General features: G+C 62.5%; 53 protein-coding genes (2 of these 53 only partly in view). 24 read left to right on the forward strand and 29 right to left on the reverse strand.

Going from position 1 to position 56,151, the window contains the following annotated elements; genetic code table 11:
* The 6 genes in view from OCT39_RS10325 to OCT39_RS10350 are tightly spaced (at most 31 nt apart) and all read left to right on the forward strand, a layout consistent with a single transcriptional unit that may run on beyond the window.
* Window positions 1-2,043 carry the 3' portion of a monovalent cation/H+ antiporter subunit A gene (locus tag OCT39_RS10325; protein WP_263584386.1) on the forward strand. It extends 783 nt beyond the left edge of the window, so only the last 2,043 of its 2,826 coding nucleotides appear in the window; the start codon falls outside the window, past its left edge; it ends in the stop codon at window positions 2,041-2,043.
* A gap of 1 nt (window position 2,044) precedes the next feature.
* On the forward strand, window positions 2,045-2,377 hold the full coding sequence (locus OCT39_RS10330; RefSeq protein WP_263584387.1) for a Na+/H+ antiporter subunit C: 333 nt from the start codon (window positions 2,045-2,047) through the stop codon (window positions 2,375-2,377).
* Window positions 2,374-3,885: a monovalent cation/H+ antiporter subunit D gene (locus OCT39_RS10335; RefSeq protein ID WP_263584388.1), complete on the forward strand. Its 1,512-nt coding sequence runs from the start codon at window positions 2,374-2,376 to the stop codon at window positions 3,883-3,885. The genes OCT39_RS10330 and OCT39_RS10335 overlap by 4 nt, the downstream gene beginning before the upstream one ends.
* A complete protein-coding gene (locus OCT39_RS10340) occupies window positions 3,882-4,379 on the forward strand; it encodes a Na+/H+ antiporter subunit E (protein ID WP_263584389.1) in 498 nt (165 codons plus the stop codon). Before OCT39_RS10335 ends, OCT39_RS10340 begins: the two co-directional genes overlap by 4 nt.
* Entirely contained in the window at window positions 4,373-4,642 is a 270-nt protein-coding gene (locus OCT39_RS10345) for a K+/H+ antiporter subunit F (protein WP_263584390.1), read from the forward strand. The genes OCT39_RS10340 and OCT39_RS10345 overlap by 7 nt, the downstream gene beginning before the upstream one ends.
* Before the next feature lie 31 nt (window positions 4,643-4,673).
* On the forward strand, window positions 4,674-5,060 hold the full coding sequence (locus OCT39_RS10350) for a Na+/H+ antiporter subunit G (protein ID WP_263584391.1): 387 nt from the start codon (window positions 4,674-4,676) through the stop codon (window positions 5,058-5,060).
* 102 nt (window positions 5,061-5,162) lie between these two features.
* Here OCT39_RS10350 and serB read toward each other — a convergent pair whose 3' ends face one another.
* The 5 genes from serB to pgi all read right to left on the reverse strand — a co-directional run bounded on the left by serB (window position 5,163) and on the right by pgi (window position 14,273).
* Window positions 5,163-6,092 carry a phosphoserine phosphatase SerB gene (serB, locus tag OCT39_RS10355; protein WP_263584392.1) on the reverse strand — a complete coding sequence of 310 codons (930 nt, stop codon included), beginning with the start codon at window positions 6,090-6,092 and terminating at the stop codon, window positions 5,163-5,165.
* 4 nt (window positions 6,093-6,096) lie between these two features.
* Window positions 6,097-8,343, reverse strand: a complete 2,247-nt coding sequence (gene parC, locus OCT39_RS10360) for a DNA topoisomerase IV subunit A (protein WP_263584393.1) — start codon at window positions 8,341-8,343, stop codon at window positions 6,097-6,099.
* Window positions 8,344-8,425: 82 nt separating this feature from the next.
* The gene (locus tag OCT39_RS10365) at window positions 8,426-10,399 is read right to left on the reverse strand and encodes a methyl-accepting chemotaxis protein (protein ID WP_263584394.1); all 1,974 of its coding nucleotides are present in this window, start codon (window positions 10,397-10,399) and stop codon (window positions 8,426-8,428) included.
* A 139-nt stretch (window positions 10,400-10,538) separates the two neighbouring features.
* Window positions 10,539-12,434 (reverse strand): DNA topoisomerase IV subunit B, encoded by a 1,896-nt coding sequence (gene parE, locus OCT39_RS10370; protein ID WP_263584395.1) that lies wholly within the window; start codon window positions 12,432-12,434, stop codon window positions 10,539-10,541.
* 147 nt (window positions 12,435-12,581) lie between these two features.
* Window positions 12,582-14,273: a glucose-6-phosphate isomerase gene (gene pgi, locus OCT39_RS10375; protein WP_263584396.1), complete on the reverse strand. Its 1,692-nt coding sequence runs from the start codon at window positions 14,271-14,273 to the stop codon at window positions 12,582-12,584.
* 103 nt (window positions 14,274-14,376) lie between these two features.
* On the opposite strand from pgi, the gene cmoA reads away from it, so the two are divergent.
* Window positions 14,377-15,120, forward strand: coding sequence for a carboxy-S-adenosyl-L-methionine synthase CmoA (gene cmoA, locus OCT39_RS10380; protein WP_263584397.1), 744 nt, complete (start codon window positions 14,377-14,379; stop codon window positions 15,118-15,120).
* A 1-nt stretch (window position 15,121) separates the two neighbouring features.
* Entirely contained in the window at window positions 15,122-16,135 is a 1,014-nt protein-coding gene (gene cmoB, locus OCT39_RS10385; RefSeq protein ID WP_263584398.1) for a tRNA 5-methoxyuridine(34)/uridine 5-oxyacetic acid(34) synthase CmoB, read from the forward strand.
* Between the two features lie 3 nt (window positions 16,136-16,138).
* Here cmoB and OCT39_RS10390 read toward each other — a convergent pair whose 3' ends face one another.
* The 9 genes from OCT39_RS10390 to OCT39_RS10430 all read right to left on the reverse strand — a co-directional run bounded on the left by OCT39_RS10390 (window position 16,139) and on the right by OCT39_RS10430 (window position 23,993).
* On the reverse strand, window positions 16,139-16,813 hold the full coding sequence (locus OCT39_RS10390) for a zinc metallopeptidase (RefSeq protein ID WP_263584399.1): 675 nt from the start codon (window positions 16,811-16,813) through the stop codon (window positions 16,139-16,141).
* A gap of 86 nt (window positions 16,814-16,899) precedes the next feature.
* The gene (locus tag OCT39_RS10395) at window positions 16,900-18,033 is read right to left on the reverse strand and encodes an App1 family protein (RefSeq protein ID WP_263584400.1); all 1,134 of its coding nucleotides are present in this window, start codon (window positions 18,031-18,033) and stop codon (window positions 16,900-16,902) included.
* Complete coding sequence (locus OCT39_RS10400) at window positions 18,033-18,596, reverse strand: type 1 glutamine amidotransferase domain-containing protein (protein ID WP_263584401.1); 564 nt, start codon at window positions 18,594-18,596, stop codon at window positions 18,033-18,035. Before OCT39_RS10400 ends, OCT39_RS10395 begins: the two co-directional genes overlap by 1 nt.
* Window positions 18,597-18,805: 209 nt before the next feature.
* The gene (cysN, locus tag OCT39_RS10405; protein WP_263584402.1) at window positions 18,806-20,239 is read right to left on the reverse strand and encodes a sulfate adenylyltransferase subunit CysN; all 1,434 of its coding nucleotides are present in this window, start codon (window positions 20,237-20,239) and stop codon (window positions 18,806-18,808) included.
* 1 nt (window position 20,240) lies between these two features.
* Window positions 20,241-21,203: a sulfate adenylyltransferase subunit CysD gene (cysD, locus tag OCT39_RS10410; protein WP_263584403.1), complete on the reverse strand. Its 963-nt coding sequence runs from the start codon at window positions 21,201-21,203 to the stop codon at window positions 20,241-20,243.
* A gap of 205 nt (window positions 21,204-21,408) precedes the next feature.
* Window positions 21,409-22,146, reverse strand: coding sequence for a metallophosphoesterase (locus OCT39_RS10415; RefSeq protein ID WP_263584404.1), 738 nt, complete (start codon window positions 22,144-22,146; stop codon window positions 21,409-21,411).
* The gene (locus OCT39_RS10420; RefSeq protein ID WP_263584405.1) at window positions 22,146-22,592 is read right to left on the reverse strand and encodes a DUF1249 domain-containing protein; all 447 of its coding nucleotides are present in this window, start codon (window positions 22,590-22,592) and stop codon (window positions 22,146-22,148) included. Before OCT39_RS10420 ends, OCT39_RS10415 begins: the two co-directional genes overlap by 1 nt.
* On the reverse strand, window positions 22,585-23,271 hold the full coding sequence (locus OCT39_RS10425; protein WP_263584406.1) for an NUDIX domain-containing protein: 687 nt from the start codon (window positions 23,269-23,271) through the stop codon (window positions 22,585-22,587). The genes OCT39_RS10420 and OCT39_RS10425 overlap by 8 nt, the downstream gene beginning before the upstream one ends.
* Before the next feature lie 80 nt (window positions 23,272-23,351).
* Entirely contained in the window at window positions 23,352-23,993 is a 642-nt protein-coding gene (locus OCT39_RS10430; RefSeq protein WP_263584407.1) for a TRAP transporter TatT component family protein, read from the reverse strand.
* A 196-nt stretch (window positions 23,994-24,189) separates the two neighbouring features.
* On the opposite strand from OCT39_RS10430, the gene greB reads away from it, so the two are divergent.
* The 4 genes from greB (at window position 24,190) to OCT39_RS10450 (ending at window position 26,895) form a co-directional block, all read left to right on the forward strand.
* Window positions 24,190-24,723 carry a transcription elongation factor GreB gene (gene greB, locus OCT39_RS10435; RefSeq protein ID WP_263584408.1) on the forward strand — a complete coding sequence of 178 codons (534 nt, stop codon included), beginning with the start codon at window positions 24,190-24,192 and terminating at the stop codon, window positions 24,721-24,723.
* An 87-nt stretch (window positions 24,724-24,810) separates the two neighbouring features.
* Window positions 24,811-25,170: an ArsR/SmtB family transcription factor gene (locus OCT39_RS10440; RefSeq protein ID WP_263584409.1), complete on the forward strand. Its 360-nt coding sequence runs from the start codon at window positions 24,811-24,813 to the stop codon at window positions 25,168-25,170.
* On the forward strand, window positions 25,167-25,583 hold the full coding sequence (arsC, locus tag OCT39_RS10445) for an arsenate reductase (glutaredoxin) (protein ID WP_263584410.1): 417 nt from the start codon (window positions 25,167-25,169) through the stop codon (window positions 25,581-25,583). The genes OCT39_RS10440 and arsC overlap by 4 nt, the downstream gene beginning before the upstream one ends.
* Window positions 25,584-25,587: 4 nt before the next feature.
* Entirely contained in the window at window positions 25,588-26,895 is a 1,308-nt protein-coding gene (locus OCT39_RS10450) for an arsenic transporter (RefSeq protein ID WP_263584411.1), read from the forward strand.
* Between the two features lie 3 nt (window positions 26,896-26,898).
* Here the strand turns inward: OCT39_RS10450 and OCT39_RS10455 are convergent, their stop codons facing one another.
* The 4 genes from OCT39_RS10455 to OCT39_RS10470 all read right to left on the reverse strand — a co-directional run bounded on the left by OCT39_RS10455 (window position 26,899) and on the right by OCT39_RS10470 (window position 31,077).
* The gene (locus OCT39_RS10455) at window positions 26,899-27,624 is read right to left on the reverse strand and encodes an SIMPL domain-containing protein (protein ID WP_263584412.1); all 726 of its coding nucleotides are present in this window, start codon (window positions 27,622-27,624) and stop codon (window positions 26,899-26,901) included.
* Window positions 27,625-27,709: 85 nt separating this feature from the next.
* On the reverse strand, window positions 27,710-28,696 hold the full coding sequence (locus OCT39_RS10460; protein WP_263584413.1) for a methyltransferase: 987 nt from the start codon (window positions 28,694-28,696) through the stop codon (window positions 27,710-27,712).
* Window positions 28,693-29,514 (reverse strand): methyltransferase domain-containing protein, encoded by an 822-nt coding sequence (locus OCT39_RS10465; RefSeq protein ID WP_263584414.1) that lies wholly within the window; start codon window positions 29,512-29,514, stop codon window positions 28,693-28,695. The genes OCT39_RS10460 and OCT39_RS10465 overlap by 4 nt, the downstream gene beginning before the upstream one ends.
* Window positions 29,515-29,559: 45 nt before the next feature.
* Window positions 29,560-31,077 (reverse strand): amidase, encoded by a 1,518-nt coding sequence (locus OCT39_RS10470; RefSeq protein WP_263584415.1) that lies wholly within the window; start codon window positions 31,075-31,077, stop codon window positions 29,560-29,562.
* A 137-nt stretch (window positions 31,078-31,214) separates the two neighbouring features.
* On the opposite strand from OCT39_RS10470, the gene OCT39_RS10475 reads away from it, so the two are divergent.
* From OCT39_RS10475 to OCT39_RS10490, 4 genes are all read left to right on the forward strand, one after another.
* On the forward strand, window positions 31,215-32,222 hold the full coding sequence (locus OCT39_RS10475) for a substrate-binding domain-containing protein (protein ID WP_263584416.1): 1,008 nt from the start codon (window positions 31,215-31,217) through the stop codon (window positions 32,220-32,222).
* A gap of 17 nt (window positions 32,223-32,239) precedes the next feature.
* Window positions 32,240-33,211 (forward strand): sugar kinase, encoded by a 972-nt coding sequence (locus tag OCT39_RS10480; RefSeq protein WP_263584417.1) that lies wholly within the window; start codon window positions 32,240-32,242, stop codon window positions 33,209-33,211.
* Between the two features lie 107 nt (window positions 33,212-33,318).
* On the forward strand, window positions 33,319-34,293 hold the full coding sequence (locus OCT39_RS10485; RefSeq protein WP_263584418.1) for a 2-hydroxyacid dehydrogenase: 975 nt from the start codon (window positions 33,319-33,321) through the stop codon (window positions 34,291-34,293).
* Window positions 34,290-34,964, forward strand: a complete 675-nt coding sequence (locus OCT39_RS10490) for an HAD family hydrolase (RefSeq protein WP_263584419.1) — start codon at window positions 34,290-34,292, stop codon at window positions 34,962-34,964. The genes OCT39_RS10485 and OCT39_RS10490 overlap by 4 nt, the downstream gene beginning before the upstream one ends.
* An 85-nt stretch (window positions 34,965-35,049) precedes the next feature.
* Here OCT39_RS10490 and uxuA read toward each other — a convergent pair whose 3' ends face one another.
* From uxuA to uxaC, 3 genes are read right to left on the reverse strand one after another with little or no spacing between them, the layout of a single operon-like run.
* The gene (gene uxuA / locus OCT39_RS10495) at window positions 35,050-36,228 is read right to left on the reverse strand and encodes a mannonate dehydratase (protein ID WP_263584420.1); all 1,179 of its coding nucleotides are present in this window, start codon (window positions 36,226-36,228) and stop codon (window positions 35,050-35,052) included.
* Between the two features lie 11 nt (window positions 36,229-36,239).
* Entirely contained in the window at window positions 36,240-37,718 is a 1,479-nt protein-coding gene (locus tag OCT39_RS10500; protein WP_263584421.1) for a mannitol dehydrogenase family protein, read from the reverse strand.
* A gap of 24 nt (window positions 37,719-37,742) precedes the next feature.
* Window positions 37,743-39,152: a glucuronate isomerase gene (gene uxaC / locus OCT39_RS10505; RefSeq protein ID WP_263584422.1), complete on the reverse strand. Its 1,410-nt coding sequence runs from the start codon at window positions 39,150-39,152 to the stop codon at window positions 37,743-37,745.
* A gap of 239 nt (window positions 39,153-39,391) precedes the next feature.
* Between uxaC and OCT39_RS10510 the strand changes: the two genes are divergently transcribed.
* From OCT39_RS10510 to OCT39_RS10530, 5 genes are read left to right on the forward strand one after another with little or no spacing between them, the layout of a single operon-like run.
* Window positions 39,392-40,393, forward strand: a complete 1,002-nt coding sequence (locus OCT39_RS10510; RefSeq protein ID WP_263584423.1) for a TRAP transporter substrate-binding protein — start codon at window positions 39,392-39,394, stop codon at window positions 40,391-40,393.
* 4 nt (window positions 40,394-40,397) lie between these two features.
* On the forward strand, window positions 40,398-40,898 hold the full coding sequence (locus OCT39_RS10515) for a TRAP transporter small permease (protein ID WP_263584424.1): 501 nt from the start codon (window positions 40,398-40,400) through the stop codon (window positions 40,896-40,898).
* 22 nt (window positions 40,899-40,920) lie between these two features.
* The gene (locus tag OCT39_RS10520; RefSeq protein WP_263584425.1) at window positions 40,921-42,219 is read left to right on the forward strand and encodes a TRAP transporter large permease; all 1,299 of its coding nucleotides are present in this window, start codon (window positions 40,921-40,923) and stop codon (window positions 42,217-42,219) included.
* Between the two features lie 19 nt (window positions 42,220-42,238).
* On the forward strand, window positions 42,239-44,638 hold the full coding sequence (locus tag OCT39_RS10525; protein WP_263584426.1) for a glycoside hydrolase family 31 protein: 2,400 nt from the start codon (window positions 42,239-42,241) through the stop codon (window positions 44,636-44,638).
* Window positions 44,639-44,698: 60 nt separating this feature from the next.
* Entirely contained in the window at window positions 44,699-45,487 is a 789-nt protein-coding gene (locus OCT39_RS10530; RefSeq protein ID WP_263584427.1) for a GntR family transcriptional regulator, read from the forward strand.
* Between the two features lie 186 nt (window positions 45,488-45,673).
* Here OCT39_RS10530 and OCT39_RS10535 read toward each other — a convergent pair whose 3' ends face one another.
* The 6 genes from OCT39_RS10535 to OCT39_RS10560 form a co-directional block, all read right to left on the reverse strand.
* Window positions 45,674-46,957, reverse strand: coding sequence for a TRAP transporter large permease (locus OCT39_RS10535; protein WP_263584428.1), 1,284 nt, complete (start codon window positions 46,955-46,957; stop codon window positions 45,674-45,676).
* A gap of 2 nt (window positions 46,958-46,959) precedes the next feature.
* Window positions 46,960-47,538, reverse strand: coding sequence for a TRAP transporter small permease (locus OCT39_RS10540; protein ID WP_263584429.1), 579 nt, complete (start codon window positions 47,536-47,538; stop codon window positions 46,960-46,962).
* 175 nt (window positions 47,539-47,713) lie between these two features.
* Window positions 47,714-48,682: a TRAP transporter substrate-binding protein gene (locus OCT39_RS10545; protein WP_263584430.1), complete on the reverse strand. Its 969-nt coding sequence runs from the start codon at window positions 48,680-48,682 to the stop codon at window positions 47,714-47,716.
* Window positions 48,683-48,765: 83 nt separating this feature from the next.
* Window positions 48,766-49,788: a Zn-dependent oxidoreductase gene (locus OCT39_RS10550; RefSeq protein WP_263584431.1), complete on the reverse strand. Its 1,023-nt coding sequence runs from the start codon at window positions 49,786-49,788 to the stop codon at window positions 48,766-48,768.
* 14 nt (window positions 49,789-49,802) lie between these two features.
* The gene (gene manD / locus OCT39_RS10555; RefSeq protein WP_263584432.1) at window positions 49,803-51,014 is read right to left on the reverse strand and encodes a D-mannonate dehydratase ManD; all 1,212 of its coding nucleotides are present in this window, start codon (window positions 51,012-51,014) and stop codon (window positions 49,803-49,805) included.
* The gene (locus OCT39_RS10560) at window positions 51,011-51,757 is read right to left on the reverse strand and encodes a GntR family transcriptional regulator (protein ID WP_263584433.1); all 747 of its coding nucleotides are present in this window, start codon (window positions 51,755-51,757) and stop codon (window positions 51,011-51,013) included. The genes manD and OCT39_RS10560 overlap by 4 nt, the downstream gene beginning before the upstream one ends.
* 111 nt (window positions 51,758-51,868) lie before the next feature.
* On the opposite strand from OCT39_RS10560, the gene OCT39_RS10565 reads away from it, so the two are divergent.
* Together OCT39_RS10565 and OCT39_RS10570 are read left to right on the forward strand one after the other, a co-directional pair.
* Window positions 51,869-53,047: an alpha-hydroxy acid oxidase gene (locus OCT39_RS10565; RefSeq protein ID WP_263584434.1), complete on the forward strand. Its 1,179-nt coding sequence runs from the start codon at window positions 51,869-51,871 to the stop codon at window positions 53,045-53,047.
* Window positions 53,048-53,503: 456 nt separating this feature from the next.
* Window positions 53,504-54,058, forward strand: a complete 555-nt coding sequence (locus tag OCT39_RS10570; protein WP_263584435.1) for a CAP domain-containing protein — start codon at window positions 53,504-53,506, stop codon at window positions 54,056-54,058.
* Window positions 54,059-54,076: 18 nt separating this feature from the next.
* Here the strand turns inward: OCT39_RS10570 and OCT39_RS10575 are convergent, their stop codons facing one another.
* Window positions 54,077-54,562 carry a CreA family protein gene (locus OCT39_RS10575; RefSeq protein WP_263584436.1) on the reverse strand — a complete coding sequence of 162 codons (486 nt, stop codon included), beginning with the start codon at window positions 54,560-54,562 and terminating at the stop codon, window positions 54,077-54,079.
* Between the two features lie 133 nt (window positions 54,563-54,695).
* Here OCT39_RS10575 and OCT39_RS10580 point away from each other — a divergent pair, with 133 nt between their 5' ends.
* The gene (locus tag OCT39_RS10580; RefSeq protein WP_263584437.1) at window positions 54,696-55,205 is read left to right on the forward strand and encodes a hypothetical protein; all 510 of its coding nucleotides are present in this window, start codon (window positions 54,696-54,698) and stop codon (window positions 55,203-55,205) included.
* Between the two features lie 54 nt (window positions 55,206-55,259).
* On the opposite strand, the gene OCT39_RS10585 is transcribed toward OCT39_RS10580, so the two are convergent.
* Window positions 55,260-56,151, reverse strand: partial view of an HlyD family type I secretion periplasmic adaptor subunit gene (locus tag OCT39_RS10585; protein ID WP_263584438.1) — the 3' portion only. Its footprint extends 287 nt past the window's final position; 892 of the gene's 1,179 nt are visible here — the last part of the coding sequence; its start codon lies beyond the right edge, outside the window; the stop codon is at window positions 55,260-55,262.

Consider the following 56,151-nt stretch of genomic DNA (forward strand, 5'->3'; position numbering starts at 1 on the left):
CCGGCACTTTCCGATAGCGCGCTTTGGCAGCTCGTGGTGCCCATCGTTGGCATGATCACGCTGCTTTACGGCGCCTGGTTCGCGTTCTTGAAGACCGACCTCAAGGGCATTCTCGCGTTTTCGACCGTGAGTCACCTGGGGCTGATCACGGTGCTGTTGGGCATAGGCACCCCCATGGCGGTGCTGGCAGCGCTTTTCCATATTCTCAACCACGCCACCTTCAAGGCGGCGCTGTTCATGATTTCCGGCATCATCGATCACGAAGCGGGCACTCGCGAACTCAAAATGCTCGGCCGGCTCAGAAAGAGCATGCCGATCACCGCCCTTCTGCTGACACTGGCCGCCGCATCCATGGCCGGGGTGCCGCTGTTCAACGGCTTTCTCTCCAAGGAGATGTTTCTCACCGAAACGCTCGAATCATCGCTGCTGGGCGGGTTGAGCTGGCTGATACCGGTGCTGGCGACCATCGCCAGCATCCTGTCGGTCGGCTACTCCGTGCGTCTGGTCATCGCGGTGTGCGTCAAAGAGCCTCGCCAGCCGTCGCCCAAGGCGCCCCACGAGCCACCGCGGATGATGCGTCTTCCGGTGGAGATTCTGGTGGGGCTGTGCTTGCTGATCGGCATTCTTCCCGCGTTCATGGCAACGGGCCTTTTATCGCTTGCAAGCCAGGCAGTACTGCAGGAGCCGTTCGATTTCTATCTTTCGATCTGGCACGGCTTCAATCTGCCACTACTGATGAGCGTGGTCGCCTTCGTCATCGGCGGCGCGCTTTACTGGCAGCACGCGCACCTGCGCCGCTTCAAGGAGTCCTTCGCGCCGGTCGATGCCACCCGCGTGTTCGAACGCGCGCTGGTGAGTCTGGGTCAGCGCTGCGAGCAGCTGATCGCCGTCTGGGATGGTCAGTCGCTGCAGCGCTACATGGGCTGGCTGCTGCTGGCGACGTTTGTCATGGGCGCCATCGGCCTTGCCCAAATAACCGAGCTGACCGGGGAGCTTGGCAATCAGCCGGTGGATGGCATCGTGGTGCTGGGCGCGGTCATGCTGATCTTCGGGGGCCTGGCCACGGCCATCACCCACCGCTACCGTCTGATCTCGCTTTTAATGCTGTCGGTGGTGGGGCTTTTCGTGGCGCTGACCTTCGCGCGCTTCTCGGCGCCGGATCTGGCCCTGACTCAGCTCTCGGTCGAGGTCGTCACGATGATTCTGCTGATGCTGGCGCTGTTTTTCCTGCCGCAAAAGACCCCGCCGGAGTCGAGCGCCAAGCGTAACTTGCGCGATATCGTACTGGCCGGCGGGCTCGGCGGCGTGGTGGCGAGTCTCAACTACGCCGTCATGACCCGCGAATCGTTTTCGATTTCGCAGTTTTTCATGGACAACAGCGTGCCCGGCGGCGGTGGCCATAACGTGGTCAACGTCATTCTGGTCGACTTCCGCGGCTTCGATACGCTGGGCGAGATTACCGTGCTGGCGCTGGCCGGGCTTGCCATCTTCAAGCTTCTGAACCGGCTACGGCTGTTCATCCCTCACAGCGACAGTGAAGGCCGGATCTGGTCGCCGGACCGTTACCCGGCGATTCTCACCTCGATCTCGCTGGCGCTTTTGCCGCTGGCGCTGCTGGTGTCGGCGTTCATCTTCCTGCGCGGGCACAACGAACCCGGCGGCGGCTTCATTGCCGGGCTGATCACCGCGGTGGCCCTGATTCTTCTCTATATGGCCCGTGGCGTGGAGTGGGCCCAAAGCCGACTGGACTTCCCTTTCCAGCCGATAGCCGTCGTAGGTGTGGCCGTGGCCACGCTGACCGGGCTTGGCAGCTGGCTCTTCGGCCATCCCTTCCTGACCTCGGCGTTTGGCTACTTTAGCCTGCCGGTGGTGGGCAAGTTCGAGCTGGCCACGGCGCTGTTGTTCGATCTCGGGGTGTATCTGGCCGTGGTCGGCGCCACGCTGATGATTCTCGCGAACCTGGGTAAGGTCACGACCGCCCACCGCCCGGTGGTGAACGCGACCAAATCCGACGACGCCGGCACGAACAAGGAGAGCCTCTAACATGGAAACGCTTTACGCTGTGACCACCGGCGTGCTCAGCGCCTGCGGTCTCTATCTCACACTCAGGGGGCGCACCTTCCCGGTGGTAGTGGGGCTGACGTTACTCTCTTATGCGGTGAATCTGTTTCTGTTTTCGATGGGCGGGCTCACCACCGACGGCGCAGCGCTGGTGCACGGTGAAGGGGTCTACGCCGACCCGCTGCCCCAGGCGCTGGTGCTGACCGCCATCGTCATCGGCTTCGCCATGACGGCCTTCGTGGTGATTCTCGCCATGCGCGCGCGAAGCGAGCTGGGTAACGACCAGGTCGACGGCAAGAAGGAAGACCGCGAATGATGCAACACCTTGTAGTTTTTCCCATCGTGGTACCGCTGGTCGCTGGTATTCTGCTGCTCTACCGCCGTGAAGGCTTGGTCCGTTTCAAGCGTGCGGTCAGCGTCGTGGCTACGCTCATGCTTTTGGCGGTGTCCATGGCGCTGGTCGGGCGCGCGTCAAGCGGCGAGATTCTCTATTACGCGCTGGGCGACTGGCAGCCGCCGTTCGGCATCGTGCTGGTGCTGGACCGCCTCTCCGCGCTGATGCTGCTGCTCACTTCCGTGCTTGCCCTGGGCGCGGTGATGTTCGCCTGCGCCGGCGACGACGAAAAGGGCAGCAACTTTCACGGGCTTTTTCAGTGGCAGCTGTTGGGGATCAACGGCGCCTTTTTGACCGGCGATTTGTTCAACCTGTTCGTTTTCTTCGAGGTGCTGCTGCTCGCCTCCTACGCCCTGCTGCTTCACGGCGGCGGCAAGGCACGCATTCAGTCCGGCGTCTACTACGTGGTGATGAACCTGGCCGGCTCGTCGCTGTTTTTGATCGCCGCGGGCATTCTCTACGGCGCGTTGGGCACCTTGAACATGGCGGACATGGCGCTTCGCGTGGCCGAGCTTCCCGCCGACCGTCAGGGGCTGGTGACCGCCGGAGGGCTGATTCTGCTGGTGGTGTTCGGGCTCAAATCCGCGATCCTGCCGCTCTATTTCTGGCTGCCGCGGGCCTACGCCGCAGCGCCTGCGCCGGTGGCGGCGCTTTTTGCGATCATGACCAAGGTGGGCATCTACGCCATCCTGCGCGTTTATCTGTTGATCTTCGGCGACGCCGCCGGGCCTCTGGCCGCTCTCGAGCAGGCTTGGGTGTGGTGGCTGGGGCTGGCCACACTGGCCGCCTCCGCCGTGGGCATTCTGTCGTCGCGCGATCTGCGTATGCTCATCGCTTACCTGGTACTTTTGTCGGTGGGTACGCTTCTGGTGAGCGCCGGCATGCGAAGCGAGGTGTCCGCCTCGGCGCTGCTCTACTATTTGATCCATACCACCCTGATCACCGGCGGGCTCTTTTTGCTCGCCGAGATGATCGGCGTGCAGCGCGGCAAGGCAGGCACGCGGCTGGTCAAGGCGCGCCCGCTGGTACAGGGCAAGGCACTGGCGCTTTTGTTCTTTATCGGCGCGATTGCCGTGGTCGGCGTGCCACCGCTTTCCGGGGCGATCGGCAAGGCGCTGGTGCTGGCCGCCGCCGACAGCACCCAGAGGCTGTGGCTCTGGCCAACGCTTTTGCTTGCAAGTCTTGCGTCGATGATCGCGCTTTCCCGGGCGGGCTCGACGCTTTTCTGGCGCAGCGCCCACGGTAGCCCTTCCGGCACCAGGCTTCCGGCGCTGCAGTGGTTCGGCGTCATCTGGCTCTTGAGCGCTGCCCCCCTGCTGGTGGTGTTCGCTCACCCGGTCAGCGTCTATACCCAAGCCACTGCCGAGCAGCTTGCCCATCCCGAGCGCTTGACCGAAACGCTTCTTTCACCGTCGCGAGGCCAACTATGATTACCCCGCGTAAATGGCTGCCCACACCGGTTCTCTCGCTTTTGCTGCTGTTCGTGTGGCTGTTGATGGCGCGCAGCTACGCCCCGGGGCAGATACTGCTCGGCGGCACGCTGGCCATCCTCATACCGCTGGTGACCTACCGCTTTTGGGACGGCCACATGCAGATCAAAAAGCCGCGGCTGTTGGCGCGCTTCATTCTGCGCGTACTCAAGGACATCGTGATCGCCAACTTCGAGGTGGCCAGGCTTCTGATCAACCCGTGGAAGCGGCTCAACCCGCACTTCATCGAGTACCCCTTGATGCTGGAGGAGCGCTTCACCATCACGGTGCTGGCCAGCACCATCAGCCTGACGCCGGGCACGGTGTCCGCCAACCTGCGCCTGGACGGCAAGTCGCTGTTGATCCATGTGCTGGACGTGGAGGACGAGCAGGCGCTGATCGAGCAGATTCGCGAGCGCTACGAGCGCCCTCTCAAGGAGATTTACGAATGCTGAGCGTGGCCTTGTACATCACCTCGACGCTGGTGGTGATCGCCCTGATTTTGAACCTGTACCGTTTGGTGATAGGGCCGGATTTGCCGGATCGCGTGCTGGCGTTGGACACCATGTACGTCAACTCCATCGCGCTGATCGTGCTGCTCGGGCTGTGGCTCGGCGGCAAGACCTACTTCGAGTCGGCGCTATTGATCGCCATGCTCGGCTTCATCAGCACCGTTGCGGTGTGCAAATACATTCTGCGAGGGGATATCATCGAATGAGTCTTCTTTCGACGTTACAAGGAGCACGGCCATGGCCTTTCTAATCGAAGCGCTGGTGTCGCTCATGCTGGTGACCGGCGGCGTGTTCGTGTTCATTGGCTCGCTCGGTATGGCGCATCTGCGAGACTTCTACATGCGCCTGCACGGGCCGACCAAGGCCTCGACGCTGGGCATCGGCTGTATGCTGGTCGCCTCGATGGGCTACTTCTGGAGCGTGGATGGCCACATCGACATTCAGGAGATGCTGATTACGCTGTTCCTGTTCATTACAGCTCCCGTCAGCGCCCACCTGCTGGCCAAGACCGGCCTGCACCTGCGCCTGAAGCACGCCAAAAAGACCGGCGGCGTGCCTTTCGAGCTGCGCGACGAGGAAGTGGGCAAAAAGCCGGTACCGCACCCGGACAAGGGCCACGGCTAAAAGCCATTTCCCTTTCACCGTTACGGAAAAGACAGGTACGAAAACGACAGGTACGAAAAAGCGGCGCCTCGAGCGCCGCTTTTTCATGTATCGACCAACGCGTTAGCGTACCAGCGCTTCTTCAGCGTGGCCCAGAAGGTATAAAAGCCCGTCGAGGCCAACGGTCGACACCGCCTGCCGCGCCTCGGCGCGCACCAGAGGCTTGGCGTGATAGGCCACGCCCATGCCGGCTTTGGCGAGCATCTTCAGGTCGTTGGCGCCATCCCCTACCGCCACGGCGTGGGCAAGCGATAGCCCTTCGCGGCGGGCGATCTGCTCCAGAAGCAGCGCCTTGCGCTCGGCGTCGACGATCGGCTCGCTCGTCTCCCCCGTAACCAGGCCATCGCGGATCACCAGCTCGTTGGCATGGATTTCGTCAAAGCCCAGTCGCGTTTGCAGATGACGGGCGAAGTACGTAAAGCCGCCGGAGAGAATCGCGGTACGATAGCCCAGGCGCTTCAAGTTCTTCATCAGCCGCTCGGCGCCGTCCATGAGCGGAAGCTCCAACGCGATGCTTTCGAGCACGGTTTCGGACAGCCCCTCGAGCTTGGCCATGCGCTCGCGAAAGCTCGCCTTGAAGTCGAGCTCGCCGCGCATGGCGCGCTCGGTGACCTCGGCGACCAGCTCACCCACGCCGTGGCGCTTGGCAAGCTCGTCGATCACCTCGGCCTTGATCAGGGTCGAATCCATGTCGAAACAGACGAGCTCGAACGCGCGCTCGCCGGCCTCCATCAAAACGATATCCACCGGGTGCGCTTCGCTGACCTCGAGCGCGGCGTGACGAAGCGCCTGCCACTGCGGGTCGTCCTGCGCAACCGGGGCGCTCACCACGTATTCGATGGCGTCAAGCGGCCCACCCTCGCCGTGGCTTGCCAAACGGGTGACGCGTTGCTCGGTGAGGTCGAAGCGCGCCATCAGCGCGGCCACTTCCGATTCGATGGCCGGTGTCAGTACCGGCGCCAGTACGGTCAGGCGTTTCTCGCTACGTGCCATGTGGCTACTCTCCAGCCTCTAGCCGATCCACTTTCTGAAAACCGCGCGGGAGCTTGCTGCCCCGGCGCCCGCGTTCGCCGCGGTAGTATGCCAGATCGGCGCTCTTCAGGGTGAGCTTGCGCTTGCCGGCGTGGATGACGAGCTCGGTGGTTTCACTGAGCACCACCATATCGCGCACGAACTCTTCGCGCCGCGCGGCGCGAGCGCCGGGAATATCAAGGAGCTTATTGCCCTTGCCCTTGCTCATCTGTGGCAGCTGCTCCAGCGGGAACAGTAGCAGCCGCCCTTCATTGGACACCAGCGCCACCCACAGCGCCTCGCCTTCCGGCACCGCGACCGGCGGCATGACGGCGCAGCCCTTGGGCAGGCTGAGCACCGCCTTGCCGGCCTTGTTCTTGCCGGTGAGATCACCAAGCGTTGCCACGAAGCCGTAGCCGCCGTCGCTTGCCAGCACGTAGCGCTGGGTCGGCGGGGCGAGCATCATGCCGGCCATTTGCGCGCCGGCGGCGACGTTGGCACGCCCGGTGATCGGCTCGCCCTGGCCACGGGCGCTGGGCAGATTGTGGGCGGATAGCGTATAGGCGCGCCCGGTATCGTCGAGCAGCACCAGCGGCTGGTTGGTCTTGCCGCGGCTGGCCAGCTGGTAACGGTCGCCGGCCTTGAACGAGAGCCCGGCGGGGTCGATGTCGTGGCCCTTGGCAGCGCGAATCCAGCCCTTTTCGGACACCACCACGGTGATCGGGTCAGCGCCCAGGAGCTCCACTTCCGAGAGCGCTTTCGCCTCGGCTCGCTCGACCAGCTTTGATCGGCGGGCGTCGCCGTGCTCCTTGCCGGCGGCGCGAATCTCCTTTTCGATCAGCGTGGTCATTCTGGCGTCGCTGCCCAGCACGCCGGTGAGCGTCTTGCGCTCCTTTTCCAGCGCATCCTGCTCGCCGCGAATCTTCATCTCCTCGAGCTTGGCCAAGTGGCGCAGGCGAAGCTCCAGAATCGCCTCGGCTTGCCGCTCGGTCAGTGCGAATGCCTCGATCAGCGCGGCCTTTGGCTCGTCCTCCTCGCGGATGATACGAATCACCTCGTCCAGGTTCAGGTACGCGGTCAAGAGCCCTTCAAGGATGTGCAGGCGCTCTTCCACCTTACCCAGACGGTGCTCCAGGCGCCGGCGCACCGTAGCGCGGCGAAAAGTCAGCCACTCGCCAAGCATGTCGGGCAGCGGCATCACCCGCGGGCGGCCATCCAGGCCGATCACGTTCATGTTCACCCGCACGTTCTTTTCGAGATCCGTGGTGGCGAACAGGTGCGCCATCAGGGATTCGACGTCGACCCGGCTCGAGCGCGGCTCGATCACCAGCCGCGTGGGCTCCTCGTGGGTCGACTCATCGCGCAGATCCGCCACCATGGGCAGTTTTTTGGCCTGCATCTGGGCGGCAATCTGCTCGAGCACCTTGGCGCCGCTGACCTGGTACGGCACCGCGGTGATGACGATATTGGCCTCTTCACGCACGTAGCGGGCGCGCAGCTTCACCGAGCCGCGCCCGGCTTCATACAGCTTACGCAGATCCGCCGCCGGGGTGATGATCTCGGCGTCGGTGGGAAAGTCCGGCGCGGGGATGAATTCCATCAAATCCGCGGTGGTGGCTTTCGGATTACGCAGCAGGTGACACGTCGCCTCGACCACTTCACTGACATTGTGCGGCGGAATGTCGGTAGCCATGCCCACGGCAATGCCGGTGCCGCCATTCAACAGCGCGTGGGGCAGGCGCGCCGGCAGCACTACCGGCTCCTGCATGGTGCCATCGAAGTTCGGCGCCCACTCGACGGTGCCCTGACCGAGCTCAGACAGCAGCACGTCGGCGAATTTCGAAAGCTTCGCCTCGGTGTAGCGCATCGCGGCGAAGGATTTGGGATCGTCGGGGCTACCCCAGTTACCCTGGCCGTCCACCAGCGGGTAGCGGTAGCTGAACGACTGCGCCATGAGCACCATGGCCTCGTAGCAGGCGCTGTCGCCGTGGGGGTGGAACTTGCCCAGCACGTCGCCCACGGTACGCGCGGACTTCTTGTACTTGGCGTTGGCGTTGAGTGAGAGCTCGCGCATGGCGTAGACAATGCGCCGCTGCACCGGCTTCATGCCGTCGCCGATATTGGGCAGCGCGCGGTCAAGAATGACGTACATCGAGTAGTCGAGGTACGCCTTTTCGGTGTAGTCGCGAAGAGAGAGGCGCTCGACGTCGCCTTCCGCTACCTGAATATCCATATGCTTCATACCCTGGCTTGCAACAAGGCCGCCCTGCACAGGGCGGCGAATGAGCGTTAACGTCGCCGGGTAAACCGGCGCGTCATGTTAATTGATAGTGTCGAGCAGCGCCGTTCGCGACATCCTGAGCGTCGAGTCCCAACGTTTGGGTGGCGCTGCCGTGGAACTCGTCGAGCAGGGCTTTCAACCGCTGCGCCTGGCCTGAAAGCTCGTTGGTCGCACCGGCGGCCTGATTGACCAGCCCCGCGTTTTGCTGAGTCACGCTATCCATCTGCGTCACTGCTCGATTGATTTCGTCGATCCCGCTGGTCTGCTCGCTCGATGCCTGGCTGATTTCGCTGATCCGCGATGACACCTCGTCGATGGCAATAATGATCTCGTTCATCGCCGCTTCCGCTTCGCGGGCATAGCCGCTGCCCGAGGCAATCTGCTCGGAAGTATTCTTGATCAGCGAGTTGATGCTTTTCGCTGACGCGGCGCTGCGCGATGCCAGCTGGCGCACCTCGCTTGCGACCACCGCAAACCCTCGCCCGTGCTCGCCGGCGCGCGCGGCCTCGACCGAGGCATTCAGCGCCAGAATATTGGTCTGAAAGGCGATGTTTTCGATCACCTCGACAATCGAGGCAATCTCGCCGGAGCTTTCGTTGATCGACTGCATCGAGTTCGCCAGCCGCGATACCTGCTCGCCGCCGCGCTTGACCCGGGTAGCCGACTCCTTCACGCGCTCATCGGCCTTGCCTGCGTTGTCGGCGTTGCGCTTCACGGTTTCCGCCATCTCTTCCATGGTGGACGATGTCTGCTGAAGCGACGCCGCCTGCTGCTCGGTGCGGCTTGAAAGCTCGACGTTGCCCGCGGCGATCTCGGTCGACTCACTGGCAATGGCGTCGGCAACGGTGCGTACATCGCTGAACAGATGCTGCAGTTTCTCCGCGTAACGGTTGACCGCGTGGCGAAGCTGACCTATTTCGTCTTCGCGGTGGATGGTCAGCGCACGATTCGTTCCTTCCTGGCCCAGCTGGTCGATCTGAAGGGTAGTGCCGCGGATCTGGGCGATCAGCGCCCGCCCGCCCACCCAGCCGACGAACAGCAAAAGCGCTAGAAGCGGCATGATGAACAGCAGCAAGTCACGCGTTAGCGTGCGCGAAAGCGCCGTCACGCGCTCGCTCGGCGTCACCAGGCCCAGCGTCCAGCCGGTGTTGGGCATATCGAACAGATGAATCTTGGCCGGCTCATCGACCAGACCGGCACGCTCGACGCTGATTTGCGCGTCACCGTTATCAAGCGCCGTCGACACCGGCGCCAACCACGCCATACTGGAGGAGGCGTCGCTCAGGCTTTGCATGTCGGGCGAGGTCTGCTCCATGCCGGGCAGGTCGATGATGTTGCGCTCCTTATCCAGCACGAAGGCGTAGCCGCCGGTGGCGTCTCCCGTTTCCGACAAAAGTGCCGCGACGCCGCCCAGCTCCATATCGAGGGTCGCCACACCGGCAAAATCGCCCTCGAGATAATAAGGGATGCTACAGGTCACCATCGCCACGCCGCTGGCCGGGTCGCGATACGCCTCGGACCATACGCAGCGACCCGGGGTCGCCCCGCGCGCGCTTTCATACCAGGGCTCGCGCTGGTAGGGCGACGCATTGGGCGCGTTGTAGTCATTGAGAAAGTCGAGACTTCCTTGAGCATTGCGCGCCCAGAAAAAGCTGGCCCGCTCGACACCGGGTAAAAAGGCGTTTGGCTCGGGCCACACGCCCCCCCCGGCGATGGCCGCGTTGGCGTTATCGTCGATCACGTTGGGAAGTGCTGCCAAATAGAGGCTTTCATCCCGCGGAAGCGACTCGGCAAGGGCGGCCAGGCTCGCCGTATTTCCCTCGACACGAGCAAGCTCCCCGGCCAGGGCATTGACAATCGAGCCCCCGGTTTGATCGATCAGTGAATTACTCGCCTGCATGGCCAGCGGCTGCCCCCGCCACGCCATTACGCCGTAAATACCCGCTGCCATCAAAAGAGTGAGTACCACCGCGGCAAACGTTAGCTGCCTGGAAATCGTTTTAAGCAAAGCTGTTCCCCCTGGTTCCTGCCAACATCGTTGGTATGAGTGCCCATACTTTCGTATGAGCAGCCAACCGTATTCTATATTGGCGGATCGCTCGCTTACCCAAGAGAATCAGGCATTAACACGTCCATTTTAAGCGCTATCACACGTCGATCTCGGCGAGGTTGCCGTAATCTTCCAGCCACTTCTTACGGTCGCCGGCGCGTTTCTTGGCCAGCAGCATGTCCATCATCTCCATGGTGCCGTCGCCATCATTCAAGGTGAGCTGCACCAGCCGGCGCGTCTCCACCGCCATGGTGGTTTCCCTGAGCTGCAAGGGGCTCATTTCACCCAGGCCCTTGAAGCGCTGAACGTTGGGGGTGCCGCGCTTTTTGGCGAGGCTTTTGAGAATGGCCGCCTTTTCGCTCTCGTCCAGGGCGTAGTGTACCTCCTTGCCCAGATCGATACGGTAAAGCGGCGGCATGGCAACGAAGACGTGACCGGCGTCCACCAGAGACGGAAAGTGCCGAACGAACAGCGCGCACAGGAGCGTGGCGATATGCAGGCCGTCGGAGTCGGCGTCGGCGAGAATGCAGATCTTGTGGTAGCGCAGCTTCTCGAGATCGGCGCTGCCCGGGTCGGCGCCGATCGCGACCGCAATGTCGTGCACCTCCTGGGAGCCGTAGATGTCGTGGGTTTCGACCTCCCAGGTGTTCAGGATCTTGCCGCGCAGCGGTAGGATCGCCTGGGTTTCGCGGTTGCGCGCCTGCTTGGCGCTGCCGCCGGCGGAGTCACCCTCGACCAGAAACAGCTCGCTTTGAGAGGGGTCCTGGCCGGAGCAGTCGGCGAGCTTGCCGGGCAGCGCCGGGCCCGAGGTGACCTTCTTGCGCGCGACCTTCTTGGCCTTTTTCTGGCGGCTTTGCGCCGCACTGATGACGAGTTCCGCGAGCTGCTCGGCCTGGTCGACGTGGTGGTTGAGCCACAGCGAGAAGGCGTCCTTGACCACGTTGGAGACGAAGGCTGCGATGGTGCGCGAGGAGAGCCGCTCCTTGGTCTGCCCGGCGAACTGCGGGTCGAGCATCTTGACCGACAGCACGAACGAGGCGCGCTCCCAAAGATCGTCGGCGGTGAGCTTGATGCCGCGAGGCAAGAGGCTTCGGTACTCGCAGAATTCGCGCAGCGCGTCCAGCAGCCCGGAACGAAAGCCGTTGACGTGGGTGCCACCCTGGGGCGTGGGAATCAGGTTGACGTAGCTTTCCAGCAGCGCCTCGCCGCCTTCCGGCAGCCACTGGATCGCCCAGTCGACGCCGTGTTCGTCATCGCTGAAGTGGCCGACGAAGGGCTCGGACGGCAGCACCTCATAGCCGTCGGTGGCCTGGGCGAGATAATCACGCAGCCCGTCGGCGTAGGCCCACTCGGTTTTGGTACCGTCGGGCTCGACCAGCGTCACTGCAAGCCCCGGGCAGAGCACCGCCTTGGCACGTAAAAGATGTTTCAAGCGGCCAAGCGCGAGCTTGGGGCTATCGAAGTAGCTCTCGTCGGGCCAAAAGCGCACGAGCGTGCCGGTGGCGCGCTTGGCAGCCTTGCCGATCTCATGAAGCTCTTCGGCCTTTTCGCCGTGTTCGAAAGCGATGGCGTGGCGGGCGCCGTCGCGGGTGACCTCGACCTCCAAACGACGCGATAGCGCGTTGACCACCGACACCCCAACGCCGTGCAAACCGCCGGAAAAGCGGTAGCTCGACGCCGAGAATTTGCCGCCGGCGTGGAGCTTGGTGAGGATCAGCTCGACCCCGGAGACGCCGTGCTCCGGGTGGATGTCGATGGGCATACCGCGGCCGTTATCCTTGACCTCGATGGCGCCGTCGCCTGAAAGCACCACTTCGATGGCCGTGGCGTGACCCGCCAGCGCCTCGTCGACGCTATTGTCGATGACTTCCTGGGCCAGGTGGTTGGGTCGCGAGGTATCGGTGTACATACCGGGGCGCTTGCGTACCGGCTCGAGTCCGGAGAGAACCTCGATCGAACTCGCGCCGTACTGGGAGCCGTCAAACTGGGTCATGGTGCATCAATTCCTGGAAAACGGTACTTGGGCCGCGCAAGGGTGAACGGCGCGGCGAAAAAGGCACAGGATAGCGCAAATGCAAACTACTGTATATCCAGCCATGAGTGACCGACACCTCGCCGGCCACGTTCGCGATAAAATGGATCAGGGTTCGCTCTGCTCGGCGGCCCAGAACGCGCGAATCAGCCCCTGGCTCGAGGCGTCCAGACGGCTCACGTCCCCCTTGCCTTCCATCAGCGCGCGGGTCTCCTTGGCGATCTCCTTGCCAAGCTCCACCCCCCACTGATCGAACGGGTTGATGTCCCAGATCACCGCCTGCACGAACACCTTGTGCTCGTATAGCGCGATCAGCGCACCGAGGGTATGCGGAGTGAGTTCGTCCATCAGCACCGTGGTCGAAGGCTGGTTACCGCGATAGCGCTTGTGTGCCGGCGGCGCGCCCTCTTCGTCGACGGCGTCATCGCCAAGCATAAGCACCCGCGACTGGGCAAAGCAGTTGGCCAGCGACAGCCGGTGCTGCGCCTTGAGATGGCGCCGGGTGTCCGGGTCCTCGACATCGTCGTAGCGTTTGAGCGGGGCGATAAAGTCGCACACCACCGGCTGAGTGCCCTGATGGAGAAGCTGATAAAACGCGTGCTGAGCGTTAGGTCCGAGCTGCCCCCAAAGCACCGGGCAGGTCGAGTAGTTCACGCGCTCGCCCCGCCCGGTGACCGACTTGCCGTTGGACTCCATTTCGAGCTGCTCGAGATACGCGGCGAAGTACTCAAGGCGCCCGTCGTAGGGCAGAATCGAGTGGGCGCGAATGTCGAGAAAATTGACGTTCCAGATGCCGGCCAGACCCAGCAGCACCGGCAGGTTCTGCTCGAGCGGCGCCTGGCGAAAGTGGTTGTCCATCGCATGCGCCCCGGCCAGCAGCGCGCGAAAGTGCTTCATGCCGACGATCAGCGCGATCGGCAGGCCAATGGTGCCCCAAAGGGAATAGCGCCCACCCACCCACTCCCAGAACATCAGCTGATGATCCGGGGCGATCCCCCACTCGCACATCTTCTCCGGGCTCGCCGACACGCCGATGAAGTGCTGGCGAACGATGAGCTTTGCGCTCACCGGTTTGGCACCGGCCATGTCGTCGTGCTCGGAGAGCCGCCCCAGTAGCCAATCCTTCGCCGTATTGGCGTTGGAGAGCGTGTCGATGGTGGTAAACGACTTCGACGACAGAATGAACAGCGTGGTTTCCGGATTGAAGCGCGCCAGGTAGTCGGCAAGCTGCGAGCCGTCCATGGTCGAGGCGAAGTGTACGTCCACCGGATGGATGTCCGCGGGCCGGTAATCCGCCAGCGCGTGGGTGACCATCAAGGGGCCGAGATCCGAGCCGCCCACGCCCAGGTTCACCACGTGGCGAATCGGCTTGCCGGTTGCCCCGCGCCACTGGCCGGCGTGCAGACGCTCTACCAGTCGCTCCATCTGATTCAGGCTTTCATGAACACAGGCCACGACGTCTTCGCCCTCGACGTCGAGCGTGGCCTCCACCGGCAGGCGCAGCGCGGTATGAAGCGCCGGGCGATTTTCGCTGATGTTGACCCGCTTGCCGCTCAACAGCGCCTCGATGGCACCGGGTACGCCCGCCTCCTCGGCCAACGCCAGCAGGTGCACCAGCGTATCGTCGTCAAAGCGCTGTTTCGAGAGATCGAGCGTGAGCCCGTGCACCTCGTGGCTAAACGTCTCGAAGCGGTCCGGGTCGCCGAAAAGGTCCTTCAGGTGCATCGTTTTCAGCGTTTGCGCGTGCTGCTGGAGCGTTTGCCAGGCGGGCAGCGTATCGGGTGTGTCGTGTTGTGCCAAAGCCGTTTCCCTCTTTTTGGCGGGTATCCGAAAGCCCAGGACTGTCGCCTCAAAGCGCGGGGGCGTAAACTACGCCCCTTCCACTTTTGATCCTGGCTTGCCCATGAGTACCGCATCTTACCGTGACGCCATCTTTTCGACACCCCTTGACCGCGTGGCGCGCTTCTCTTTCGACGAACAGGTAGTGGCCTGTTTTCCCGACATGATTCGCCGGTCAGTGCCGGGGTACGGCCAGATTCTGGGGATGATGGGCGTGATCGCAAAGCGCCACCTGCGCCACGGCGCCCACGTGTACGATCTCGGGTGCTCGCTGGGCGCCTCGGGCCTGGCGCTCGCCGGCGCCCTGCCCGCCGATGCGTTTCGCTACACCGGCGTCGACGTATCGCCGGCGATGGTGGAAAAAGCGCGCCAAACGTTTGAGGCCGAATGCCCCGAGCACGCCATATCAGTGCTCGAAGCGGATATTCGAACCCTCGAGTATACAGGTTCAGGCATGATCATCCTGAACTTCACGTTGCAGTTTCTGCCGCCCAATGATCGCGACGCGCTGCTGGCGCGCCTCTATGCGGCGCTCGAACCCGGCGGCGTGCTCATTTTGTCCGAAAAGACCGTCGACCCGGATGAGCGCGACAACGCCTGGCGAGTCGAGCGCTATCATGACTTCAAGCGCGCCAACGGTTACTCGGATCTGGAAATCAGCCAGAAACGTACCGCGCTCGAGAACGTACTGATTCCCGACAGCCTCGACGGCCTGCACCAGCGGCTGAGCGGTGCCGGCTTCCCCCGCGCGATGACCTGGTTTCAGTACCTGAACTTCGCCTCCCTGATCGCGTTCAAGGAGAGCTAACGTGGCGACCCCGCTCCCCGACGACCATCAGGCGCTCTACCGTGCGTTTCTCGATCAGGCCGCACACAACGTCGCCCTGCTTGCCTGGCTTGCGCGCCTGCCCGAGCAGCTCAATCAGGGCCTGGATAAAAAACGCCACGGCGACCTCTCCGCTTGGGAAAAAGCGGCGAGAAAGCTGCCGACTCTGCCCCAGTCACGAACGGTCGAGCTTGAAAGTGACACCGTTCGCGTGGACGTCGCACTCGATGAGAGCCAGCGCCGCCAGTGTTTTAACCTGCTCAAAAAACTCGCGCCCTGGCGCAAGGGTCCGTTCAACCTGGGCGGCATCGAGATCGATACCGAGTGGCGCTCGGACTGGAAGTGGCAGCGCGTGGCGCCGCACCTGTCCGATTTGAAATATCGCAAGGTACTCGATGTGGGCGGCGGCAGCGGCTACCACGCCTGGCGCATGGCCGGCGCGGGGGCGGCGTTTGTGCTGGTGATCGACCCGTCACCGCGGTTTTACTGGCAGTTTCAGGCGGTGCGCCACTTCGTCGGCGACGCCGATGGCAACCGCACCCACTTTCTACCGGTGGGCATCGAGGACGTGCCGGAGAACCTGGGGTTTTTCGACACCGTGTTTTCCATGGGCGTGCTGTATCACCGCGCCTCGCCTTTCGAGCACTTTAATCAGCTAAAAGCCGCGCTGGCACCCGGCGGCGAGCTGGTGCTGGAAACGCTGGTGGTCGAAGGCGACGAGCAGACGGTGTTCGTCCCCGGCGAGCGCTACGCGGCAATGCCCAACGTCTATTTTCTGCCCTCCTCGAAAGCGCTTTGCCACTGGCTGGAACGCTGCGGGTTCACCAATGTACGCGTGGTCGATGAAGCCCCAACGACGCTCGATGAGCAGCGCTCCACCGAGTGGATGACCTATCAGTCGCTTGCGGATTTTCTCGACCCCGAGGACAGGTCGCGCACCATCGAAGGCTACCCGGCGCCGCGCCGCGCGGTGGTGATAGCGAACAAACCGGGTTAACGCTCAGCGGCGCAGAATCATTAGCCAACGGCCCAGATTCAGAATGCTGGCAAGCGAGGCCGCCACGTAGGTGAACGCGCAGGCGGTGAGCACGTGGCGGGCGCCGGTCATGTCAGAAGGCGGCACATACTCTTTTAAAAGCGGCAGGGCCCGATTGAAGCTGGCATCGAACTCCACCGGTAGCGTGACCAGATGCACCACCGCGGCGGTGCCAAAGCTGATCACCGCCACGGCGATCACCGCGGCCAGGCTACCGGGTAGGCGGGTAAGGAGGAACAGAAACGGCGCGGCCATCATCAACAGTGCGCCGAGTTTCTCGGCTTTTTGCGCCACGCCCACCATACGGCTTCGGGCAATCAGCGGCGCGTAGCCTTCAGCGTGCTGGAGAGCGTGTCCCACTTCGTGCGCGGCCACCGTTACGGCGGTGAGCGAGCGGCCGTTGAAATGATCCGGCGAGAGTCGCACCACGCGGTCGATCGGATCGTAGTGGTCGCCCTGCTCGCTCACTTCCACACCTACATTTTTCAAATCAAAGCGGCGCAGCAAGTGGCTTGCCAGCTCGGCCCCGGTGCCGGGGTAGTCGTTGCGCCCTTTGGTGTGGCGCTTTAATACCCACTGCGCCCAGAGATTGGGCAGAAGAAAAATAGCCAGCGCCAGCGCGATCAGCAGTACGATCATGGTCAAGTGTCCAGGGCAGTCGCCGGATGACTGACCGTTGTACCACGATCGCACCTTGCGTGCACTGGCGGGGTGACTGATGAGGGTTAGAGACTCGCCTCTTGCGCCTCTTCCTGGCGATGCTCTCGCACGTCGCGCTTGACCGCTTCGAGCCCGCGGGCAGAAATGCGGCCCTGCTCGTAAGCGTGTTCGGCCATCAGGACGCTATCGGCGGCGAGAATCAGGTCGCAGTCGCTGCCCTTGAGCTCGTCGCGCAAACGCTGAATGGCCTCCTGACGCTTGGGGTCCTTGTCCACCCGGCGAATATAGACCGCCTTGATGCGCCCGGGATAAGCCTTGACCACCTCGGTGTAGACCTCCGGGTCGTGCTGGCCGCTGTCGCCGATCAGCACACAGGGCATGTCGTCGTAGAGTGTCAGCATCCGGTCGATCAAGTCGCGCTTGTGATCCTCGGCCTTGCGCGGCCAGGGTTTGCGCCAGGAGATACCCCACTCACGCAAAAAAAGAATCGGCCCGACCGGAATGCGGTTGAGCTGGAAAAAGGTTTCGAGCATTTCGTAAATCGCCCAGGGCCCGCGGGAAACGTAAAGGATGGGCCGCTCGGCCTTGTCGCTTTTGCCGCGGTAAAGCGACTGATAAAGCGAGGCGACGCCTGGAAACGCGGTACGACGATGGGGTTTGCGCACGAACAGCCGATAGAGCATTTTCAGCTTTTCCGCCACGCCGGTGAACATGACGGTATCGTCGATATCGCTGATCACCAACAGATCCGCCTCCGGCGGCGGCACGTACACCTCCGCGTTGGTACGCATGGGCGGGTGCCCGTCGGCGCGCACGAGAATATCGGCGCGATGCCAGGACACATCGATGGGTAAATCGCGCTCGATGGGAATATGGGCGTCGAAGTAGCCGTCACGGTCGGTAATCAGCGACAATTTGTTTTCACCGATACGAATTTCGACCTGCGCCTCCTTGAAGCCGCGGCGAAAGATGCGTCGAGCCACGTCCGCGGTATCACGTAAAATGCCGCGCCGGGGAATGGCGCGGCCGAGTGCCGCCTGTCGAAAGACGCGGCCCATGACGAAAACTTCCTTTTGCGACCCGTAGCCGCGGTAGGGATGCACCACCATCCCTCCTCGGCCGCTGTCGCGCTTCATGGGCTTGGCGACAACGTGGACAAGCCGCTTAACGAAGCTTGCCCACGGGCTATACCATGGCATCAGGCGTGCTGACCCGAGTGCTTGCCTTCCTGAATTTCTTCAAGAAGCTTGGAGCAGAAAGCATCGAGGTCTTTCGGCGTACGGCTGGTGACCAGCGCTTCGTCGCAGACCACGGCTTCGTCGACCCAGTTCACGCCGGCGTTTTTGAGATCCTGCGCGATGCTGTGTACCGAGGTCATCTTGCGACCGTCGACCACGCCTGCGTTGATCAGAATCCAGGGCGCGTGGCAGATTGCGCCAACCGGTTTACCGGCCTGAAAGAACGCCTTGACGAAGCTCAGCGCGTCGTCGTTGGTACGAAGCTCATCCGGGTTAAACAGACCGCCCGGCAGCATTAGCGCATGGTAGTCGGACTCGGATACGTCTGATAACGCCTTGTCGGCGTCGTAGGTATCGCCCCACTCGGTTTCGGCCCAGGCACGAATACCCTTGCCATCGGGCGTCACGATGTGAACCTCGACGCCATTTTTTTGCAGCGACGCGCGCGGCACGCTGAGCTCGGACTCTTCAAAACCGTCCGCGGCCAGAATCGCAACGCGTTTACCATTCAGTGCTTGACTCATCGTGCTCTCCTTTTCGTGATGAACATGTGCTTTAAACATACGTTGCTTCATCTCCTACAACGCCTAACAAGTGTGGCTCATCCTGTACAATCGTCAAGCAGTCAAACCACTTAAACCCCCGCTACCATCTCGTTATAAGTTGTACAAAAAAGCCGGCCCCGTCCGAAAACGGGGCCGGCTCGAGCGCCTGAAACGAGCGCAGGCTTGCTTTAGAACAGCTTGCTGATGTCGCGGGCGTCCCAGTGCGGGAAGTGCTTACGTACCAGCGCGTTCAAATCGCGCTCGAAGGCAGCCCAGTCGGTGCCCTGCTCCTGCTCGCCTTGAGCGGCGACGCCGCGAATCATGCCGGCCCCGACGGTCACGTTGGTCAGCCGGTCGATAATAATGAAGCTTCCCGTCCCCGGGCTCGAGCGGTAGTCGTCCAGCGGGATGCTTGCGGTAAGCTCGACCTCGCAGCGGGCGATCGCGTTGAGCTCGAGCTGCTCGGCCGGATACTGCGCCAGCGTGTTCACATCGACCTGATAGTCGATGGCGCGCACCTGCCCCGAGAGATCGCGGGTGGCGAGCTTGAAGTCATACAGCTTGCCCGGCGTGAGCGCGTCTTCGTGCATCCACACGATGTCCGCCTTGAAGGCATTGGATAGCGGGATATCGGCGTGCGCATCGACCAGCCAATCGCCGCGGGAGATATCGATCTCGTCATCGAGCGTCACGGTGATCGCTTGGCCCGGGTAGGCGGCGCTCAGATCGCCGTCATAAGTGACGATGCGCTCGACCGTCGAGGTCTTGCCCGAGGGCAGCACCTTCACGCGGTGGCCCGGGCGCAGAATGCCCGCAGCGAGCGTGCCGCAATAGCCGCGAAAATCGAGGTTCGGCCGATTGACATACTGCACCGGCAGGCGCAGATCGGTGAGGTTCTGGTCCTGGGTCAGCTCGACGCTTTCCAGAAGCTCGATTAGCGTGCGGGACTCATAGCCGGGGCCGAAGTACCAGGGCGTACGCTCGCTTTTATTTACCACGTTGTCGCCGGTCAGCGCCGACAGCGGCACGAAACGAATGTCCGGCGCGTTCAGATTGGTGGCGAACTGCTGATACTCGCGCTTGATCTCGTTGAAGCGCGCCTCTGAAAACTCGACCAGATCCATCTTGTTGACCGCGATCACCAAATGCTGAATACCGAGCAGGTCGGCGATGAAGCTGTGGCGTTTGGTCTGGGTCTGCACGCCATAGCGGGCGTCGATCAAAATCACCGCCAGGCTCGCCGTGGAGGCGCCGGTGGCCATGTTGCGGGTGTACTGCTCATGACCCGGCGTGTCGGCGATGATGAACTTGCGCTTGTCGGTGGAGAAAAAGCGGTACGCGACGTCGATGGTAATGCCCTGCTCGCGCTCGGACTGCAGCCCGTCGACCAGAAGCGCCAAATCAACCGTGTCCCCGGTGGTGCCGCTTGTTTTGGACGCTTGGGTGATCGCGGCGAGCTGGTCCTCGAAAATCATCTTCGAGTCGTGAAGCATTCGCCCGATCAGCGTGGACTTGCCGTCATCGACGCTGCCGCAGGTGATGAAGCGCAAAAGATCCTTGTTTTCGTGCTCCTGCAGGTACTGCTCGATGTTGTCGGCGATCAAATTCGACTGGTGTGCCATGTTAGAAGTACCCCTCGCGCTTTTTCTTCTCCATCGACCCGACCTGGTCGCGGTCGATGGCACGCCCACTACGCTCACTGGTGCGCGTCAGCAGCATCTCCTGGATGATCTCGGGGAGCGTGGCCGCCGTAGACTCGACAGCCCCCGTAAGCGGGTAACAGCCAAGCGTTCTGAAACGCACGGATTTTTGCTCCGGGACCTCACCGGGCGCCAGCGGCAGGCGCTCGTCATCGACCATTACCTGCATGCCGTCGCGCTCGACGATCGGGCGCGGGGCGGAGTAGTAAAGCGGCACGATCGGGATCGACTCCAGATAGATGTACTGCCAGATATCGAGTTCGGTCCAGTTGGAGAGCGGAAATACGCGAATCGACTCGCCCTTGTTGACCTTGGCGTTATAGGTGTTCCAAAGCTCCGGGCGCTGGCTCTTGGGGTCCCAGCGGTGGTACTTGTCGCGAAAGGAGTAAACTCGCTCTTTTGCGCGCGACGCTTCTTCATCGCGGCGCGCCCCGCCGAAGGCGGCATCGAAGCCGTACTTGTCCAGCGCCTGCTTGAGCGCCTGGGTCTTCATGATGTCGGTGTACTTGGCGCTGCCGTGATCGAAGGGATTGATGTTCGCCGCGCGCCCCTCTTCGTTGGTGTGCACCAGAAGCTCCATGCCCGCTTCACTCGCCATGCGGTTGCGAAACTCTATCATCTCGCGAAACTTCCAGGTAGTATCGACGTGCAAAAGCGGGAACGGCGGCGGCCCCGGGTAGAAGGCCTTGCGCGCCAGGTGCAACATGACCGAGGAGTCCTTGCCGATGGAGTACATCATCACCGGATTGCTGAACTCGGCGGCGACTTCACGGATGATATGAATCGATTCGGCTTCGAGCTGTTTGAGGTGCGTCTGGCGCGCACCGTCGATCGCCACGGTGGGCTCGCGCCGTTCATCGACCGGCGCAGCGGTAATCTGGGTCATTGCCTACTCCCTCTCAAAGCACCGGGGTGCTGACTAACGGTGCCTGCAAACGGTGTTTGCCTGATGATCGTCACTGCAAGTAGGGTAACGCCGAAAAGTAATAACCTGAAAGAATTAATAACTATCTTTTTATTCTTTAAAAAACTATAGAAGCTCTTCTATAAGAACCAAAGCGCACTCAATAGGGAGCGCGAAAAAAGGCGATCTACATGCCGACCCGCTCGATCCAGGTCTGCCACTCGCCACCGCTGCGAAGCTCCACTACCCGATACCCGGGTCTCGAGGCTTGATCGACGGCGAACTCGAGGGCGCCGGGCATGAACTGATCCGCCAGCGCCGGGCAGCCATATACCGACACCTCATGATCGCCGAGAGCAAGCGTCTGCGCGAAGCCCTGGTGAGCATGGCCAAACAGCAAGACGCGAGCCAGGGGAAAGCGCTCGAGCACCTGCCAAAAGGCGTCGCGATCGAGCAGGCCAATAGCGTCCATCCACGCGGCGCCCACGTCGACCGGCGGGTGGTGCAGGCCAACGACGGTAGGCTGCTCGCTCGATTCGAGCCGCTCAACGAGCGCTTCGAGCTGCTCAGCGCCCAACTCCCCGTGCGGTTTGCCCTCGACTCGGGTATCGAGCAGGAGCAGGCGCCACTCGCCGAGATCGACTTCGCTCAAAAGCGGGTGGCACTCGGCCATGAACTCGACTTGATCGTGGTTGCCGGGAATCCAGAACCAGGGGCACGGCAGGCGCGCCAGTGCCTGACAGGCGTGCTGATAGGAGACCAGGGTTTCGTCCTGGCTAACGTCGCCACTCAGCAGCACCACGTCCGGGCGCTCCTGGATGACCGCCTCCAGCACGCGCTCGAACTGACGCCAGGGGACGCCGGTGCGCGAGCGCGCGTGTTTATCGGCGTAGAGGTGGGCGTCGGTGATCTGAATCAGGCGCATCAAGGATACTCGGGGATATCGTAGGCGTGACCGTGGGTCAACCCATGAGCCAGCCACTCGCCCAGAAAGCGATTGAGCTGCAGCTTTTCATCGGGCTGGTGCATTTTGGCGTTGGGATAGCGGTAGCGGCCATTGAAGTGGCGCTGGCGCTGAAAGTCGGTCACCTCTGCCATGCGCACATCGTGATACAGGTGCACGCGCATTTTGGGTCCTTCCAGCACGCCGTCCAGCGGCCCGCTTTGGGTGACCTCGACCATGGTGGTGTAGGGCGCCTGCTCCAGCACGGCCAAGTGAAGCGCGCCAAGCTCCCGCCCTTTGCTGTGTAGGGTGATATCGCGCTGCTGACCGGCGTCCATATCGCTCACCAGCCGCAGCAGGCGCGCGTAGTTGGCGCTGCACTCCCCTTGCAGGGATTTCAGGTCGGTGACGTAGGCGGCTCTAGCCATCTTCGCTCCTTTCGAATGGGGAAACAGGGGCCCTGGCGGTGGCGCGCAGTGAGGCGCGCTGGCCGTTCAACCAGTGAAGCCCGATCAAGCACATGGCGTTATCGAGGCGCCCCTGCTCCAAAAGCGCAAAGGCATCGGTAAAGCTGACCACGTGAACGCGAATATCCTCGTGCTCTTCATCGAGGCCATGAATACCGCCCATGCCGGCGGTGTCGACCAGCCCGCAAAAAAGCGTTACCCGCTCGTTGCAGGCACCGGGGCTCGGGTAGTAGGTGTGAAGTTTGGTCAGCGCGCCCACTTTGCAACCCGCCTCCTCCCGGGATTCACGCCGGGCCACGTCCTCGAGGGATTCGTTCTCCTCGACCAGCCCCGCCACCAGTTCGAGCTTCCAGGGCGAGCGCGGGTCATCGATGGCGCCGGCGCGAAACTGCTCGACCAGCACCAGCGCATCGCGATGCGGGTCATAAAGCAACACGCCCACCGCGTCGAAACGGCTATGAATCTCGCGGCGCATGGAGCTGCTGTAGCCGCCCTCGAAAAGACGGTGGCGTAGCGTCAGCGCCTCGAGCCGGAAAAAGCCCTGATAGAGCGTTTCCCGCGTCTCGAGTTCGACATCGGCACGCGTGAGTTCGGGGGCCGCAAGCTTGCTCGCCTGCGGCGACGTAAGGCTGGACGCCATAAGGCACTCCCGGTTGGCACAATCGCTCTATTATCAATGCTCGGTGCCGGGAATGCCAATTTGAGCGCTTGAGCGCGGGCTTAGAGCGCCTGAAGAAAGGCCTGGGCTTCGCGGCGCAGCGCCTCGTCTGACAGCTGACGGTTTTCACGCGCAGTGCCCTCGACGGCGCGGGTGGCGTACTCGCGGGCGCCCTGGATATCGCCCTCCTCCTTCAGAAACGCTGCGTAGTAGAAATTGACGTCGATCCCGTTCGGGCGGATCTCGAGCGCGCGCTGAAACATGCGCTCGGCGGTATCGCTGTTGCCGAAACCGAGCGGTCTGCCCGGTGCGCGGTCATAGAGCGCGCCCAGCGTCACGTAGGCCGAGGCGTTGCTGCCCTGCGGGTCGAGCTCGATGGCGCGCTCGAGCACGGCACGCGCCTCTTTCGCGCTGGCCAGCGCCCCCAGCCCGCCGCGCTCGCGCGCGTAAGACGCTAAAATGATGCCCTGCCACACCAGCACGTCCGCCTCGTTTGGGTTTTGACTTGCAAGCGCTTCGGCCTCATCACTCAGCGCCTCAAGCGTCCCCTGACGCTGATTGGCCGGAAGCTCCGTCACCGTATGTTCCCAGCGGTTTTTGAGCGAAAAGAGTTCGTCCTGGTAGGCGCTAGCGGCGAGCGGCGAAAGCGCGAGCGCCCCGCCGAGGGTCACTGCCAACAGCCAGCGAGAAGTGTGCGTGCGCATGAAAAGCTCCTTGGTTGTTTTTGTGAATGTTTTTATTGCCCGATCGAGGCAGCCATCGGGCGGCCCAACGGGCGCCCTGCCAAATAATGTAACGAACGTTTGAATGACTCGCCAGCGCTTTGCCCAGAATAATGCCATTGGGCGCGCCGGCGCTTTCGATTAAGCTTGGGCACTCGAACGCAAGGAGTGAAACCGCATGAAAGGCCGCAATATGACCCGCTGGCGCGACCCGGCCAAGGACCCGCGCCAGGAGCCCAAAAGCAATCTGATCACCGCCCAGGGCGCCGAGCGGCTGCGCGGCATTCTCGACCACCTTTCACGGGTAAAGCGCCCGGCGCTTTCGACCAAAGTAGGCGAAGCCGCCGCACTTGGCGACCGCTCGGAGAACGCCGATTACACCTACAACAAGAAAGAGCTCAACCGGGTGATCGCGCGCATCCGCTACCTGACCAAGCGGCTCGACGAGCTGCAGGTGGTCGACCGCCTGCCGGCGGATACCGACAAGATCTTTTTCGGCGCGTTCGTAAGCCTCGAGGACGACGACGGCGAAGCGCTCGACATTCGTATCGTCGGCCACGACGAGATCGACACCGACAAGCGGTGGATCAGCGTCGACGCGCCCATGGCGAAAGCGCTGCTGGGTAAGGAAGTGGACGACGAGATCACCGTACAAACGCCGACCGGCGAGGCCTTCTATACCGTGACTGACGTTCGCTACGCCAACCCCTGACCGCACAACGCGATCCGCACCGCCGCCAGTTCATGAACATTCAATGAAACACTTGCCAACGAATAATATGTCCATAATACTAGACATATGGAAATAAACGATGCCACCTCAAGTTTTAGCGCGCTCGCCCAGCCCACTCGCCTGGAGGCTTTACGCCTGCTGCTAAGCCACGAGCCCGAGGGGCTGGCGGCGGGAGAACTGGCCCGGCGGCTGAACGTGCCTCACAACACGCTATCGGCCCACCTCGCGGTACTTGGTCGAGCAGGCTGGGTAAGTTCGCACCGCGAGAGCCGCTCGATCATCTATCGCGCAAGCCCCGGGCACATGCAACAGGTCATCGCCTATTTGATCAGCGACTGTTGTAACGGCGACCCCGCGCTCTGCGCGCCGCTGATCGACACGCTTTCCCCTTGCCACTCATCCTCCCCGCAGGAGCCTTCCTCATGACCCCATTGATCTATCACAACCCACGCTGCGGCACCTCGCGCAATACGCTGGCCATCCTGCGCGCCTCGGGTGAAGAGCCGGAGGTGATCGAGTACCTGGAGACCCCGCCGAGCCGGGAGCGGCTGATCGAATTGATCAAACTGATGAAAATTACGCCGCGGGCGCTGCTGCGCCAGAAGGAAACGCCCTATCGCGAGCTCGGCCTTGAAGACCCCACCGTGGATGACCAGGCCATTATCGATGCCATGCTCGATCACCCGATTCTGATCAACCGCCCAATCGTTGTGACCGACAAGGGCGCGCGGCTTTGCCGGCCCTCGGAGCAGGTGTTCGAGCTGCTGGACAACCCGGTGGCGTCGTTCACCAAGGAGGATGGCGAACGCGTGACGCCCGCCTCCCAGGCGAATAACTGACACCATGCTGGCACTGTCGATTTTCATCGCTACCCTGGTGCTGGTGATCTGGCAGCCCAAGGGGCTTGGCATTGGCTGGAGCGCGCTGGGCGGCGCACTGGTCGCGCTCGTCACTGGGGTCGTTGCGCTGGCGGACGTGGCGGTGGTGTGGCATATCGTTTGGGACGCCACCTTCACCTTCGTGGCGCTGATCGTCATTTCGCTGATTCTGGATGAAGCGGGCTTCTTCGCCTGGGCGGCGCTGCACGTGGCACGCTGGGGCGGCGGCCGTGGGCATCTGCTGTTTCCGCTGGTCGTTTTGCTGGGCGCGGTGATCGCCGCCTTTTTTGCCAACGACGGCGCCGCGCTTCTGCTCACGCCGATCGTGCTCGCCATTCTGCTGCGCCTGGAGTTCACGCCGCCAGCGGCGCTGGCCTTCATCATCGCCACCGGGTTCGTTGCAGATACCACGAGCCTCCCGCTGGTGATCTCCAACCTGGTCAATATCGTCACCGCCAACTACTTTGGCATCGGTTTCGACCGCTATGCCCAGGTCATGGTGCCGGTCAACCTGGTATCGCTTGCCGCTACGCTAGGCGTGCTCTGGCTCGCGTTCGGGCGTCGCATCCCCGCCCGCTATCCGATTGAAAAGCTCGAAGCGCCGCGTTCGGCGATAAAGGATCCGCTGGTATTTCGCGCCGCCTTTCCGCTTCTGGCGCTGCTGATGGTGGCTTATTTCGTGACCGCTCCGCTGGGCGTTCCCATCGCGCTGGTCACCGGCGCCGCCGCGATTTCGCTGATGGCACTCGCCGGGCGGTGGTGGCGCGGCGGTCGCGAAAGCAAAGTGTCAGTCTCTCAAGCGCTACACGGCGCGCCCTGGCAGATCGTGCTGTTCTCGCTGGGCATGTACCTGGTGGTGTATGGGCTGGGCAACGCCGGGCTCACCGACTACGCGGCGCGGGCGCTTGAGTGGCTTGCGGGCCAGGGGAGCGTGGTTGCCACCGTCGGCACCGGCTTTCTCGTTGCGGCGGTCGCCTCGATCATGAACAACATGCCGTCGACGCTGGTGGCGGCGCTGGCCATCGACCAGGCCCAGCTTCCAGAGCTGACCCGGGAGCTGATGATCTACGCCAGCGTCATCGGCAACGACCTGGGGCCGAAATTCACGCCCATCGGCAGTCTGGCCACACTTCTCTGGCTGCACGTGCTGGCACGAAAGGGGGTTCGCATCGGCTGGGGGCAGTACATGAAGGTGGGGCTTCTGATCACCCCACCGGTCTTGCTGGCAACGCTTTTAGCGCTGGTCTTTTGGCTGCCGCGGGTATCGCCGTAGCGCCTACTCGAGAGCGTAGTCGACGGTGGTGACTACCCGCACACGCTTGATCTGCGGCGTGTAGCTGTCGAGATCCTCGATCGAAAAGTAGCCCTGGGTGGCGCTGGTGATCCCGCCCACCGCGCTTTGGGAGTCCTCGGCAAACTGCTGGGCGGCGCTTCTGGCATCCGCCGTGGCCGCTGCGATCATCTCCGGCTTGATCGCATCGAGCCCGGTAAACAGGAACTCGGTGCGGTACTCGTAGCTTGGCGAGAGCAGCACGCCGTCGCGCACCAGCCGCGTAGCCTGAGGCACCGCCTCGATGACCTCTTCTACCCGCTCGGTGCGCAGCAAAAGCGTCGCCTCGGCGCGAAAGCGCTCGTCCGGGCGCTCGCCGCCGTAGGTGTTGGCGTACTGGTCGGTGATGCGTGCCGGCGTCATGCTGATCTCGCTGGCCTCGAAGCCGCGCTCGGCGAGAAAATCGCGCACTCGTGCTTCGTCGTCGGAAAGATGCCGCTCAAGCTCGGCCAACGTGTCGGCGGTGACCGTATAGTTGAGCGGCCAGAGCACCAGGTCGGCGGCCACCTCCCGCTCGGCGAGCCCGCGCACGGTGACGCTGCGCGACGAGTGCTGCCACACCTCGGCGGCGCTTTTCAGGTAGCTTCCGCCCCAGCCAAGCCCCAGGGCCACGAGCCCGCCCAGCGCCACCGCGCTTGCCAGCGCCCCGATACCGCGCGTTTTCACGGCCATACGTCTCTCCTCACAGGATTCAACACGTCTTGATCGCTTTTGGACCGCGGCGCGATCCAAAAGCGCCGCGCAGGCGCTAAAACAATCACGCCCCCGCGCGGTAGACTCTGAAGCGACGGTTATCCGCCAGCGTCTCGAACTCGCCCATCGCGCGCTTTAAAAGCTCCGGGTAGGGCAGGAAGCCGTTGGCCACCAGCACGAGCTCGCCGCGCGGGGTGAGGTGCTCGCGGGCCTTTTCGATCAGCCGCGCGCTCGGCCTAAAACTGATATCACGCTCCTGGTGAAACGGCGGGTTGCTGACGATCAGATCGAAACGCTCGCCGTCGAGTTTCGAGTAGACGTCGCTTTCGAGCACCCGCGCCGAGAGCGCGTTGGCCGCCAGCGTCCGCTCGGTCGCCTGAACGGCGAAGGCGCTGACATCGATGGCACTCACCTCATGGCCGCGCTTGGCAAGCCAGGCGCTGATGATGCCGTCACCGCAGCCCATGTCGAGCACGCGCAGCGGCGTTTTGAGACCGCGCGAATCGAGGGCTTCGAGCAGCAGCGTGGTGCCCTCGTCCACCTTGCCGTGGCCGAACACGCCCGGGTGGCTGGCAAGCGTCAGCTCACCGGCGGTGAAGGTCGTCCAGGCGGCGTCCGGATCACCAAGCGCCCGGGTGCGCGTAGAGTAAAGCGTGCAGCGCCGGGCGTTGTCGAGCTTGTCCCACTTAAGGCCGCGCTCGTCGAGCCACTTGGGCACGCGCTTGATGCCGCCCTGGTGCTCGCCGACGATATCGACACTCGTGCCTTCGGGCAGCACCTGGCAGAGCCAGTCGAGCCACCAGAGGCCGAGCTGATGCGCCTTGGGCCAGAACAGCACCACCTGGCCTTTGAGTTCGATGGTCGGCTCGAACGGGCTGAACGCCGCCTTCTGGTGGGTATGCCAAACATCGCGCAGAGCGACGCTGTCGCTAACCATGCTAGCGCTTTGGTGAACGAGCCACTCGTCGCGCCCGGGGGCAACCGGGCACAGCGCGGTGTGATCGCCGTAGTAGCGTTGTAACAGCTGGCAGGCGGGAAGTTGGGCACTCATGAATCAGTCTCGGGTTGGGTCAATGGTTTGGTCAAGGTGTACAGCAGGTAGCGCCCCAGCCGCCAGTGCGGCTCAGCGCGACAGTACGCTTTTTCCAGCGCCAGGAGTGTGGCTTCTTCGGCCTCGCTCGCCGGGGGCTTGCGCAGGTAGTCCTGAAAAATGCGGATGCCCGCCGCCTGAGAGAGCGCAAGGCCGTTCTCCTCGGCCCAGGCACTGATCTGATCGTGCGTCACCGGCGAGATCGGCGTCAGCCGCTGGCGCCTGCCCTGGCCTTCGAGCCGGTCGCTGAGCGCCTTTTCCAGGTTCCCCTTCACGGCGTTGGAAAAGCGCAGCGCATCGCGGTTGAACACCATGAGACTCAGCTGGCCGCCCGGAGCAAGCAGTCCGGAAAGCGTCTTGATCGCGCCACGCGGCTCGCCCAGCCACTCGAGCACGGCGTGGCAGGTAATCAGCGGCCAGGGGCCGGGCGCCTCACAGGCCAGCGCCTGAAGCGGGGCCTGAAGGTACGCGATGGCGTCGTCCGGAATCGCATCGCGCTCGGCGTGCCAGCGCCGTGCGTAGTCGAGCATGTCACCGGAAGGCTCGGCCAGCGTCACCGCATGGCCGCGCTCGGCAAACCAGGCCGCCTGCTGGCCCAGGCCGCCGCCGATATCGAGCACCGGCTGGTCTTCGAGGGCGAGCATTTGCGGCAGCAGGTAATCGAGCATTTTCAAGCGCAGCTCGCCGCGGGGGGCGTGGTAAAGCGCGCGGGAGAACTTCTCGGTCATGCCGTCGAAGTAGCGATCGCCCGCCCCGGTCAATTCATAATGTGAGTGCATGGTGTGCGTGCATACGTCCGACAAGCCGAATCAAAGCGGTGTAGTTTACGCGTGTTGCGCCGAAAACGCCTGCAATGGCAGATGATGCTGCCAGTTGTCGCGCTGCTCCAGCTCATGGGCGAGCTGTAAAAGTGCTCTGTCCTCACCAAAGCGCCCGACGATTTGCACGCCGATCGGCAGGCCCGCGGCATCGCGATGAAGCGGCAGCGACATGGCGGGCTGGCCGGTCAAATTCGCCAGCTGAGTAAAGGGTGTGCGCGCGAGCGCCTCCATCGCCAGGTGCTTCAACGCCCCGGCCCGCAGCGCCAGTCGGGAAAGCCCGGGTACCGCCAGCAGCGACAAAAGTCGCTCTCTGGTGCGGCAAGGGTATAGCTCACCAATACGCGGGGCGCTTGACGCCGTCACCGGCATCACCAGTGCGTCAAACCGCCGATGAAACGCGCTCATTTGTTCTGCCGCCACGAACCATTCGCGCCGGCCCAGCTCGTACTCTCTGGCCGAAAGCCTGGCGCCGAGTCGACCGATGGCCCGCGTGGCCGGTTCGATATCGAGACGGCGACGAGAGATACCGGTTTCCCGGCTAACCCACGAAAGGTCCGCGGCGACCTGGCCGAGATAGAGCGTCAGGTAGCTGCTGGCCAGGTGGGCACCGTCGACCGGCGGGTCGCACCAGCTCACCTCGTGGCCCATATCGGCAAGCATTTTCGCGGCGTGTTCGACGGCCTTGCGCGTTTCTGGATCGAGCGTCGTGCCAAGGCTTTGGCTTAGCGGCTCGCCAAGCGATACCGCGATGCGCCGTTTTGGGCCTGGTGATGACAGCGCGCTCAGATAGCCGGTTTCCCGAGCAACCGGATACGGGCCGCTGGGGCCGGCACCGTTGATGTGCTCCAACAGCGCGGCACTATCGCGCACGCTTTTGGTGATAGCGTGCTCGACTACTGCGCCCTGCCACACCTCGGCCTGAGCGGGTGGGAGCGGCGTGCGCCCGCGGGTCGGCTTGAAGCCGAACAGACCGCAGTAGCTTGCCGGAATGCGGATCGAGCCACCGCCGTCGGCGGCCAGCGCCAGCGGCACCAGGCCACCAGCCACCGCCGCCGCGGCGCCACCGCTGGAGCCGCCCGGCGAATGACCCAAACGCCAGGGATTGTGCGGATGGGGAAACGCTTTCGGCTCGGTAATGGCCATCAAGCCAAACTCCGGCGTCGCGGTTTGACCCAACACGACGAGCCCCGCCTGCCGCGCTCGGGTGATGAGCGGCGAATCCTCAAGGGGGCGCCACTCGGCGAGCGAAGCGCTCCCCGCCGCCAGCGGTTCACCGGCGATCGCCATCAACAGATCCTTGGCAAGCGTCGGCACGCCCGCAAAACAAGCGTTCTGATCCACGGCGCGGCTTTCGCGGCGCGCCTGCTCGAAGCGGGTACGCACCACCGCGTGAAGCGCCGGATTGAACCGCTCGATCGCCTCGATGGCTACCTCACAAAGCGCGTCACGGCTCACCTCGCCCCGGCGCACGAGCTCGGAAAGCCCCGTGGCATCGAATGTCTGGTACTCCTCCACCTTCATCGAACGCCTCCCCAACCGGCCCACTCTCACGAAAGCCTACTCTACCACCATTGGCGATATTGCCCAGGGCGGCCGAACGCGATAACGTTAGCGCTCCCAATGGGAACGTTCCCAAACACCTTATGGTGGCCCCTGCAATGACGATTTCCCGCGCGACGCTCATTGAAGTCGCCCGAGAGGCGAACACCTCGAAAACCAGCGTTTCGCGTTTTTTCGGCCCGGAGCGCGACAAGCTTTCCCCAGCGCTCAAGGCGCGTATCGACACCGCCGCGCGAACGCTTGGCTATCAGCCCAACCTGATGGCGCGCGGGCTAAAAGGTGGCGGCACTCAGCTTTTGGGCATGCTCGTCGCGGACATTCGAAACCCGTTTTCCGTGGCCGCCGTGCACGCCGTCGAGCAGGCCGCGCGCGCTCGTGGCTACTCGCTCATCGTCTGCAATACCGGAAACGACCCGAGCCAGGAGCAGCGCCACCTGGCGCTTTTAACGGCCTACCAGGTCGAAGGCTTGGTGGTCAACGCCGTGGGCGCCCCTCACCAGGCGCTCGACTCGCTCACCCATACCGGCGTGCCGGTGGTGCTGCTGGACCGGGAAATCCCCAGCGTCAGCCGCGCCGTGGTCGGGCTGGACAACGCGCTTGCCATCGACACGGCCCTGGATCACCTGGTCGCGCGAGGCTACCGCCAGGTGCTCTACGTCACCAACGACCCGGCCACCGCCAGCGCCCGCCGAGAGCGCTTGGAGCGTTTCATCGACCAAAGCGCTGCGCGCCAGCTGACCGCGCACGTTCAGTCGAGTCTCGATCCCGCAAGCCTTTACCCGGCACTGGAGGCGCTCAAAACGCCTTCATTCCACGCGCCCGTCGCGGTGCTTTGCGCCAACGGCACCGCCACGCTCAGCGCAGTGCAGGGCTTTCAGGTGCAAGGCCTCACCCTGGGCGCCGTGGGCCTGATGGGAATCGACGAGCTCGACTGGTGCGCTCTGGTCGGCCCAGGCGTCACGACCCTGGCGCAGCCGTTTGATGCCATCGGCGAGGCGGCGATCGCGCGCCTGCTCGACCCGCCTGACACGCGCATTACCGACCGCCACGCGCCGCATCTGCTCGCGCGAGGCAGCACGATCCATCCCGATTTCCCTCTCATCTGATCCTTTGGAGAACCCCCATGTCGACTCAACCCTCTGCGCTCTGTGTTCTCACCTTTGGCGAGGCCATGGGCATGCTCGTGGCTGACGCGCCCGGCCCGCTTGCCGGTGTCGAGCAGTTTCACCGCCGGCTGGCCGGTGCCGATAACAACGTCGCCATCGGCCTGTCGCGGCTCGGCTTTCGGGTCAGCTGGCTAAGCCGGGTCGGCCGCGACAGCGTCGGCGAGTTCGTGCGCCAGACGCTGACCGCCGAGGGCATCGACGATCGCTATATCGTCACCGACCCGGAGCACCCGACCGGGCTGATGTTCAAGGAGCGCGCCGAGCACGGCGCCGACCCGCGGGTGGAGTACTTCCGCCGCGGCAGTGCGGCAAGTCATCTAAGCACCGCCGACGCCGACGCGGTGGATTTCGCAGAGCTCGACCATCTACACGTGACCGGCATCACCCCGGCGCTCTCGGACAGCGCCCTGTCACTCACCCGCCGGCTGATGGAGCGCGCTCGCGCCAACGGCGCCACCATCTCGTTCGACCCGAATTTGCGCCCAACGCTTTGGCAAAGCGAGGCGCAGATGCGTGATACGCTCAACGAGCTCGCAGGCCTGGCCGACTGGGTACTGCCGGGCCTGGCCGAAGGCGAGCGCCTGACCGGCGAGAACACCCCGGAGGCGATCGCGGATTTCTACCTGGCGCGCGGCGCCAGCGCGGTGGTCATCAAGCTCGGGCCGCAGGGCAGCTACTATCGCGGCCGCCTGGGCGGGGCGCTCGAAAGCCTGGACGTGCCCAGCCAGCCGGTAGCCCACGTGGTCGATACGGTCGGCGCGGGGGATGGGTTTGCCGTGGGTTTGATCAGCGCGCTGCTCGAGGGCTTGCCCCCGGCCAAGGCGCTGGCGCGCGGCAACCTGGTCGGCGCCCAAGCGGTGCAGGTGGTCGGCGATATGGAGGGGCTACCCTCTCGCGACCGCCTTGAAGCGCTTGAGAGTGACGTTTAAACCTTTTCAAGAGATTTGTTTACAAAAACCGTTCATCAAACCGTTTATAAAAACCGTTATAAAACCAATAGCTAGTTAACGTGTATAGCCAAGCGACAGGAGAGAGCATGAAAAAGCGCATCATTGTTCAGGGACGACTCAACGACGATCAGTTGGCAGAGCTCAGTGAGTATTTCGAGCTGCTCGAGCCGCTTGGCTCCTTCGACCTGTCGGACGCCAAGGTGCGCGAGACCCTTTCACAGGTTCATGGCATCATCGGTGCGAGCCTGCCGGTCACCCGCGAGTTTCTCGACGCCGCGCCGAATCTCGAGGTAATTGCCACGGTCTCAGTGGGCTACGACACCGTTCCCGTCGACGAGCTGACCCGCCGGGGCATTTTGCTTTGCAACACCCCGGACGTGCTGACCGAGACCACTGCCGATACCGGCTTTGCATTGATCATGCTTACCGCACGGCGCCTGGTGGAGCTGGCGAACTGGGTCAAGGCTGGGGCCTGGGAGTCTGGCGTGGGCACCGAGTTGTACGGCAGCGACGTGCATGGCAAGACGCTCGGCATGGTGGGCTTTGGGCGTATTGGCCAGGCCGTAGCCCGGCGCGGGGCGCTCGGTTTCAACATGAGGGTGCTCTACTCCAACGCCTCGCCCAAGCCTGAGGTGGAGCGTGAGCTCGGCGCCGAGCGCCGCGAGCTCGATCAACTTCTGTGCGAATCCGACTTCGTTTGCCTCACCGTGCCGTTGACCGAGGAAACCGAAAAACTGATCGGCGCCAGGGAGCTTGAGCAGATGAAGTCGTCGGCCATTCTGGTCAACATCGCCCGCGGCAAGGTGGTCGATGAAGGCGCGCTGATCGACGCGCTGGAGCGCGGTGTCATCCGGGGTGCCGGGCTCGACGTATTCGAAAGCGAGCCGCTTGGCGATACCTCGCCGCTGCCCGGCATGGCCAACGTCGTCGCCCTGCCCCACATCGGCTCCGCCACCCATGAAACGCGCACCGCCATGGCCCAGCGCGCCGTGGACAATATGCGCCTGGCGCTGACCGGCGAGCGCCCGCCAAGCCCGGTCAACGAAGAGGTGCTGACATGAGCGAGCCGGCCCCTTGCCTGCTGTTCGACTCCGACGGCACGCTGGTGGATAGCGAGATTCTGCTGGCCGAGGTCATGGGCGAGCTGTTGCCCGAGTTCGGCCTGCCCTTCTCCGCAAACCAGTACATGGAGGAGTTTCGTGGCGTGCGCTTTCAGACCATCGTCAACGAGCTGGAGACGCGCTTTACGCCGCTCACGTCGGACCGGTTTGAGGCGCTCGAGGCGGACATGCGCGCGCGCATGGAAGCGCGCATGCGCGCCGAGCTTGCGCCCGTGGCCGGGATGCCGGCCGCGCTCGATTTGCTGGCAAGCTACCCCAAGGCGGTGGTGTCCAACGGTCCGGAGCGCAAGATCCGCTGCGCGCTGGAGAGCACCGGCCTTGAGCACCACTTCGAAGGCCGACTTTTCAGCGCCTACACCCTTAACGTCTGGAAGCCGGACCCGGAGCTTTACCGCCAGGCCGCCACGGCCATGGGGTTCGCCCCACAGCACTGCATCGTGATCGACGATGCAGCGGTCGGTGTCGAGGCCGGCCTGGCCGCCGGCATGCAGGTGATTCACCTCAACCACTTTCCCGATGAGGAGAAAACGCCGCAAGGCGCGGTCGAGATTCGCCATGCCAGCGAGCTTGCCGACGCCGTTCACCGACTTCGCGAGGCCATCGCGGTTTAGCACGCCGTCTTGAAAGCCGCGCGCAGAAACATAAAAGCCCCGCCGGAGCGAGTTCCGACGGGGCTTTTCCATGGTACCGGGAAGCCTAGCGTGACGTGAGCGCTTTCACCGCGACCTCCACGCCGCGAAGCTCGGCCAACCCCCGCAGCCGCCCATAAAGCGGATAGCCCGGCGCTGTCTGGCGCTGCTGGTCGTCGAGCATATGGTGGCCGTGGTCCGGGCGGATCGGCAGGCGCGCGCCGCCATCCATTTCGCGCCGGCGCTCCTCCTCGACCAGTGCCTGTATGACGCCGACCATATCGACATCGCCGGCCAGGTGTGGCGCCTCGTGAAACGAGCGCGGGTCACTCTCGCGCCTTGTCGAGCGCAGGTGAGCGAAGTGAATATGCGGGCCGAAGTGGCGCGCCATGGCCACCAGGTCGTTGTCCTCGCGCACCCCAAACGAGCCGGTGCAGAAGGTGATGCCGTTGGCCGGGCTCGGCGCGCAGTCGATCACCCACTGGGCATCGTCACGGGTCGATACCACCCGGGGAAGCCCCAGAAGTCCGCGAGGCGGGTCGTCCGGGTGGATCGCCATGCGAATGCCGACCTCTTGCGCCACGGGAATAATCGCACGCAAGAAATAGCCGAGGTTGTCGCGCAGCGTTTTGGCGTCGATTTTCGCGTAGCCTTCGAGCGCCTGACGAAACTGCGCCAGCGTGTAGTGCTCCTCGGCGCCGGGAAGCCCGGCGATCAGCGTGTCGATAAGTTTCGAACGCCCGGCGTCATCGAGCGTCTCGAGGTAGCGCTTGGCCTCCAGTTTGTCGGCCTCGGAGTACTCGTCGAGTGCGCCGGGGCGCTCGAGCAGGTAGAGATCGAAGGCGGCGAAAGCGGTCTGGTCGAAGCGCAGTGCCCGGGCACCGTCGGCAAGCGCGTAGGTCAGGTCGGTGCGCGTCCAATCGAGAATCGGCATGAAGTTGTAGCAAACGACGTCGATCCCGCAGGCGGCCAGGTTCCTCAGCGTCTGACAGTAGGTATCGATCAGCGCGTCGCGCTCGGGCAGGCCCTTCTTGACCGCCTCGGGCACCGGCACGCTTTCGACCACCGACCAGCCAAGCCCCGCGGCTTCGATCATCGCCTTGCGCTCGCCAATCGCCTCCACCGACCAGACCCGGTCATTGGGAATATCGTGCAGCGCGGTGACGATGCCGGTTGCGCCGGTCTGGCGAATCTCGCTGAGTCGGATCGGGTCGTTGGGCCCGAACCAGCGCCAGGTATGTTCCATGGAGTCTCCTTTTAGCGAGCGCTTTGGGTGGCAAGCTCGGCAACGGCCGGCCCGACGCCGCGCTCGGTCAGTGCGCGGTAAGCATCAAGCACCTGCTGCTTGAAACGCTCGCTTTGCGCCACGGTGTCCGGCATCACCGCCTCGAGACCGAAGAAAGCGTCGACCAGCGCGGCCGCGTCATCGCCGTGCCGGTGGTGGAGCGCTGTAAGCCGCTCGGCCATCGGGTCGTCGACGCGAAACGCGCGACCGGCCAGCGTCGTACCAGCGGTGTAGCGAATCCAACCGGCCAGACCCAGCGCCACGCAGGCGGTGTCGCGGCCGGCGGACAGGTTGATTTCGGCCACCTGCAGCCAGCGCTGAGGCAGCTTCTGGCTGCCGTCCATGGCGATCTGCTGGAGCTTGTGGCGCAGGCTGTCGTTGGCAAAGCGTGCCAACAACGAATCCGCGTAAGCGTTCAGATCGATCTCGGCGGGCGTCTCGAGCGTCGGGGCGGCTTCCTCATTCATGTAGCGGCTTAAAAGCGCCTGAAACGGCGCTTGAGAGACGGCGTCGAACACGGTCTCGATCTCGGCGAGCGAACCGAGATAGGCGAGCAGCGAATGGCTGCCGTTGAGCATACGAAGTTTCATGGTCTCAAACGGCGCGACATCGGCGACCATGGTCACGCCCTCCGTATCCCAGACCGGGCGGCCCTCGGGGAAGTGGTCTTCAACGACCCACTGCGAGAAGGCCTCGCACACCACGGCGTTGGCATCCTCGACGCCAAGCGTTTTGAGGGCGGCGAAGTCCTGCTCGGTCATGGCAGGCACGATGCGATCGACCATGCTGCTGGGAAACGCGACGTGCTCCAGGATCCAGTCGGCGAGCGCCGCCTCCTGAACCTGGGCAAGCTGGGCCACCGCCTGGCGGGTGCGCTCGCCGTTGTCCGGCATGTTGTCGCAGCAGAGTACGGTGAACGGTGGCGTGCCCGCTGCACGGCGCCGGCGCAGCGCCTCGACCAGAATACCCGGTGCGGTACGCGGCGTTTGCGGTGCGGCGATATCCGCCTGGATCATCGGGTCGCTTTGCAAAAGCTCGCCGCTGGCCGGGTTCAAAAAATAACCTTTCTCGGTGACGGTGAGCGTGACGATACGCGTCTCGACATTCGCAAGGCGATCAAGCAGCGCCGCAAGGTCGCGCCCCCACTGCCCGTCCGCGCCCTGGCCGGTGAACAGCGCCTCTTCGATAGCGCCTATTTCGCGAACCGTCACGTTGTCGCTATCGCGGTACTCGGCCACGTGGTAGCGAAAGCCCGCATCAATCAGGGAGTCGACCAGCGAGGCGCCGCGGCGCAGATTCGCCGAACTCACGCCCCACTGATCGTCGCCGGTACGGCATCGATAGCGTTCGAGATACACCGCCTGGTGGGCGCGATGAAACGCGCCCAGGCCCAGATGGACGATGCCGATGTGACCAGCGCGTTGGCTGGCCTTGATGGTTTGTACACTCACTTTTCTACTCTCCTGAACCGATTCCTACACATCGATACCGAAATAACGGCGCGCGTTGTGGAAGCAAATATCGTTGACCATGCTGCCAAGCCAGGCGTCATCGTTGGGGAGCTGGCCCTGCTCGACCCAGCGCCCCAGCATGCGACATAACAGGCGACGAAAATACTCGTGGCGGGTGTAGGAAAGAAAGCTGCGCGAATCCGTCAGCATGCCCACGAATCGGCTTAAAAGCCCCAACTGCGAAAGCTGGGTCATCTGACGCTCCATGCCGTCGAGCTGGTCGTTGAACCACCAGCCGGAGCCAAGCTGCACCTTGCCGGGAATGCCGTTGCCCTGAAAATTGCCCGCCGTGGTCGCCAATACTTCGTTGAAGACCGGGTTGACGCCATAAAGAATGGTACGCGGCAGCCGGTCATCCCGATCAAGGGCATTGAGCAGTTGGTTGAGCGGTGCGGCCATGGGCCGGTCGTCCATGGAGTCGAAACCGGCATCGGCGCCGATTTCGCGCCAGCCGCGGGCGTTGTTATTGCGCAGCGGCCCCATGTGGTATTGCTGCGCCCAGTCGCGACGGTGGTATTCCCGGCCCAAAAAGATCAGCACCGCGGTCATGAACTGCGCCTGCTCGTGCTCGTCGGGCAGCGTGCCGTTCAGACGACGCTCGAGAATGGCATCGAGCTCGGCATCGGTCGCCTCGGCGTAGGCGACGCGTTCGATGCCGTGATCAGAAATCCGGCAGCCATGGGCATGGAAGTGATTCAGGCGTTTTTCGAGCGCGGTGTAGAGGGAGGTGATATCGCGAATCTCGACATCCGCGGCGCGACCCAGCTTTTCGAGATACGCCGGGAAATCTTCGGCGGCCGGTTTAAAAGCGCGGTCGGGTCGAAAACTCGGCAGCACTTTTACGGCGAAGCTCGGATCCGCGGCAATCTCGGCATGATGGCTCAGATCGTCCGCCGGGTCGTCGGTAGTGCCGACCAGACGGACGTTCATCTGCTCGAGAATTCCCCGCGCAAAGAATTCGGGCGTTGCCAGCATCGCGTTGGCCTCGTCCCAGATGGCATCTGCAGTCGAGGGCGAAAGCAGTTTGCCAGTGATGCCGAAGGGGCGTCTTAGCTCGAGATGAGCCCAGTGAAAGAGCGGATTACCCAGCGTATGAGGCACGGTGGCCGCCCACGCCTGAAATTTATCGTAGTCGCTCGCATCACCGGTACAGAGCCGCTCGTCCACGCCGTTCCAGCGCATGGTGCGCCACTTGTAGTGATCGCCTTTCAGCCAAATCGAGGTGAGGTTGTCAAAGCGCGTATTCTGGGCAATTTCCCGAGGCGGTAGGTGGCAGTGGTAGTCGAAGATGGGCTGAGTGCTGGCGTAGCCGTGGTATAGACGTTTGGCCATCTCGCTATCGAGAAGAAAATCCTCATCCAGAAATGCTGCCATCAGAGGCTCCATTGCGATCGGTGCGTGCCTTGCGCAGGCAAAGGCGCGCTCATGAAATTGGTTGGGCCAAAGAGTCGACTTGACTGCCTTTATTGTCAACCTCTTATCAACCCAATGCGACCAAAGGCTTATTTAATAATCAGACCGGTTAGTCCAATTTAGCCGGTCATTTTTATTGGCCCAACGACCGTATCGTACAAGTACTACATCAAAGACAGCTTTTCAGGAGATGGGGCAACATGCATAAAGGCGTTATATCAGTCTTGTCGGGCGCGTTGATCGCGCTTTCGGGCTGCTCGATGCCCTCGGAAGTGTCCTCGGACGTGACCCTTCTAAGGCTCGCTCACAACATGAACGAAGGCCACCCGGTACATAAGTCGCTTGCCCACTTCGCCGAGCGCGTGCGCGAGATAAGCGGCGGTGAGCTCGTTTTCCAGCTTTATCCCAACGGTCAGCTGGGCTCCGAGCGGGAAGTCATCGAGCTGGTTCAGACAGGTGCGGTGGACGTCACAAAGGTGAGCGCCACCGCGCTCGAAAGCTTTTCTAACGTCTATTCCCTGTTTAGCGTGCCCTATCTCTTTGCCGACCCCGATCACTACTATCGCGTCATGGATAGCGACGTCGCCACGGATATCTACCAGCAGACGGCCGACAACGGCTTCTTCGGACTGACGTACTATGATGCCGGCATTCGCAACGTCTACACCATCGATACGCCGGTACGCACCCCGGCCGACATGCGCGGGCTCAAGTTTCGCGTACAGCCCAGCCAGACCGCCCTCGAAATGATTCGTCTGATGGGCGGCGCGCCGACGCCGATGGCCTACGGCGAGGTTTACACGGCGCTGCAGCAGGGCGTCATCGATGGCACCGAGAACAACGAAACCGCGCTGACCTCATCGAATCACGGCGAAGTGGCCAAGGAGTACTCCTACACTGCCCACGCCATCGTTCCCGACCTTCTGATCTTCAGCCAGCACCGCTGGGAAAGCTTCACGCCCCAGCAGCAGCAGTGGTTGAGAGAAGCGGCGGTCGAATCGACCGAGTTCCACAAGGAGCTCTGGGCGCAAGAGATCGAAAAAGCGGTGACCCAGGCCGAGGAGATGGGCGTTCACTTCCACCGCGATGTGGACGTCGATGCGTTCCGGGAAGCGGTCGCCCCCATGCACGAACGGGTTCTCGAAAACCCGACCCTGGCGCCGCTTTACGAGCGCATTCAGGCACTAGAAACGGAGTCTTGAGGCCATGATAAACACGATCAATCGTTTGCTCAGCAAACTCATCACGGTACTCACTTCGGCCATGCTCGCCGTTATGGTGCTGGTCGCCATTTGGCAGGTAGTAAGCCGCTACGTGCTCAATGACCCCAGCACTTTTTCCCAGGAGTTTCTTCGCTACTCGCTGATCTGGATCACCATGATCGGCGGAGCGCTGGCGTTTCATACTAAAAAGCACATCGCGGTGGAGATGCTCGTCAACCGGTTCTCCGCGCGCTCTCAGAAAATGGTTCGCTACCTGGTGCTCGTGTTGCTGATCCTTTTTTCTGCCCTCGTGATGATTTACGGCGGCATCTGGCTCGTCTCGTTAACCATGTCGCAGCAGACCGTCTCGCTGGGTATTCCGATGGGGTATATCTATCTGTCGCTGCCCGTCTCGGGCGTGCTGGTTTTCTGGTTCTGCATTGCCGAGCTGTTCAATGCCGCTGCCGGCACTCCCAACGATTTCGACCAGACCCTGGACGTTTAATCAACAATAAGGCATTCGCGCCATGACGATCATCGCAGGCTTCAGTCTACTCATTTCGTTTTTCATCTTTTTGTTCATCGGTGTACCGATCGCCATCAGCATGGCCGGCGCGTCCATCGTGACCATGCTGCTCATCGCGCCGTTCGATGTCGCCGTGTTCACCTCGGCGCAGAAGATGGTGACCGGTATCGACAGCTTCACGCTGCTCGCCGTCCCCTTCTTTCTACTGACCGGTATCATCATGAACCAGGGCGGCATCGCGATGCGCCTGGTCAACGTGGCTCGCCTGTTCACCGGCCGCTTGCCGGGGTCACTTGCCCACACCAATATCGTCGGTAACATGCTGTTCGGCTCTCTGGCGGGCTCGTCGGTGGCCTCGGCGGCGGCCATCGGCAAGGTCATGCATCCGCTGCAGGACGAGGAAGGCTATGACCGCAAGTTCTCCGCGGCGGTCAACATCGCCTCGGCGCCGACGGGCCTGATCATTCCGCCCACCGGGCTTTTCATCATCTATTCGCTGGTAAGCGGCGGCACCTCGGTGGCCGCGCTGTTTTTGGCAGGCTATATTCCCGGTCTACTCTGGGGCCTGGCGACCATGGCGGTGGCCTTCGTCATCGCCAAGCGCAAGGGCTATCGCTCACCGCATCAGGTCCCGCTGCGCTCGGTATTCAAGGTGCTGTGGGACGCCATTCCCAGCCTGTTTTTGATCTTCATCATCATTGGCGGCATCATCGGCGGCGTTTTCACCGCGACCGAAGCCTCGGCGGTCGCGGTGGTCTACGCCCTGCTGCTCTCCCTGGCCTATCGCAGCCTGTCGCTCAAGCAGATACCCGGCATCTTGAAGGAAACTGCGGAACTGACCGTGGTCATCATGTTCCTCATCGGCACCTCTGCCATGCTGGCACTGGTCATGGCCTTCACCGGCATTCCGGCCGCGATTAGTGCCGGTATCCTTGCGCTGACCGACAACCCTATCCTGATCCTCATTCTGATCAACGTCATCCTGCTGTTGATCGGTACCTTCATGGACGTCACGCCGGCCATCCTAATCTTCACGCCCATTTTCCTGCCGGTGGTTTCCGAGTTCGGCATGAGCCCGGTGCACTTCGGTGTCCTGCTGGTCGTCAACTTGTGTATCGGCAATATCACACCGCCCGGCGGCAGCGCGCTGTACGTGGGTAGCACGGTTGCCAAGCTGAAAATGGAAGAAGTAATCAAGCCTCTTCTGCCGTTCTACGCAGCGGTCATCGCGGTGCTCATGCTGATAACATTGGTGCCGATGCTCAGCGAGTGGCTACCGCGCCTGGCTGGCCTCATGTAATTTTCAAGGATTGACCTGGATGAATATTCAAGCGCGCTATCGCTTTCACTTGGCGAAGACCCAGCAAAACCACCTTACCTTTGCATCAACGGACGAGGACGTGGCCGCCCACGTCTTTATTCTCGAGGAGGGCATCTTTCGCGTTCTCTTTGAGAAACGCGAGGGGCTCGACGTCGGCCAAACCTGGAGCATCGCGCCGGGTCAGGACGACTTGCCCGCCGAGGGCCGTGACCGCTTCAGCACCGAGCACTTCAACCTGCCGGCATTCGAGCTTGACGAGGATGAACAGAGCGTCACGATCCAAACGCGTCAATTGAAAGCCGTGATCCAGAAGGAAGGCTTTCGGATTAGCTGGTATCAGGCCACCCAAGGTCAGTGGCAGCTTTTCGCCCAGGATCGTCAGACCCAGGCCTACAACTTCGCCGGGGAGCTGGGTAGCGAGATCAAGCACTACCTGAAACGAGACATCAAGGAGCAGTACTTCGGCCTTGGCGAGCGCACCGGCCAGCTCGACCACCACCACGGCCGCTATCGCAACCTCACCATCGATGCGATGGGCTACGACGCCGAGTACTCGGATCCACTCTACAAGCACATTCCGTTCTACATCACGCGCAAGCCGGAACAGAGCTTCTCCTACGGGCTCTTCTACGACAACCTGGCCCCTGGCTACTTCGACCTGGGCCGCGAGCTCGATAACTACCACGGCCTTTACCGCTACTTCGAGGCGCAATCCGGCGATCTGGACTACTACATGATTGCCGGCCCCCGGGTGCGCGACGTGGTGGCCAGCTACACCTGGATGACCGGCAAGACCGCCCTGCCGCCCAAGTGGAGCATCGGCTACTCGGGCTCGACCATGAGCTACACCGACGCCCCCAACGCCCAGGAGCAGGTATGGGAGTTCATCGAGCAGTGCGAAAAGCACGACATCCTGTGCGATTCGTTCCAGCTCTCCTCGGGCTATACCTCGATCGATCACAAGCGCTACGTGTTCAACTGGAACACGCAAAAATTCCCGGATGCCAAAAAGCTGTCGGCGGATTTCAAGCAAAAAGGCATTCGCCTGGCGGCCAACATCAAGCCAGCGCTTCTGACCGACCACCCCCAGTACGAGAAGCTCGAAGCCCAGGGCTATTTCCTCAAGGATGCCAACGGCGACACCGAGCTTGCCCAGTTCTGGGACGGCGGCGGCGCCCACATCGACTTCACCCATGAAGGTGCCTACGGCTGGTGGAAGGATGAAGTCACCCGGCAGCTGCTCGAGTACGGTATCGAGACAACCTGGAACGACAACAACGAGTACGAAATCTGGAACAAGGCCACCCAGGCCGCTGGCTTCGGCACGCCGCTCTCCTTCACCAGCATTCGCGCACTCTTTCCGCTGCTGATGATGAAGGCCTCTTTCGAGGCGCAGACGGAATACGCCCCCGAGAAACGCCCGTTTCTCATTTCGCGCTCTGGCGCGCCGGGCATGCACCGCTACGTGCAGACCTGGACCGGCGATAACCGCACCGAGTGGAAGACCATCCGCTTCAACAACAGGACTGGCTTGGGCCTGAGTCTGTCCGGCGTGTTCAACGTCGGTCACGACGTGGGCGGTTTCGCCGGCCCCAAACCGGACCAGGAACTGTTCATCCGCTGGGTGCAAAACGGCATTTTCCACCCCCGGTTCACCATCCACTCCTGGAACGAGGATGCCACGGTCAACGAGCCCTGGATGTACGAAGACGCGGTGGCCCCCATTCGTGAGCTGATCAAGCTGCGATCAAAGCTCACGCCCTACTGGTACAGCGCGTTCTACAAGGCCCACGTCCATCACGAGCCGCTGATCAAGCCCACCTTCTTCGATTTCGAGGAAGATGCGCGTACCTGGCAGGAGAACGACGACTTCATGGTGGGCGAATCGCTTTTGGTGGCAAGCGTCGTCGAGCCGGGCGTCTCGACCCGCGAGGTCTACGCCCCGTTACACGCCGACGGCTGGTTCGATTTCTACACTGGCCGGTTCATTGAAGGCGGTACGTACACCACACTCGATGCGCCCTACCACCAGACGCCTTTGCTGGTGAAGGCCGGCGCGATCATTCCGATCAACGAAGCGCCGCGTACTTTCGAGCGCAAGGACGAGGATCAGCGCGGCTTTCTGCTGTTCCCGCCCCGCAGCGACGATAGCGTCTCCAGCTACACGCTCTTCGAGGACGACGGCGAAACGAGCCAGTGGCAAAGCGCCCACGCGCTGGTCGAGCTGCACATGCGCACCAGCGCCGAGGCGATCCACGTCACCACCGAGGTGGTCGACAACGGCTATCGGCTGCCCTTCGAGACGGCCATCTTCACACTGGCCACGGACGACGACCGGACGCTCTACATCAACGGCGAAGCGCAGGCCGCTGGTCAACCGGCTACCGTAGCGCTGTAAATCCGCCGGCGCATCGGCTTCCAAGGCCGATGCGTCGCGCCCTTCCCATGGATGACCACGATGCAACTGCCCGCTCCGCAACGTCTCTATCAGAAAACCGGGCGACAGCTAAAAGAGCGTATTCTGTCCGGCCGTTTCAAGGAGGGTGAACGCCTGCCCGCCGAGCGCGAGCTGGCCGAAGAGCTCGGCGTCAGCCGCACGGTGGTGCGCGAAGCACTAATCATGCTGGAACTGCAGGGGCTCGTCGAAGTACGCAAGGGCTCAGGCATCTATGTGCTCGCCCCGCCCGACGAGCCTCAGGCCACCCGAGATGACGATGCAGAAGACGCCCTGACCGCCGGCCCCTTCGAGATGCTCCAGGCGCGCCAGCTCATCGAGAGCCAGATCGCCGCCTTTGCCGCGACGCTAATCACCAAAAACGATATCCAGCGGCTGGTGGAGATCAGTCAGCAGGCGCGGCTCGAAGACCGCTCCCAGGATTCCGAGTGGGACAAGCGTTTCCACCTGAAAATCGCCGAATCGACCCAGAACGCCGTACTGGTCTACCTGGTCGAGAAACTCTGGCACCAGCGCGACAAAAACCCGCTTTGGCAAAAGCTTCACGATCGAATCGGCAATCGCGAATCTCTCGACAGCTGGTGCGACGATCATGACGTCATTCTCAAGGCGCTCATGCGCCGCGACAGCGATGGCGCGCAAAAGGCCATGTGGCAGCACCTGGAAAACACCCGGGAAATGCTCTTCAAGGCCAGCACGCTGGAAGAGGAGGACGAAACCGACTATTACCTGTTTGCCAACAAGCTGGCCTTGAAAAAGACAGCATTGCTTGACCCGCATAAACCGGGTTAAACGCCGCTGGTCGAGCAACCCATTCGGCAGAAATAGCACGCTATTCGAAAAGAAGATAACGCCACCGGCCATAAAAAAGCAGCGATACGCCTGACGCGTACCGCTGCCTCCCTCTTGATGCCCCATTTCTCACACCATGAATTCGAGCCGTGACGCTGAGAGCTCTCCTCGTCGCGGCCCTTTCCGTTAGTTACTCCCCATCAGCAGATTCGGCAGCCACAGTGAAATGGCCGGAACGTAGGTAACCAGCAGCAGTACGCCCAGGTTGCAGAGCAGAAACGGGACGATGGCGCGGGCGACCGAGAGCATCGGCAGCTTGCCGATGCCGGCGACCACGAACAAACACACGCCGACCGGTGGCGTAGTCAGGCCGATCATCAGGTTGAGCACCGCAATCACGGCGAAGTGCACCGGGTCGACGCCAACGCCGGTCGCCACGCCGACAAGCGCAGGAAACAGAATGATCAGCGCGGCGATGGTTTCCATGAACGCGCCGACGAACAAAAGAATCAGGTTGAGAATCAAGAGCACGATCAGCGGGTTCTCGCTGATCGACAGGATCAGCGTGGCGATCATTTGCGGAATCTGCTCGCTGGTCAGAATCCAGCCGAACAGGTTGGCAAGACCGACCATCAGCAAAAGCGACGACGAGGTCAGCACGGTGTCGACCAGAATGCCCGGAAGCTTGCGCCAGGTCAGTCCCTTGTAGACGTACATACCTACTGCGAGCGCGTAGACACAGGCGACGATCGACGCCTCGGTCGGCGTGAAGAAGCCGCCGATGATGCCGTAGAGGATGATCACGGTCATCAGCAGCGCCCAAAACGCGGTTTTGGCTTCGCGCAGCAGCTGCAAAAACGGCACGCGCTGCTCTTTCGGATAGCCGCGGCGAACGGCGAGGATGTACACCGTGACCATCATCGCCACGCCCATCAAGAGCCCGGGCACGGCGCCGGCCAGAAACATGCGGCCTACAGAAATCCCGCTCAAGGAGCCCGCGATGATCATCGGCACGCTGGGCGGAATGATCGGGCCGACGGTGGACGAGGCAGCAGTAACGGCGGCGGCGAAGGGCTTGTCGTAGCCCGAGCGCGCCATGCCGGGAATCATCACCGAGCCGATGCTCGCCGAATCCGCCACCGCGGTGCCGGAGATACCGCCAAAGATCATCGACCCGCCGACGTTGGCCAGGCCGAGCCCGCCGCGAATGTGACCCAGCAGCGCGTTGGAAAAACGCACGATATGCTCGGTGATATTGCCCACGTTCATCAGGTTACCGGCCAGTACGAAGCCGGGAATGCACAACAGCACGAAGGTATCGATACCCGCGTACATGCGCTGAGGCACGATGGTCAGCGAAATGCCCTCCATCAGTAGATAGGACATCGACGAGATGCCGAGGGCGAAGGCGATGGGCATCCCCACCACCAGAAGCACCAGAAACACACTGAATAAAATGATGACTTCCATGCTCAGGACTCCTGTTCACGCACGGCGGGGCGACACATCGCCAATACCCCCTCGAGGGCACCGAGGGCGCTATAAACCAGTAGCAGCGCGTAGGTGACGACCGTCGAGAAGAAGATATACAGCATGGGCAGCTTGAGCGTCGGCGAGGTCTGCCAGGTACCGTTCTGAGCGTACTGCCAGGCGTAGGGCAGTATCATGAACGCGAACGCGCCGATCCCCAGACAGATCAGCGCCTGAAACAGCGCGCGCAGGCGCGGGCTCAGCATGTGGTGGAAAAGCTCGACGCTGATGTTGCGGTTCTGGCGCAGCACGACGCCGGCGGACAGCGACACCATGTAGATGAAGAGATAGCGCGAAAGCTCTTCGGTCCAGGAGATGGAGATCGGCAGAAACAGCCGCGAACAGATTTGCAGCAGGACCGTTCCCGCAATGGCGACCAGCGCCAGCACGGCGAGTGTCAAAAAGCAGGTATCCACCCAGCCGATCAGGCGACCCACCGGCCCCTGAAGTTTGGGTACCGTCGACATCGAATCCAGACTCTGTAGCGCTTCGTGCTCGAGCGCGTGTTGATCCGAGCTCATAAACGTATCCTCGAGGGGCTAGCCGCTCTAGAAGTTGAAACTCTTGCAATTCGGTTTTTGCAATGCATGTGTTTGCAAGTAACTATCTTGCGGTTCAGACGATTGCAGCTCTCTACATGGCCTATACAAAAGTGGGCTGGCCTTGCGACCAGCCCACCTTGATTGCCTACCGGCGTTACAGGTCCTGAATGGCTTCGAAGAGCTCGCGCTGCTCCGGCGTCAGCGCCTCGATCACCGCCGGGCGTGCCTGCTCGGCGAAGGCGTCGACGTCGGCTTCGATGAACTCCATGCCGCGCTCGGCGAGTGCCTGCTCCAGACGCGCCTGGTCCTCGACGAACAGGTCGGCCTCGAAACTCTGCATGGTCTGGGCCGCTTCACGCACGACGGTCTGCAGCTCGTCGGGCATGCTTTCGAGCTGATTGCGGCCGATCACCACGTAGATCCAGCTACGTACGTGGCCGGTCATGTTCACGTAGTCCTGAACCTCGTTGAAGCTCGCGCTTTCGATCAAGCTCAGCGGGTTCTCCTGGCCTTCCAGCGTGTTCTGCTGAAGCGCAGTGAACACTTCGCTGAACGCCATCGGGGTCGGGCGAGCACCGAGCGCCTGCCAGACATCGACGAATAGCGGCACGTTGGGCACGCGCAGGCGCAGGCCGTCCAGATCGTCCGGCGTGCGAATCGGGCGGTTGGAGGTCAGCTCACGCGGGCCGCGCTCGAACCAGGCCAGCGGCACCAGGTTGGTGCGCTCGATGATCTGCTCTTCGATTTCGCTGCCGATTTCACCATCGACCGCCGCGTGCAGATGCTCGGAGTCACGGAAGGCGTAGGGCACCGCCATCATGGCCGCCTTCGGGGCCCAGTTCTGCAGGCTCTCACCGGTGATGGTCATGTCCGCAGTACCGAGCTGGATGCTGTTGATCACATCCATTTCGTTACCCAGCTGCTCGCTCGGGTAGAGACGAACCTCGATGCGCCCGTCGGAGTTGGCTTCGACCTCCTCCTTGAACTTCTCGGCGGCCTGGTGCCAGATGTTCTGTTCATTGGCCAGGTGGCCAAAGCGCAGCGTGTAGTCGGCCGCCAGCGCCGACTGCGCGCTGAAAACCATGGTGGTGAGAACCGCGCTGGTAAGTAGTTTCTTGATCATTTTCGTCACTCCTGCACTTTTGCGTTATTGGTTGTTGATCGCGCGTGGGGTTGGTGAGTTAGCGTGTTGGGTGGACATATCCTTTAAGCACCGATCTGGATCAGCACCTTGCGGGCTTCTTCCGGGCGATGGTCGAGCATCTCGATGGCATCGGGCATCTCGGCGAGCGGCAGCCGGTGGCTGACCAGCGCCAGCGGGTCCAGCTTACCGCTTGCCATGAGTTCGAGCACCTCCGGAAACTTGCGGTTGTTGAGCCGCGAGCCGACCAGCGTCAGCTCCTTTTTGATCACTTCGAGCTGCACCAGATCGCTTGGCTGGACGCTAAAGCCCAAAAGTCCGATGCGACCCGCCGGCGAGGCGAGGCGCAGCATCTGCGGTAACAGCGCCGGCACGCAGGCAGCGTCGGCGATCAGCGGCACGCCCTCGCCTTGGGTCAGCGCCGTGATTTCCTGTTCGACATCCTGGGTGCGGCTGTTGAAGACGTGGGTGGCACCCAGGCTCTTGGCCGCCTCCAGGCGCTCGTCGATCACGTCGGTGACGATGATCTCCTCGAGCCCCAGAGCTTTGGCCATCTGCAGAATGGTCATGCCGATCACACCGGCGCCCAGAATCAGCAGGCGATCGCCCGGGTGCGGCTGCATACGATCCAGCACGTTGGCGGCGATGGTATAGGGCTCGACCAGCGCGGCGGCGTCCAGGCCGATATGCTCGGGAAGTTTATGCACGTTGGCGGCCGGGACGGCGACGAACTCTTCGAAGCCGCCGTGGCGATGCACGCCGATCACTTCCAGCGCGCTGCACACGTTGGGGCGGCCAATGCGACACGGATAGCACTGCCCGCAGCTGATGACCGGATCGACGCAGACGCGCTCGCCGGCACTCACGCCGTCGACACCTTCGCCCACCGCTTCGATCACGCCGGCGAACTCGTGGCCGGTGATGCGCGGAAAGCGCACGAAGGCATTGTCGCCGTGGATGATGTGCATGTCGGAGCCGCAGATCCCGGCGAACGCCACGCGCACCAGCACTTCACCCGCACCGGGGGTCGGCGCATCGACATCGGCGACGCGGTAGTCGTGGGGCGCGCTTACCTGAAATGCTTTCATGGATTCAAAACTCCTTACCAGTGCCAGAGAGTGCCGTCTTCCAACCGGTTGACCGGCAGGCTCGCACGCTTGTAGGGGTACTGCTTGGCCAGCTCTTCGTCGATATCGACGCCGTGCCCCGGGTTCTCGCCGACGAGGAAATGGCCATCCTCGAAGCGGTAGTCGTGGGGGAATACTTCGTTGGTGGCACTGGTGTGCGGCATGTACTCCTGAATGCCGAAATTGGGCACCCAGGTATCGAAATGGATCGCCGCGCCCATGCACACCGGTGAAAGATCCGTCGGGCCGTGGAAACCGGTGCGTACGTGGTAGAGCCCGGCCAGATCCGCTAGGCGGCGCACGTGGGTGATGCCGCCGGCGTGGGTGAGCGTGGCGCGAATGTAGTCGATCCACTGATTCTCGATCAACGCCTTGGCGTCGAACAGGCTGTTGAACACCTCGCCCACCGCCAGCGGCGTGGTGGTGTGCTGGCGAATCAGCCCAAAGCCTTCCTGGTTTTCCGCCGGCACGCAGTCCTCGAGCCAGAAAAGGTTATAGGGCTCCACCGCCTTGCCAAGGCGTGCGGCCTCGATGGGCGTCAGGCGGTGATGGACGTCGTGCAGCACGTGCAGGTCGTCGCCAAAGCGCTCGCGCACGGCGGCAAAAAGCTTCGGCACGTGGTTCAGATATTTGGACGTGCTCCAGACGTGCTCGGCGGGCAGGTCCGCATCCGCCGGCTCGTAGGGCTCGCCCTCTTTTTTGGCGACGCCGTAGATACTGGCGATACCCGGCACGCCGGCCTGAACGCGCACTGCCTTGTAGCCCTGCTCGACGTGGCGGGCAACCTCTTCAAGGCACGACTCGATGTCGCGGCCGGTGGCGTGGCCGTAGACCATCACGCGCTCGCGGCTCTTGCCGCCGAGCAGTTGGTAAAGCGGCATGCCGGCGAGCTTCGCCTTGATGTCCCAAAGCGCCATGTCCACCGCGGCGATCGCGCTCATGGTGACCGGCCCACGCCGCCAGTAGGCACCGCGATACAGATAGTGCCAGATATCCTCGATACGCTGCGGGTCGCGGCCAATCAGCGCCGGAATGACGTGCTCGTCCAGATACGCGACCACGGCCATTTCGCGCCCGTTGAGGGTGGCGTCGCCGATGCCGTAGGTGCCCTCGTCGGTGACGATCTTCAGGGTAACGAAGTTACGCCCCGGGGAGGTAACGATGGTATAGGCGTGTTCGATCTTCATGGAGCTGCCTCTTCAATGAGGGATTGCGTTTCCTGAGCATCAAACATCTCAGGAAAGCGATGAACCAGGTCGGGTAGAGAAACGAGTATTTCGCGCAGGTGGCGGCGCATGGCCTGCTCGGCAAGCGTCACATCGCGCTCTTCGATGGCGGAGACGATGTCGACGTGCTGCTCGACCAGCCGCGCGATGGGCGTGGTATCCGGCACGCTCAGATAGCGAACTCGGTCGAGCTGCACGCGCACCTCCTCGATCACCTTCCAGGCCGCGTTCTGACCAACGGCCAGCGACAGCGTTTTGTGAAAGCGCTCGTCGAGCTGGTAAAAACGCGTGGCATCGTGGGGCTGAATGCAGCGGCGCTGACGTGCGATCAGCTCGTTGAGCTCGTCGATCACGGAGGCCGCAAGCCCCTTGGCGCTTGCCTGGCGCACTACAGCGACCTCGACGGCTTCGCGAACGAAGCGCGCCTCGAGCACCGCGCGCTGGGAAATCTTGACGACGAACGTGCCCCGCTGCGGGCGCACTTCGACGAGCCCCGACTCTGACAGGCGAATGAACGCCTCGCGCACCGGCTGGCGGCTCACCGAGAAGGCATCCGCCACTTCCTTTTCGGACAGCGCTTTACCCGGTGCCAGCACCATCTGGATGATGGATTGGCGAAGCACCTGATAAAGGCGTTGGCGCACGGACTCGGTTTCCGAAGTCTCCTGCCATAGTGCCTGTAGTGTAAGATTGACGTCGCCCATGGATACCGCCTGAGAGAGGGTCTCGACCCAAAACCAATGGCGCTAGTATGGTAGTATGGCGAGACAAACAAAAGCCCCCGGACCCTATACTTTGGTTTAAGGTAAGAGCACATGAAACGCCCGCGTTATACCGGCAAGAACTATAAAAAAGCCCTGAATATCGAAGACCTGGAGCGCATTGCCAAGCGGCGACTGCCCAATTTCGTGTTCGAGTACGTTTACGGGGGAAGCGACGACGAGCATACGCTCAGGCACAACCGCTCGGTGTTCGACCAGTACCTGTTCGAACCCAAAACGATGACCAACGTCGGCCCGCGAAAACTCGATACCTCGCTTTTCGGGCGCGCCCACACCATGCCGCTGGCCATTGGCCCGACCGGGTTCAACGGCATGCTTACCCGCGACGGCGACCTGAAGCTCGCCCGGGCGGCGCGGGACGCCGGCATTCCCTTCGTACTCAGCAGCGTCTCCACCACGCGCCTTGAAGAGATCGCCGCCGTCGAAGGCCTTACGGCCTGGATGCAGATCTACTTCTATCGCGATCGCGAATTCGTCAAATCGATGATCCGGCGCTGTGCGGATGCCGGCTTCGACGCCATCGTAGTGACCACCGACAGCGCCATCTACGGCAACCGCGAGTGGGACGTGCGCAACTTTCGCCAGCCGATGAAACCCACGCTTGCCAACCTGCTGCACCTGTTGACCAAACCCGGCTGGATGAGCGACGTGCTGTGGCCTGACGGGCTGCCCACGTTCAAGAACCTGGACGACCTGCTGCCGCCGGACAAGCGTAACGCCCAGGGCGCCTCGCAGATCATCGGCCCGCAGCTCGATCCGACGCTCAACTGGGACGACATCGCCTGGCTTCGCGAGCTCTGGCCCGGCAAGCTCATGCTCAAGGGGATTTTGTCACCCAATGAAGCTGAAATGGCCGTGGATCACGGCGTCGACGGGATCGTGCTGTCCAATCACGGCGGGCGCCAGCTCAACCATTCGCTGTCGCCGATGGATACGCTGGCCGAGGTGAAAGCGCGCGTGGGCGAGCGCTGTCAGCTGTTCGTCGACAGCGGCTTCAGGCGCGGCACCGATATCATTAAGGCCCGTGCGCTCGGCGCCGACGCCGTGTGGCTTGGCCGAGCTACGCTTTACGGGCTGGCCGCCGGCGGCCAGCCCGGCGTCGCCCATGCGCTTTCGCTGCTCAAAAAGGAGATGGAATCGACGCTTGGGCTTCTCGGGCATACGCACCTTGACGCACTCGACGCGACCTGCCTGCGACAGCGTCGCTTTTAATACCACTCACGCCATCAGGGGCGCTAGCGCCCCTTCTTTAAGCCAAACGATTTCCCAATAAGCGGCCCAAGCGCTGCCCTTTTGTACGTTTTAACCTGTGCTGCCCTTCGAGCGCGGCCTCTCTTCCAGGCGCTTTCTCTACTGCTTCGAGTGACTAAAAACCCTGTCATGGCATGGGTTTGAGCCATTTCCAATCGCCCAAGGCCTCATTAATTCGACTTACGCCATTACCGTTTGACACAAAGTCTTTCAACAAGACTACTGACGCATCAAGCTTTCAAAAATTAATCTTCCGCCTCGAAACGCCGATTAAACAGGTATTCAGGGGCGTTCGTCAGTCATTTGCTATTCACCCATCGACCTTAAACGATCTAATTAAAAAGAATTAGACAGGGGCATCCCCTTCGGTCGTGGACGAACACCTTGCCTGTTTCCACTGACTCAAGGTGTCGATACGTGAAGATCAAGAAGCTCGGCCTGCCCCATTGGCTTTTATCCAGCGCCTGCGCGCTCACCCTCCTCACTGCCGGCAGCGCCGCGAGCGCAGAGGACTTTCTGCAGAACAGCCGCGCCGAGAATCGCTGCGAGCTGACCGGCCAGCAGCAGGAAATGCTGCGGCTGGTCAACGAAGCGCGTAGCCAGGCACGTCAGTGCGGTACCGAGTACTTCCCCCCGGCCGCCTCGTTGAGCTGGAGCTGCCAGCTCGAAGTCGCTGCCGAAGGCCACGCCAAAACCATGGCCGAGTATGAATACTTCAGCCATACCGGCCTAGACGGCTCGAAGATTCAAAACCGCGCCGAAGCGACCGGCTACCGTTGGCGTGCGCTGGGCGAGAACATCGCCGCCGGTCAGCGTACCTCCTCGAGCGTAGTGCTTGCCTGGCTCGAAAGCCCCAGCCACTGTCGCAACATCATGCTCGATGCGTTTACTGAAATGGGCATGGCCAAGGTCGACAACACCCAGTCGCGCTATCTCACCTACTGGGCTCAGGCCTTTGGCAGCGCGCGCTGAGGCCGCACGCGTGAAGGATCACTCGGTCGGCGTGAGCGCGCCGTAGTGTACGGCGCTAATGGCGTTTTTCGGCGAACCGTCGACGAGTTTGGTGCTGTAGGTGAGATAAACGAAGGTTTGCGCCTCGGCGTCATGCATGCGCACCACGCGCATGTTCTTGAACAGTGCCGAGCGGCGCTGGGAAAAGACGACCTCCTGCTCATCGACCTCGGCCGGGTCGAAGACGATCTCGCCGATCTGACGACACGCCACGCTCGCCTCACTCGCCTCTTCGGCCAGGCCCACCGCGCCGGAGAGCCCGCCAATTTTTGAGTAGGAGAGATAGCAGGCAACGCCCTGCACGTCCGGGTCATCGAAGCGCTCCACCTCGATGGTGTTGTTCGGCCCGAGCATTCGAAACTCGGTGCGCACGCTACCGATATGGGCATCCTGGGCCCAAAGCGCCAGCGGCGACAGCGAGACAGCGATGGCAAGCGCGTGCAATAGGGGGCGGGGTGTAATCATGAGAGACAAGCCTTTAATGAGTGGCGCAGGGTGGCAAGAAGTCTTTGAAGACAATCGATGGTCCACCCCATTGTTATGCGCCTGACAGCGTATAACAATGGCGATGTCCACTATCCAGGGAATGCTCGCTGCCATGATGCGTCGCCTATCAACGCTTTTCGTTCTTTGTGCTCTCGTGAACCTGCCCGCTCATGCGGCGTGCCCGCGCGAGCCGCAGGCAATCGATCTACCCGCCCAGCCGCTCGACGAAGCGCTCGAGCAGCTGGCCGTGCAAACGGGGTGTACCATCGAAGGCAAGCGCGAGCTTGCTCGGCTGCGCGCTTCGTCGGTGAACGGTGCCTACCGCCCTGAAGAAGCGCTCTGGGCGCTTTTGCAGGGAACGGGCTGGGAGGGCTACACCACCGACGAGGGGCTCGAGGTTTCAAAACGCCAGCAGCGTTGGGTGCTGAAACAAACAGCTGATCTACGTGCACGTATCGAGGAGCACACGGCGCTTGCACCGGATACGCGCCGCGCCTATCTCGAGGAAATCTACGCTGTCGAACGAAGCGCTCAGGCGCTCGCTTTCGAACAGGGATTCATTAGTGCCGCCGAGCAGGCGAGCTACCGCCGCAGCCTGTCAGCGATTCGTGACGCTTTGTAGCGTCTTGACTCCCCGGTTCGATGTCCGGGCGGCCGGCGCCTGGACACGCCGGTATTAATAAAGCCGCGCCTTGATCAGCGGTTTCAAAAGATAGCTCAACACCGAGCGCTTGCCGGTTTGAATGTCGACGTCGGCGCGCATGCCGGTGCGGATCGGCAGCTGCTCGCCGTGGCGGGTCAAGTGCGTTTCATCGGTGACGATCAGTACGTTGTAGAAGGCTTCATTGCCGCGCGGCGTCTGCTCCTCGATGGTGTCCTCGCTGATCTGCTCCACCTCGCCTTTTAGATCGCCATAAATCGTGTAGTCGTAGGCGGTGATCTTGACGCTGGCCGGCATGCCCGGGGCAATGAAGGCGACATCGCGCGGGCTGATGCGTGCCTCGATCAACAGCCGATCCTCGATCGGCGTGATCTCCATGATCGGCTCGCCGGGCTGAATTACCCCGCCCAGCGTCGTCACCAAAAGGTCGTTGACGCGCCCGCGCACCGGCGAGCGGATCTCGGTGCGCTGGAGCTGGTCGCTTCGCTGGGTGACGACCTGCTCGAGCGTGGCGAGTTCGGCCTTTTTGGCGGCAAGCTCGGTATAAGCTTCCTGCACATAGGTGTTACGAAGCTCCGCCAGCCGCCCCACCAGCCCGGCGATGCTTTGATTGAGCTTGAGTGCCTCCATTTCGCTCACCGAGCGGCGCTGGACCAGCGGCTCGATCAGGGCGAGCTGGCGCCGGGCCAGAGCGACCTCTTCGTTGAGCGAGCGCTGCGCTTCCTCGAGACGCTCGCGCCGCGCCAAAAACAGCGCCCGCTCCGCGCGTGCCAGCTCACCGTCTTCGTCGAGGGCCTCGGGAAACTCGATACGCTCCTGTTCCAGCACCTCGGCTTCGAGCCTGGCGATCGCCGCTTGCAGCACTTCGATCTGGCTGCGGGTCTCCATGAACGCGCTGCGAAAGCGG

Source organism: Halomonas sp. GD1P12, assembly GCF_025725645.1.
Taxonomy (GTDB): domain Bacteria; phylum Pseudomonadota; class Gammaproteobacteria; order Pseudomonadales; family Halomonadaceae; genus Vreelandella.

Excerpts from the sequence above, each read along its gene's own strand:
- OCT39_RS10525 (WP_263584426.1), top strand. The coding sequence starts at position 42,239 with ATGAATATTCAAGCGCGCTATCGCTTTCACTTGGCGAAGACCCAGCAA.
- OCT39_RS10420 (WP_263584405.1), bottom strand. The coding sequence starts at position 22,592 with ATGGCTAGAGCCGCCTACGTCACCGACCTGAAATCCCTGCAAGGGGAG.
- OCT39_RS10475 (WP_263584416.1), top strand. The coding sequence starts at position 31,215 with ATGACGATTTCCCGCGCGACGCTCATTGAAGTCGCCCGAGAGGCGAAC.
- OCT39_RS10580 (WP_263584437.1), top strand. The coding sequence starts at position 54,696 with ATGATGCGTCGCCTATCAACGCTTTTCGTTCTTTGTGCTCTCGTGAAC.
- cysD (WP_263584403.1), bottom strand. The coding sequence starts at position 21,203 with ATGACCCAGATTACCGCTGCGCCGGTCGATGAACGGCGCGAGCCCACC.
- greB (WP_263584408.1), top strand. The coding sequence starts at position 24,190 with ATGAAAGGCCGCAATATGACCCGCTGGCGCGACCCGGCCAAGGACCCG.
- OCT39_RS10530 (WP_263584427.1), top strand. The coding sequence starts at position 44,699 with ATGCAACTGCCCGCTCCGCAACGTCTCTATCAGAAAACCGGGCGACAG.
- OCT39_RS10460 (WP_263584413.1), bottom strand. The coding sequence starts at position 28,696 with ATGAGTGCCCAACTTCCCGCCTGCCAGCTGTTACAACGCTACTACGGC.
- OCT39_RS10465 (WP_263584414.1), bottom strand. The coding sequence starts at position 29,514 with ATGCACTCACATTATGAATTGACCGGGGCGGGCGATCGCTACTTCGAC.
- OCT39_RS10515 (WP_263584424.1), top strand. The coding sequence starts at position 40,398 with ATGATAAACACGATCAATCGTTTGCTCAGCAAACTCATCACGGTACTC.
- OCT39_RS10450 (WP_263584411.1), top strand. The coding sequence starts at position 25,588 with ATGCTGGCACTGTCGATTTTCATCGCTACCCTGGTGCTGGTGATCTGG.
- cysN (WP_263584402.1), bottom strand. The coding sequence starts at position 20,239 with ATGGCACACCAGTCGAATTTGATCGCCGACAACATCGAGCAGTACCTG.
- arsC (WP_263584410.1), top strand. The coding sequence starts at position 25,167 with ATGACCCCATTGATCTATCACAACCCACGCTGCGGCACCTCGCGCAAT.
- OCT39_RS10535 (WP_263584428.1), bottom strand. The coding sequence starts at position 46,957 with ATGGAAGTCATCATTTTATTCAGTGTGTTTCTGGTGCTTCTGGTGGTG.
- uxaC (WP_263584422.1), bottom strand. The coding sequence starts at position 39,152 with ATGGCAGCATTTCTGGATGAGGATTTTCTTCTCGATAGCGAGATGGCC.
- OCT39_RS10540 (WP_263584429.1), bottom strand. The coding sequence starts at position 47,538 with ATGAGCTCGGATCAACACGCGCTCGAGCACGAAGCGCTACAGAGTCTG.
- uxuA (WP_263584420.1), bottom strand. The coding sequence starts at position 36,228 with ATGGAACATACCTGGCGCTGGTTCGGGCCCAACGACCCGATCCGACTC.
- parE (WP_263584395.1), bottom strand. The coding sequence starts at position 12,434 with ATGACCCAGTTTGACGGCTCCCAGTACGGCGCGAGTTCGATCGAGGTT.
- OCT39_RS10425 (WP_263584406.1), bottom strand. The coding sequence starts at position 23,271 with ATGGCGTCCAGCCTTACGTCGCCGCAGGCGAGCAAGCTTGCGGCCCCC.
- OCT39_RS10485 (WP_263584418.1), top strand. The coding sequence starts at position 33,319 with ATGAAAAAGCGCATCATTGTTCAGGGACGACTCAACGACGATCAGTTG.
- serB (WP_263584392.1), bottom strand. The coding sequence starts at position 6,092 with ATGGCACGTAGCGAGAAACGCCTGACCGTACTGGCGCCGGTACTGACA.
- OCT39_RS10550 (WP_263584431.1), bottom strand. The coding sequence starts at position 49,788 with ATGAAAGCATTTCAGGTAAGCGCGCCCCACGACTACCGCGTCGCCGAT.
- OCT39_RS10330 (WP_263584387.1), top strand. The coding sequence starts at position 2,045 with ATGGAAACGCTTTACGCTGTGACCACCGGCGTGCTCAGCGCCTGCGGT.
- OCT39_RS10480 (WP_263584417.1), top strand. The coding sequence starts at position 32,240 with ATGTCGACTCAACCCTCTGCGCTCTGTGTTCTCACCTTTGGCGAGGCC.
- OCT39_RS10510 (WP_263584423.1), top strand. The coding sequence starts at position 39,392 with ATGCATAAAGGCGTTATATCAGTCTTGTCGGGCGCGTTGATCGCGCTT.
- OCT39_RS10565 (WP_263584434.1), top strand. The coding sequence starts at position 51,869 with ATGAAACGCCCGCGTTATACCGGCAAGAACTATAAAAAAGCCCTGAAT.
- OCT39_RS10430 (WP_263584407.1), bottom strand. The coding sequence starts at position 23,993 with ATGCGCACGCACACTTCTCGCTGGCTGTTGGCAGTGACCCTCGGCGGG.
- OCT39_RS10340 (WP_263584389.1), top strand. The coding sequence starts at position 3,882 with ATGATTACCCCGCGTAAATGGCTGCCCACACCGGTTCTCTCGCTTTTG.
- OCT39_RS10400 (WP_263584401.1), bottom strand. The coding sequence starts at position 18,596 with ATGAGTCAAGCACTGAATGGTAAACGCGTTGCGATTCTGGCCGCGGAC.
- OCT39_RS10440 (WP_263584409.1), top strand. The coding sequence starts at position 24,811 with ATGGAAATAAACGATGCCACCTCAAGTTTTAGCGCGCTCGCCCAGCCC.
- OCT39_RS10350 (WP_263584391.1), top strand. The coding sequence starts at position 4,674 with ATGGCCTTTCTAATCGAAGCGCTGGTGTCGCTCATGCTGGTGACCGGC.
- OCT39_RS10335 (WP_263584388.1), top strand. The coding sequence starts at position 2,374 with ATGATGCAACACCTTGTAGTTTTTCCCATCGTGGTACCGCTGGTCGCT.
- OCT39_RS10575 (WP_263584436.1), bottom strand. The coding sequence starts at position 54,562 with ATGATTACACCCCGCCCCCTATTGCACGCGCTTGCCATCGCTGTCTCG.
- OCT39_RS10395 (WP_263584400.1), bottom strand. The coding sequence starts at position 18,033 with ATGCCATGGTATAGCCCGTGGGCAAGCTTCGTTAAGCGGCTTGTCCAC.
- OCT39_RS10470 (WP_263584415.1), bottom strand. The coding sequence starts at position 31,077 with ATGAAGGTGGAGGAGTACCAGACATTCGATGCCACGGGGCTTTCCGAG.
- OCT39_RS10560 (WP_263584433.1), bottom strand. The coding sequence starts at position 51,757 with ATGGGCGACGTCAATCTTACACTACAGGCACTATGGCAGGAGACTTCG.
- cmoA (WP_263584397.1), top strand. The coding sequence starts at position 14,377 with ATGAGTACCGCATCTTACCGTGACGCCATCTTTTCGACACCCCTTGAC.
- OCT39_RS10545 (WP_263584430.1), bottom strand. The coding sequence starts at position 48,682 with ATGATCAAGAAACTACTTACCAGCGCGGTTCTCACCACCATGGTTTTC.
- OCT39_RS10490 (WP_263584419.1), top strand. The coding sequence starts at position 34,290 with ATGAGCGAGCCGGCCCCTTGCCTGCTGTTCGACTCCGACGGCACGCTG.
- OCT39_RS10390 (WP_263584399.1), bottom strand. The coding sequence starts at position 16,813 with ATGATCGTACTGCTGATCGCGCTGGCGCTGGCTATTTTTCTTCTGCCC.
- OCT39_RS10520 (WP_263584425.1), top strand. The coding sequence starts at position 40,921 with ATGACGATCATCGCAGGCTTCAGTCTACTCATTTCGTTTTTCATCTTT.
- OCT39_RS10455 (WP_263584412.1), bottom strand. The coding sequence starts at position 27,624 with ATGGCCGTGAAAACGCGCGGTATCGGGGCGCTGGCAAGCGCGGTGGCG.
- parC (WP_263584393.1), bottom strand. The coding sequence starts at position 8,343 with ATGGATATTCAGGTAGCGGAAGGCGACGTCGAGCGCCTCTCTCTTCGC.
- manD (WP_263584432.1), bottom strand. The coding sequence starts at position 51,014 with ATGAAGATCGAACACGCCTATACCATCGTTACCTCCCCGGGGCGTAAC.
- OCT39_RS10345 (WP_263584390.1), top strand. The coding sequence starts at position 4,373 with ATGCTGAGCGTGGCCTTGTACATCACCTCGACGCTGGTGGTGATCGCC.
- OCT39_RS10415 (WP_263584404.1), bottom strand. The coding sequence starts at position 22,146 with ATGCGCCTGATTCAGATCACCGACGCCCACCTCTACGCCGATAAACAC.